At 50.9% G+C, this 57,671-nt stretch carries 51 protein-coding genes and 2 pseudogenes (1 of these 53 running past the window's edge); 15 read left to right on the plus strand and 38 right to left on the minus strand.

Going from position 1 to position 57,671, the window contains the following annotated elements; genetic code table 11:
• The 3 genes from NBA72_RS11895 to citB all read left to right on the plus strand — a co-directional run.
• Positions 1 to 201: sodium ion-translocating decarboxylase subunit beta (locus NBA72_RS11895; RefSeq protein ID WP_001738080.1), on the plus strand; the 201-nt coding region annotated here is incomplete at its 5' end.
• A 134-nt stretch (positions 202 to 335) separates the two neighbouring features.
• Positions 336 to 1,955: a citrate sensor histidine kinase CitA gene (gene citA, locus NBA72_RS11900; protein WP_042947928.1), complete on the plus strand. Its 1,620-nt coding sequence runs from the start codon at positions 336 to 338 to the stop codon at positions 1,953 to 1,955.
• 1 nt (position 1,956) lies between these two features.
• Positions 1,957 to 2,643 (plus strand): citrate response regulator transcription factor CitB, encoded by a 687-nt coding sequence (gene citB, locus NBA72_RS11905; RefSeq protein ID WP_042947674.1) that lies wholly within the window; start codon positions 1,957 to 1,959, stop codon positions 2,641 to 2,643.
• 21 nt (positions 2,644 to 2,664) lie between these two features.
• Here citB and rihC read toward each other — a convergent pair whose 3' ends face one another.
• The 8 genes from rihC to NBA72_RS11945 all read right to left on the minus strand — a co-directional run bounded on the left by rihC (position 2,665) and on the right by NBA72_RS11945 (position 11,115).
• Positions 2,665 to 3,585 carry a ribonucleoside hydrolase RihC gene (gene rihC / locus NBA72_RS11910; protein WP_042947677.1) on the minus strand — a complete coding sequence of 307 codons (921 nt, stop codon included), beginning with the start codon at positions 3,583 to 3,585 and terminating at the stop codon, positions 2,665 to 2,667.
• 15 nt (positions 3,586 to 3,600) lie between these two features.
• Entirely contained in the window at positions 3,601 to 4,803 is a 1,203-nt protein-coding gene (locus NBA72_RS11915; RefSeq protein WP_042947679.1) for an XAC2610-related protein, read from the minus strand.
• A 199-nt stretch (positions 4,804 to 5,002) separates the two neighbouring features.
• On the minus strand, positions 5,003 to 5,953 hold the full coding sequence (gene ispH, locus NBA72_RS11920; protein ID WP_001166428.1) for a 4-hydroxy-3-methylbut-2-enyl diphosphate reductase: 951 nt from the start codon (positions 5,951 to 5,953) through the stop codon (positions 5,003 to 5,005).
• Positions 5,954 to 5,955: 2 nt separating this feature from the next.
• On the minus strand, positions 5,956 to 6,405 hold the full coding sequence (gene fkpB / locus NBA72_RS11925; protein WP_000047269.1) for an FKBP-type peptidyl-prolyl cis-trans isomerase: 450 nt from the start codon (positions 6,403 to 6,405) through the stop codon (positions 5,956 to 5,958).
• Positions 6,406 to 6,559: 154 nt separating this feature from the next.
• The gene (gene lspA / locus NBA72_RS11930) at positions 6,560 to 7,060 is read right to left on the minus strand and encodes a signal peptidase II (protein ID WP_000042736.1); all 501 of its coding nucleotides are present in this window, start codon (positions 7,058 to 7,060) and stop codon (positions 6,560 to 6,562) included.
• Positions 7,060 to 9,909, minus strand: coding sequence for an isoleucine--tRNA ligase (gene ileS / locus NBA72_RS11935; protein WP_042947929.1), 2,850 nt, complete (start codon positions 9,907 to 9,909; stop codon positions 7,060 to 7,062). The genes lspA and ileS overlap by 1 nt, the downstream gene beginning before the upstream one ends.
• A gap of 44 nt (positions 9,910 to 9,953) precedes the next feature.
• A complete protein-coding gene (gene ribF, locus NBA72_RS11940) occupies positions 9,954 to 10,892 on the minus strand; it encodes a bifunctional riboflavin kinase/FAD synthetase (RefSeq protein WP_000767311.1) in 939 nt (312 codons plus the stop codon).
• 7 nt (positions 10,893 to 10,899) lie between these two features.
• Positions 10,900 to 11,115 carry a DUF2575 family protein gene (locus NBA72_RS11945; RefSeq protein WP_001726890.1) on the minus strand — a complete coding sequence of 72 codons (216 nt, stop codon included), beginning with the start codon at positions 11,113 to 11,115 and terminating at the stop codon, positions 10,900 to 10,902.
• 105 nt (positions 11,116 to 11,220) lie between these two features.
• Between NBA72_RS11945 and rpsT the strand changes: the two genes are divergently transcribed.
• The 3 genes from rpsT to NBA72_RS11960 all read left to right on the plus strand — a co-directional run bounded on the left by rpsT (position 11,221) and on the right by NBA72_RS11960 (position 15,392).
• On the plus strand, positions 11,221 to 11,484 hold the full coding sequence (gene rpsT, locus NBA72_RS11950; RefSeq protein WP_001518655.1) for a 30S ribosomal protein S20: 264 nt from the start codon (positions 11,221 to 11,223) through the stop codon (positions 11,482 to 11,484).
• Positions 11,485 to 11,939: 455 nt separating this feature from the next.
• On the plus strand, positions 11,940 to 13,313 hold the full coding sequence (locus tag NBA72_RS11955) for an MFS transporter (RefSeq protein WP_042947685.1): 1,374 nt from the start codon (positions 11,940 to 11,942) through the stop codon (positions 13,311 to 13,313).
• Between the two features lie 39 nt (positions 13,314 to 13,352).
• Positions 13,353 to 15,392: a glycoside hydrolase family 31 protein gene (locus NBA72_RS11960; RefSeq protein ID WP_042947688.1), complete on the plus strand. Its 2,040-nt coding sequence runs from the start codon at positions 13,353 to 13,355 to the stop codon at positions 15,390 to 15,392.
• A 54-nt stretch (positions 15,393 to 15,446) separates the two neighbouring features.
• Here NBA72_RS11960 and nhaR read toward each other — a convergent pair whose 3' ends face one another.
• The 8 genes and pseudogenes from nhaR to NBA72_RS12000 form a co-directional block, all read right to left on the minus strand.
• Positions 15,447 to 16,346: a transcriptional activator NhaR gene (gene nhaR, locus NBA72_RS11965; protein ID WP_000062872.1), complete on the minus strand. Its 900-nt coding sequence runs from the start codon at positions 16,344 to 16,346 to the stop codon at positions 15,447 to 15,449.
• 61 nt (positions 16,347 to 16,407) lie between these two features.
• A complete protein-coding gene (gene nhaA, locus NBA72_RS11970; RefSeq protein WP_042947691.1) occupies positions 16,408 to 17,574 on the minus strand; it encodes a Na+/H+ antiporter NhaA in 1,167 nt (388 codons plus the stop codon).
• A 162-nt stretch (positions 17,575 to 17,736) separates the two neighbouring features.
• A pseudogene (locus NBA72_RS11975) lies at positions 17,737 to 17,964 on the minus strand (aryl-sulfate sulfotransferase); the annotation flags it as partial.
• Positions 17,886 to 18,143: a hypothetical protein gene (locus NBA72_RS11980; RefSeq protein ID WP_042947697.1), complete on the minus strand. Its 258-nt coding sequence runs from the start codon at positions 18,141 to 18,143 to the stop codon at positions 17,886 to 17,888. The gene NBA72_RS11980 and the pseudogene NBA72_RS11975, both read right to left, overlap by 79 nt.
• A gap of 118 nt (positions 18,144 to 18,261) precedes the next feature.
• Positions 18,262 to 19,515 (minus strand): IS1/IS1595 family N-terminal zinc-binding domain-containing protein, encoded by a 1,254-nt coding sequence (locus NBA72_RS11985; protein WP_000457885.1) that lies wholly within the window; start codon positions 19,513 to 19,515, stop codon positions 18,262 to 18,264.
• Between the two features lie 17 nt (positions 19,516 to 19,532).
• The gene (locus NBA72_RS11990; protein ID WP_001189145.1) at positions 19,533 to 20,729 is read right to left on the minus strand and encodes an anaerobic sulfatase maturase; all 1,197 of its coding nucleotides are present in this window, start codon (positions 20,727 to 20,729) and stop codon (positions 19,533 to 19,535) included.
• 103 nt (positions 20,730 to 20,832) lie between these two features.
• Positions 20,833 to 22,326 carry a sulfatase family protein gene (locus NBA72_RS11995; protein ID WP_000754366.1) on the minus strand — a complete coding sequence of 498 codons (1,494 nt, stop codon included), beginning with the start codon at positions 22,324 to 22,326 and terminating at the stop codon, positions 20,833 to 20,835.
• Between the two features lie 20 nt (positions 22,327 to 22,346).
• Positions 22,347 to 23,111, minus strand: coding sequence for an outer membrane protein OmpK (locus tag NBA72_RS12000; RefSeq protein ID WP_000052612.1), 765 nt, complete (start codon positions 23,109 to 23,111; stop codon positions 22,347 to 22,349).
• A 440-nt stretch (positions 23,112 to 23,551) separates the two neighbouring features.
• Here NBA72_RS12000 and NBA72_RS12005 point away from each other — a divergent pair.
• Positions 23,552 to 23,949: pseudogene (locus NBA72_RS12005) on the plus strand (5'-nucleotidase C-terminal domain-containing protein); the annotation flags it as partial.
• A 137-nt stretch (positions 23,950 to 24,086) separates the two neighbouring features.
• On the opposite strand, the gene NBA72_RS12010 reads toward NBA72_RS12005, so the two are convergent.
• Positions 24,087 to 24,278, minus strand: a complete 192-nt coding sequence (locus NBA72_RS12010; protein ID WP_012218477.1) for a hypothetical protein — start codon at positions 24,276 to 24,278, stop codon at positions 24,087 to 24,089.
• A 739-nt stretch (positions 24,279 to 25,017) separates the two neighbouring features.
• Here NBA72_RS12010 and NBA72_RS12015 point away from each other — a divergent pair.
• Positions 25,018 to 25,467 (plus strand): winged helix-turn-helix domain-containing protein, encoded by a 450-nt coding sequence (locus NBA72_RS12015; RefSeq protein WP_001248822.1) that lies wholly within the window; start codon positions 25,018 to 25,020, stop codon positions 25,465 to 25,467.
• Positions 25,468 to 25,566: 99 nt separating this feature from the next.
• On the opposite strand, the gene NBA72_RS12020 is transcribed toward NBA72_RS12015, so the two are convergent.
• The 12 genes from NBA72_RS12020 to NBA72_RS12075 form a co-directional block, all read right to left on the minus strand.
• Entirely contained in the window at positions 25,567 to 25,854 is a 288-nt protein-coding gene (locus NBA72_RS12020) for a hypothetical protein (protein WP_000839832.1), read from the minus strand.
• 38 nt (positions 25,855 to 25,892) lie between these two features.
• Positions 25,893 to 26,738: a DsbA family protein gene (locus tag NBA72_RS12025; protein WP_000291393.1), complete on the minus strand. Its 846-nt coding sequence runs from the start codon at positions 26,736 to 26,738 to the stop codon at positions 25,893 to 25,895.
• Positions 26,739 to 26,802: 64 nt separating this feature from the next.
• A complete protein-coding gene (gene bcfG, locus NBA72_RS12030) occupies positions 26,803 to 27,534 on the minus strand; it encodes a fimbrial chaperone BcfG (protein ID WP_077917525.1) in 732 nt (243 codons plus the stop codon).
• Entirely contained in the window at positions 27,500 to 28,018 is a 519-nt protein-coding gene (locus tag NBA72_RS12035; protein ID WP_001243232.1) for a fimbrial protein BcfF, read from the minus strand. The genes bcfG and NBA72_RS12035 overlap by 35 nt, the downstream gene beginning before the upstream one ends.
• 15 nt (positions 28,019 to 28,033) lie before the next feature.
• Positions 28,034 to 28,579 (minus strand): fimbrial protein BcfE, encoded by a 546-nt coding sequence (locus tag NBA72_RS12040; protein WP_001082036.1) that lies wholly within the window; start codon positions 28,577 to 28,579, stop codon positions 28,034 to 28,036.
• The gene (locus NBA72_RS12045; protein ID WP_000701238.1) at positions 28,580 to 29,587 is read right to left on the minus strand and encodes a fimbrial protein BcfD; all 1,008 of its coding nucleotides are present in this window, start codon (positions 29,585 to 29,587) and stop codon (positions 28,580 to 28,582) included.
• Positions 29,588 to 32,209, minus strand: coding sequence for a fimbrial usher BcfC (gene bcfC / locus NBA72_RS12050; protein ID WP_042947712.1), 2,622 nt, complete (start codon positions 32,207 to 32,209; stop codon positions 29,588 to 29,590). It lies immediately after the preceding gene.
• Positions 32,210 to 32,213: 4 nt separating this feature from the next.
• The gene (bcfB, locus tag NBA72_RS12055) at positions 32,214 to 32,900 is read right to left on the minus strand and encodes a fimbrial biogenesis chaperone BcfB (RefSeq protein WP_000739906.1); all 687 of its coding nucleotides are present in this window, start codon (positions 32,898 to 32,900) and stop codon (positions 32,214 to 32,216) included.
• Between the two features lie 100 nt (positions 32,901 to 33,000).
• Positions 33,001 to 33,543 (minus strand): fimbrial protein BcfA, encoded by a 543-nt coding sequence (locus tag NBA72_RS12060; protein ID WP_000743357.1) that lies wholly within the window; start codon positions 33,541 to 33,543, stop codon positions 33,001 to 33,003.
• Positions 33,544 to 33,972: 429 nt separating this feature from the next.
• Complete coding sequence (locus tag NBA72_RS12065) at positions 33,973 to 34,668, minus strand: winged helix-turn-helix transcriptional regulator (RefSeq protein WP_000980522.1); 696 nt, start codon at positions 34,666 to 34,668, stop codon at positions 33,973 to 33,975.
• 290 nt (positions 34,669 to 34,958) lie between these two features.
• Positions 34,959 to 37,955, minus strand: coding sequence for a hypothetical protein (locus NBA72_RS12070; RefSeq protein WP_042947715.1), 2,997 nt, complete (start codon positions 37,953 to 37,955; stop codon positions 34,959 to 34,961).
• Positions 37,956 to 38,047: 92 nt separating this feature from the next.
• A complete protein-coding gene (locus NBA72_RS12075; protein WP_042947717.1) occupies positions 38,048 to 40,147 on the minus strand; it encodes a glycosyl hydrolase family 18 protein in 2,100 nt (699 codons plus the stop codon).
• Positions 40,148 to 40,527: 380 nt separating this feature from the next.
• Between NBA72_RS12075 and NBA72_RS12080 the strand changes: the two genes are divergently transcribed.
• Both NBA72_RS12080 and NBA72_RS12085 read left to right on the plus strand, forming a co-directional pair.
• Positions 40,528 to 40,971 carry a winged helix-turn-helix domain-containing protein gene (locus tag NBA72_RS12080; protein WP_000860681.1) on the plus strand — a complete coding sequence of 148 codons (444 nt, stop codon included), beginning with the start codon at positions 40,528 to 40,530 and terminating at the stop codon, positions 40,969 to 40,971.
• A gap of 16 nt (positions 40,972 to 40,987) precedes the next feature.
• The gene (locus NBA72_RS12085) at positions 40,988 to 41,521 is read left to right on the plus strand and encodes a glycoside hydrolase family 108 protein (RefSeq protein ID WP_001068132.1); all 534 of its coding nucleotides are present in this window, start codon (positions 40,988 to 40,990) and stop codon (positions 41,519 to 41,521) included.
• Between the two features lie 60 nt (positions 41,522 to 41,581).
• Here the strand turns inward: NBA72_RS12085 and NBA72_RS12090 are convergent, their stop codons facing one another.
• From NBA72_RS12090 to dnaK, 4 genes are all read right to left on the minus strand, one after another.
• Positions 41,582 to 41,926 carry a phage holin family protein gene (locus NBA72_RS12090; RefSeq protein WP_000026889.1) on the minus strand — a complete coding sequence of 115 codons (345 nt, stop codon included), beginning with the start codon at positions 41,924 to 41,926 and terminating at the stop codon, positions 41,582 to 41,584.
• A gap of 126 nt (positions 41,927 to 42,052) precedes the next feature.
• Entirely contained in the window at positions 42,053 to 43,000 is a 948-nt protein-coding gene (locus tag NBA72_RS12095) for a LysR family transcriptional regulator (RefSeq protein WP_042947722.1), read from the minus strand.
• A 280-nt stretch (positions 43,001 to 43,280) separates the two neighbouring features.
• Complete coding sequence (dnaJ, locus tag NBA72_RS12100; RefSeq protein WP_001119009.1) at positions 43,281 to 44,420, minus strand: molecular chaperone DnaJ; 1,140 nt, start codon at positions 44,418 to 44,420, stop codon at positions 43,281 to 43,283.
• Between the two features lie 85 nt (positions 44,421 to 44,505).
• The gene (gene dnaK / locus NBA72_RS12105) at positions 44,506 to 46,422 is read right to left on the minus strand and encodes a molecular chaperone DnaK (protein WP_000516126.1); all 1,917 of its coding nucleotides are present in this window, start codon (positions 46,420 to 46,422) and stop codon (positions 44,506 to 44,508) included.
• Positions 46,423 to 46,769: 347 nt separating this feature from the next.
• On the opposite strand from dnaK, the gene NBA72_RS12110 reads away from it, so the two are divergent.
• From NBA72_RS12110 to satP, 3 genes are all read left to right on the plus strand, one after another.
• Positions 46,770 to 47,174, plus strand: coding sequence for a DUF2541 family protein (locus NBA72_RS12110; protein WP_010835280.1), 405 nt, complete (start codon positions 46,770 to 46,772; stop codon positions 47,172 to 47,174).
• Between the two features lie 35 nt (positions 47,175 to 47,209).
• Complete coding sequence (gene msyB, locus NBA72_RS12115) at positions 47,210 to 47,923, plus strand: acidic protein MsyB (protein ID WP_001103477.1); 714 nt, start codon at positions 47,210 to 47,212, stop codon at positions 47,921 to 47,923.
• A 149-nt stretch (positions 47,924 to 48,072) separates the two neighbouring features.
• On the plus strand, positions 48,073 to 48,639 hold the full coding sequence (gene satP / locus NBA72_RS12120; RefSeq protein ID WP_000528527.1) for an acetate uptake transporter: 567 nt from the start codon (positions 48,073 to 48,075) through the stop codon (positions 48,637 to 48,639).
• 56 nt (positions 48,640 to 48,695) lie between these two features.
• On the opposite strand, the gene mog is transcribed toward satP, so the two are convergent.
• Positions 48,696 to 49,286, minus strand: coding sequence for a molybdopterin adenylyltransferase (gene mog / locus NBA72_RS12125; protein ID WP_000380373.1), 591 nt, complete (start codon positions 49,284 to 49,286; stop codon positions 48,696 to 48,698).
• 111 nt (positions 49,287 to 49,397) lie between these two features.
• Positions 49,398 to 50,351 carry a transaldolase gene (tal, locus tag NBA72_RS12130; RefSeq protein WP_000130175.1) on the minus strand — a complete coding sequence of 318 codons (954 nt, stop codon included), beginning with the start codon at positions 50,349 to 50,351 and terminating at the stop codon, positions 49,398 to 49,400.
• A gap of 268 nt (positions 50,352 to 50,619) precedes the next feature.
• Between tal and NBA72_RS12135 the strand changes: the two genes are divergently transcribed.
• Together NBA72_RS12135 and yaaA are read left to right on the plus strand one after the other, a co-directional pair.
• Positions 50,620 to 52,050, plus strand: coding sequence for an alanine/glycine:cation symporter family protein (locus NBA72_RS12135; RefSeq protein WP_001113818.1), 1,431 nt, complete (start codon positions 50,620 to 50,622; stop codon positions 52,048 to 52,050).
• A 78-nt stretch (positions 52,051 to 52,128) separates the two neighbouring features.
• The gene (gene yaaA / locus NBA72_RS12140; protein ID WP_000906175.1) at positions 52,129 to 52,902 is read left to right on the plus strand and encodes a peroxide stress protein YaaA; all 774 of its coding nucleotides are present in this window, start codon (positions 52,129 to 52,131) and stop codon (positions 52,900 to 52,902) included.
• 93 nt (positions 52,903 to 52,995) lie between these two features.
• Here the strand turns inward: yaaA and thrC are convergent, their stop codons facing one another.
• The 3 genes in view from thrC to thrA are tightly spaced (at most 3 nt apart) and all read right to left on the minus strand, a layout consistent with a single transcriptional unit that may run on beyond the window.
• Positions 52,996 to 54,282, minus strand: coding sequence for a threonine synthase (gene thrC / locus NBA72_RS12145; RefSeq protein ID WP_000781110.1), 1,287 nt, complete (start codon positions 54,280 to 54,282; stop codon positions 52,996 to 52,998).
• A 3-nt stretch (positions 54,283 to 54,285) separates the two neighbouring features.
• Positions 54,286 to 55,215, minus strand: coding sequence for a homoserine kinase (gene thrB, locus NBA72_RS12150; protein ID WP_000241685.1), 930 nt, complete (start codon positions 55,213 to 55,215; stop codon positions 54,286 to 54,288).
• Between the two features lies 1 nt (position 55,216).
• Positions 55,217 to 57,671, minus strand: the 3' portion of a protein-coding gene (thrA, locus tag NBA72_RS12155) for a bifunctional aspartate kinase/homoserine dehydrogenase I (RefSeq protein WP_001264677.1). The gene runs 8 nt beyond the window's last position; only the last 2,455 of its 2,463 coding nucleotides appear in the window; the start codon falls outside the window, past its right edge; it ends in the stop codon at positions 55,217 to 55,219.

Consider the following 57,671-nt stretch of genomic DNA (forward strand, 5'->3'; position numbering starts at 1 on the left):
AGTAAGAACAAAATCAACCCGCTTATCGGTTCGGCGGGGGTGTCGGCGGTGCCGATGGCAGCCCGCGTATCGAACAAAGTGGGGCTGGAATCAGACCCGCAGAACTTTCTGCTGATGCACGCGATGGGCCCGAACGTGGCGGGGGTTATCGGTTCGGCGATTGCCGCCGGGGTGATGCTGAAATACGTGCTGGCGATGTAATAGTGGATGGGATACGCATGTCGTATCCCATTTTCATCCAAATTTTTTCTGAAAGAAAAGTAAGTATGAACTGGTTCAGGTTCCGGTGATGCCGAATGCAAGAAAATACCGTAATTAAATATCTAAATACCAATATGTTTATACGGGAAATTACACACTGGTTTGCCAGACGCTCGTTTCAAAACCGGATATTTCTACTGATCCTGTTTACATCCACCATCGTGATGCTGGCAATCACCTGGTATCTGACCGATATCACGAAAGAGCGCCTGCATTATCAGGTGGGCCAACGTGCGCTTATTCAGGCAATGCAAATATCCGCTATGCCAGAATTAGTTGAAGCCGTAGAGGCGCATGATTTGTCACGCATCAAAGCGCTGATTGACCCAATGCGCTCGTTTTCGGATGCGACTTACATTACCGTTGGCAACGAAAAAGGTCAGCGACTGTATCACGTCAACCCGGATGAGATCGGCAAATATATGGAGGGCGGCGATAGCGACGACGCGCTGTATAACGCTAAAAGCTACGTATCGGTGCGCAAAGGTTCATTAGGCTCTTCCCTACGTGGTAAATCCCCGATTCAGGACAGTACCGGTAAAGTCATTGGTATTGTTTCCGTCGGCTATACTCTGGAACAGTTGGATAGCTGGCTTAACTTACAAATCAGCTCGTTGCTGTTCCCGATGGCGTTACTGCTGCTGGTGCTGTTGTACTGCGCCCGCCGCTTCTCGCTGCATATTAAAAAGCAGATGCTTAACATGGAGCCGCAGCAGCTTTCACAACTATTAATTCAGCAAAGCGTGTTGTTTGAGTCGGTATTTGAAGGGTTGATCGCCATTGACTCCCATCACCGTATTACCGCCATTAACCAAACGGCTCGCCGCTTACTGAATCTGAGCCAACCGGAGTCTGAACTCATTGGCTATGCAATTCACCATGTCGTGTTGCCGAAGGCCTTCTTTTACGATGCGCCGCAAAAAAACAAAAAAGATGAGATCGTCACCTTTAACCAAATGAAAGTCATCGCCAGTCGCATGGCGGTCATTATTGACAACCAGCCTCAGGGCTGGGTTATTAGCTTTCGCAACAAAGACGATATCAATACACTCAGCCTGCAGTTAAGTCAGGTGCGGCAATACGCCGATAACCTGCGCGCCGTGCAGCATGAGCATCGCAACCTTATTTCCACCATTGCCGGACTGCTGTTCCTGAAGCGCTACGATAATGCGCTGGCGCTGATTCAGCAGCAGTCGGAAAGCCACCAGAAAGTACTCGATTTTATTTCCCATAATTTCCGCGACCACCACCTTGCGGGGCTATTAATCGGTAAATATTATCGGGCAAAAGAGCTGGGGCTGGAGCTGATTTTCGATCCTTCAAGCTTTGTTGAACACCTGCCGTCATCGCTCTCGCATAATGAATGGATTTCGATTGTTGGCAATTTATTGGACAACGCCTATAACGCCACCCTGCTCAATCGCGAAGGCTCGCGACAGATTGAGTGCCTGATCAATAGCGAAGGTAATGAAGTCATTATTGAAGTTGCCGATCAGGGATGTGGTATTGACGAAAATATCCGCCAGCATATTTTCGAGCGTGGAGTGACCACCCACAACAACGGCGATCACGGAATTGGATTATGGTTGGTGCACAGCTACGTCAAGCAGGCCAATGGCGACATTATCGTCGATAACAATAATCCTTTTGGCACCATTTTTACCCTCTATATCCCTTTTACCAGAGAAGAATAACATGGATAGCATTACGACACTCATCGTTGAAGACGAACCGATGCTAGCGGAAATCCTGGTGGACACCATCAAGCTTTTTCCCCAGTTTTCAATCGTCGGCATCGCAGACAAACTGGAAAGTGCGAAGAAGCAAATACGCCTCTATCAACCACAGTTAATTCTATTGGATAATTTTTTACCCGATGGCAAAGGGATCGATTTAATTCGTCATACCATCAGCGCCAACTACACGGGGCGAATTATTTTCATTACCGCCGACAATCATATGGATACCATCAGCGATGCCTTACGCATGGGCGTATTCGATTATCTGATTAAGCCGGTACATTATCAGCGCCTGCAGCATACCCTGGAGCGGTTCACCCGTTACCGCAGTTCGTTACGTTCCAGTGAGCAGGCAAACCAGACGCACGTTGATGCCTTATTTAATATCCAGGCCAAAGAACAAACCGCAGAACCGAATAGCGGACTGCGGGGAATTGATGAAAACACCTTCAACCGGGTACGACAAATATTCGCCGACCCGCAGGCAGTACATACAGCAGACACTCTGGCGCAAATTCTGGGCAGCAGTAAAACCACTGCCCGACGCTATCTGGAACAAGGCGTGAAAAATAACTTTCTCGAAGCGGAGATCAGCTACGGGAAAGTGGGCAGGCCGGAGAGACTCTATCGCGGCAAAGTATGAGATTATGGCGCCAACATGTAATTACGGCGCACAGGCAAACACCTCAGCCACCCACTGACGAAAACCGTCCACATCCAGCGCCAGCGCCACCTGCGCGTTGGCGGGCTGCCCCAGACGCCCTTCAATATCAACGACCGTCGTGCCTGCGGTATATTCCCCCTGCGTTTCTACGGCCACAAAACAGGATTGCAGGGTAAAAAGCTCCGGACGCACCAGCCAGGCGATAGCGCAGAGATCGTGCATCCGGACGCCAGTGCGCATACTACCGCTGCGATAATGGTTGAACAGGCTGTGCAACATCTTACCGGTGCGATTCAGCGCGGGCAGTTTATTCAGAAAATCTGGCGAGAGCATTGCCTGATTCGTGACGTCCAGCCCACACATCACAATCTCCAGACCGCTGCGGAACACCAGCGCCGCGGCCTCCGGATCGACAGCAATGTTAAATTCAGCATTAGGCGTAAAATTGCCGCGCCCTGCGGAACCGCCCATCAACACCAGACGGCGAATGTTACACGCACACTCCGGATAGTGCATCAGTAGCAACGCAATATTGGTCAATGGCCCAATCGCCACTAATGTCATGGGCTCCGGGGCGTTCATCAACACATCCCGGATAGCGATAAACGCAGGCTTCGCCAACGGTTGGCGCTGATGGTCGACAAAATCATAGCCTTCCATACCGGATTCGCCGTGGACGTATGCCGCATCGCGTAACGGACGCAGCAACGGCGTCGCGGCCCCTTGTGCAAGTGGCACATCGGCGTCCCAGAAATGCAGAAGCTGCAACGCATTACGGGTGGTTTTTTCGACCGAAACGTTGCCGGCAACGGTGGTTATTAGTTGCAGATCCAGCTCGGGGGCGAACAGCGCAGCGGCAATCGCAGCCGCGTCATCAATGCCCGGATCGGTATCAAGAATAATGTGTAGGGATGCTGTCATTAACGCTCTCCTGACCTATTGTTTTATATCTTCATACTCAGCGCGACTGATACAGGTATCAGGCACATCGTCATCCGTCACCAGACGCGGACTTAGCTTATCACCTTCGATAAACGGAACTAATGGGCAAAAACGCCCTGGCGATGCTTTGTTTTCCTGCCACTGAATCTCAAGCGATTCGGGCTCAGCGCCGGGTTTTTCTGCCTGAATCACGGTACGAACATTACCGATTAGCCAAAAAGGTTGACACGTCCCATCAAGGCTAAGAGGCGGCGTCAAATGACCATTTTTACGTACTAGCGGATAAATAATACGCCCATCAGCGTAGGAAGGTGTCATGTAGCAGTTATACATTTTGCCTTTGCTTATCACAGGCTGAAAGTAGCTTTCACCGCGATCGATCAGTTCAATCGTTTTTCCTTTCCAGCGATACACATTGACGCCATGGCTGCAGCAACCGCCGCGCCAATAGCTGACAATCTGTTTATGTTCAGCATCGATCTCTGGTGAAGTGATTTCCTGATAAGACGCTGGCGCATCAACATAACGCTGTTTGGCGGGGTCATAGAGCCATGTTTGTACTGGAGCATCCGGCCCAGCAAGTAACTCTGTTACAATCGACAGATCCGGGTAGCCATCAAAATTGACATCCCCCCATTGAGGCATAAACGGGCTACAAGTGCCCACCGAGGCGGTATCTAAGGTCTGTATGAGTTTACCATCACGGTATAATTTTATCGCCGAAATGGCCGGCATATTGCCGCAATCAATCTCTTTGGAAGGGTCGTAACCCCCTGCATCATTCGTGTTCGTGACCAGCACAATATCAGGGGAGTTTTTAGGTTTGAGGTAGATAAGGGCAACAGGAAAATGTCGTTTTTTATCTGCGGACGTCCATTCGCCTTTAATCTCACTACTGGAGATTTCCGCATTCCAGTAACCCGAAAGCGCCTTCACGCGTTCTTCAAGATGCACCTCTTTATCCTGGAGTGAGCCGCGTAGAACAATCACTGCCTTGTGCTGATTGCAAGGTTCATAGCAGTAATATCCATTAAGCGTGTTACCAAATCGCGTGATATTAACGTTTACCGGTTTCCCCGCGATAGTCCCGGTATAGTTTCGCTCCCAGGCGGGTAGCTCCAGCACCGTGGCGCTTGCCGCGTCCATCCAAAAGCCGATGGCGAGTAACGTTGGCAATCCATATTTTATTTTGCCCATTTCCCTTATCCCTGTAGGTATTACAACCCAAAAACCAGCAACGATTGTGCTGGTTTTTCAGATGAATAGCAAAAAGGTGGGGCATTAGCACCGGATGACGACTACGCCTTATTTTTCCTGTCGCACATTGAATATCAAAAGAAATCCTTAAGATCTGGTCAGCGTAGCGTCATCGGGCAGATTTCTGAATTGTGAAATCTTATTCGACTTCACGAACATCCACACGCAGCTCTTTCGGCACTTCGAAAACAATATTTTCTTCGCGCCCCTCAAGCGTGACGGCTTCGCCGCCGCCAAACTCGCGCAGACGCGCAATAACATTCTGCACCAGAATATCCGGCGCGGAAGCGCCAGCGGTGACGCCGACGCAGGCGGCTTCTTTCACCCACGCCTCCTGGATATCCGCCGCATCGTCGATAAGAAACGCAGTTCTTCCCATCCGTTGGGCCAGTTCCGCCAATCGGTTAGAGTTAGAAGAGTTTTTCGAGCCGACCACCAGCACCACGTCAGCCTGCTCCGCCAGCGCCCGCACCGCTTCCTGACGATTAGTAGTGGCATAGCAAATATCGTCTTTGCGCGGGCCGACGATTTTCGGAAAGCGTTTACGCAGCGCATCAATCACATCGGACGTATCGTCCACGGAAAGCGTGGTTTGCGTCATGAAGGAGAGCTTGCCTTCATTTTTGACATTCAGCGTCCAGACGTCCTCTGGCGACTCCACCAGGTACATCCCCCCTTCCGGGTTGCTGTACTGGCCCATGGTGCCTTCCACTTCCGGGTGCCCGGCGTGGCCGATGAGAATAGATTCCTCACCGCGACGGCTGGCGCGCGCCACTTCCATATGGACTTTCGTCACCAGCGGGCAGGTGGCGTCAAAAACGGTAAGATCGCGGCTTTTCGCCTCGTTACGCACCGCCTGGGAAACCCCATGAGCGGAGAAAATCAGAATGGCGCCATCCGGCACTTCGCTAATTTGCTCTATAAAGATCGCCCCGCGCTGGCGCAGGCTGTCCACTACATAGCGGTTATGCACGACTTCGTGCCGAACGTAAATTGGCGCGCCGTAAATGGCGAGCGCATTTTCAACAATGCTGATAGCGCGGTCTACCCCGGCGCAAAAACCGCGTGGGTTGGCCAACAGGATCTGCATGTTTATGCCTCCAGCGCCGGATCGATTTCCAGCACTTCAATATCAAAGTGAACGGTATGCCCGGCCAGCGGATGGTTAAAATCAACGGTAATCGAGTCGCCGTTGATTTCGCGAATCACGCCAGGCATTTCGCTGCCATCCATTGCGGTAAAAAGCATAATCGCCCCGACTTCCGGTTCGCCCGCCGCCATAAACTCACGGCGCGAGAAATACTGGATCAAGTCCGGACTGGGGACGCCAAACGCGGCGTCAGGCTCCAGCGAAAACGCTTTCTTTTCCCCTTCTTTCAACCCCAGAAGCTGCTGCTCCAGACCTTCGGAAAGCGAGGTATCGCCAAGACGGAACAGGGCTGGCTTGCCGTTATTGCGGGTAGATTCCGCCGTTGAGCCATCATCCAGTTTCAGGGTGAAGTGAACGAGGATCGCGCTGTTGCTCTGTACGGATTTAGACATGCAAATTGCTCACGTGTTTTGCCCGGAGGCATAAAGAACGATAAAACCGTAGGCCGGATAAGGCGTTTTCACCGCCATCCGGCACCACGTTTGCCTGATGGCGCTGCGCTTATCAGGCCTACAAAACCGGATAAGCGCCACCCGGTATTTACGCTTATGCCTGTTCTTTCGCTGTCGGCTTCGGCAAAAAGCCTTCCAGTACAATCAGCGCCGCGCCGATACAGATCGCGCTATCGGCAAGGTTGAACGTCGCGAAATGCCAGTCGCCGACGTAAAAATCGATCATATCGACAACAAAGCCGTGCCACAGGCGGTCGAACAGGTTACCCAGCGCGCCGCCGATGATTAACGCATAAGCGATGTTATTCAGCTTCTGCGTCGCTTTCGAGCGATACATCATCACCAAAAGAATTACGCAGATCCCTATCGCAATCCCGGCAAAGAACCAGCGCTGCCAGCCGCCGCTATCCGCCAGGAAGCTAAAAGCCGCGCCGTAGTTACGCGCATAATGCAGATTAAGCGACGGAAACAGCCCTACCGTATCCCCCAGCGCGAAATTCTGGAGGATCAGGTATTTGCTGCCCAAATCGATAATCAGCACGACTACTACCAGCCATAGCCAGCGTAGTCCTGTTGAACAGAGTGGTTTACTCATCAGGCAAATTTACGTTGTTCGCCATTACCGGCGATGTTGCTGACACAGCGTCCGCAGATATCTGCATGTTCCGCCACCTTGCCGACATCAGTAGTGTAGTGCCAGCAGCGCGGACACTTATCACCCTCGGCTTTAGAAACTACCGGATTCACAGGAACAATATTCATACCCTTTTTGAACTCGGATAATAGTTCTTCTTCCTCAAGCTGTTTGCTGGTTCCTGGCTGAGGGGCAATCTCAAATTGAGACGTAATAAAGATAAAACGAAGCTCATTTTCGAGAGTTCTCAGCTTTTCAATAAAGTCAGCGGCATCTTCATCGTATTCAAGTAATACCTTAGCTTCAAGAGAAGAACGGATACCATTACCTTTTTCTGCTTCAAGCGCTCGATTTACTGCTCCTTTAACAAAAAGGACTTTATCCCAGAAGCTGTTATCAAGAACCTCTTCATCCTTAAGGCCAAACAACCCGTCGTACCATTCGCCGGTGAAGACATATTTTTCACGCTCGCCCGGCAGGTAGCCCCAGATTTCATCAGCCGTGAAGGACATGATCGGCGCCATCCAGCGAACCAGCGCCTCTGCGATATGATACAGCGCAGTCTGGCAGCTACGACGCGCGACGCTATCGGCCTTCGCGGTGTACTGGCGGTCTTTGATGATGTCGAGGTAGAACGAGCCCATTTCAACGGAACAGAAGCGCATCAGGCGCTGTACCACTTCATGGAAGTCGTAAGCTTCGTATGCCTTCAGAATCTCTTGCTGCGCCGTTTTCGCGCAGCCCACCGCCCACCTGTCCAGCACCACCATCTCTTCCGGTTTGACCATATCGGTGGCCGGATTGAAGCCATTGAGGTTCGCCAGCAGGAAGCGCGCGGTATTACGGATACGACGATAGCTGTCGGCAGCACGTTTGAGGATCTCGTCAGAGACCGCCATTTCGCCGGTATAGTCAGTAGACGCCACCCACAGACGCAGGATATCCGCGCCCAGTTTATTCATCACATCCTGCGGCGACACGGTGTTACCGATGGACTTGGACATCTTGCGCCCCTGACCATCGACGGTGAAGCCGTGAGTCAGTACCTGGCGATATGGCGCTTTGCCTTTCATCGCCACGCTAATCATCAGGGAGGACATAAACCAGCCGCGATGCTGGTCAGAGCCTTCCAGATACATATCGGCAGCGTGACCGGCGAATTCCGGACGTGCATCAATCACGGAGTAACTGGTGGAACCGGAATCAAACCAAACGTCCAACGTATCCGGAACTTTGACGTAGTTGTCTGCGTCGTCACCGAGGATTTCACGCGGGTCGAGATCCCACCACGCCTGAATGCCGTCTTTCTCAACGTATTTGGCCACCGCTTCCATCAGTTCGGTGGTGCGCGGGTGCAGCTTTTCGGTGTCTTTATGCACGAACAGCGACATCGGTACGCCCCAGGTACGCTGACGTGAGATACACCAGTCAGGACGGTTAGCGACCATTGATTCAATACGCGCCTGACCCCAGTCCGGGATCCACTGAACGCCTTTGATCTCTTTCAGGGACTGTTGACGAAGCCCTTCTTTATCCATGCTGACGAACCACTGCGGGGTCGCGCGGAAAATGATCGGCGTTTTGTGACGCCAACAGCACGGATAGCTGTGCTGCATTTTTTCGACATGCAGTAGCGCGCCTTTTTCTTTCAGCAGTTCAATAACGATATCGTTCGCTTTGAAGACGTTAACACCGTCAAGCGTTGGATATGTGCCTGGCAGGTAAGCGCCGTCCGGCCCAACCGGGTTAGCCGTTTCCAGGCCATACTTTTGGCCGATCACGTAGTCATCCGGGCCGTGACCAGGGGCGGTATGTACCGCGCCGGTACCGGCGTCCAGGGTGACGTGATCGCCGAGGATCGCCGGCACGTCAAAGCCCATAAACGGATGGGTAAAGCGCAGCAGTTCCAGCTCCGCGCCTTTAACGGTGCCGAGAATGGTGTATTCAGCCGCGCCAATACGCTGCATGACGCTTTCAACCAGATCTTTCGCCAGAATCACCGCCTGACCGTCAATCTGCACCAGCGCATAATCAAAGTCCGGCGCCAGGGAGATGGCGCGGTTAGCCGGCAGAGTCCACGGCGTGGTGGTCCAGATAACCAGCGACACAGGGCCGCTCACGCCCGGCAGACCAAACTTCGCTTTCACCGCATCCTGATCGACGGCGCGGAACGCCACGTCGATAGACGGTGACGTTTTGTCGTAATATTCAACTTCCGCTTCCGCCAGCGCGGAACGGCAGTCAACGCACCAGTGCACCGGCTTAGCGCCTTTGTGCAGATGACCGTTTTTGATAATTCTGCCCAGAGCACGGATGATGTTGGCTTCGGTTTTGAAGTCCATAGTCAGGTACGGATGCGACCAGTCGCCCAACACGCCCAGACGAATGAAGTCTTTACGCTGGCCGTCAACCTGCGTAGCGGCATATTCGCGGCACTTAGCGCGGAATTCAGCGGCAGTGAATTTCTCGCCCGGCTTACCGAACTCCTGCTCGACTTTCAACTCGATAGGCAGACCGTGACAGTCCCAGCCCGGCACGTAAGGCGAGTCAAATCCCGACAGTCCTTTGGACTTCACGATAATGTCTTTCAGAATCTTGTTAACTGAGTGACCAATATGAATGCTGCCATTCGCATATGGAGGGCCATCATGCAGAATGAAGGTTTTTTTGCCTTTTTTGGCCGCACGAATGATGCCGTACAGATCATCATCGGTCCAACGCGCCAGCATTCCCGGTTCACGCTTGGCGAGGTCGCCGCGCATCGGGAACCCTGTTTCCGGCAAATTCAGGGTCGATTTATAGTCACTCATCAGATTCTCGGTTCCGTATTTCGGTTTGATAAACACCGTCAGGGTTACACCTGCCCGGCTAGCCCAAAAAACTTGCGGGCCGTTAACTCATCGCGTGCGATTTGCGCTTTTAGCTCATCAAGCGACGCAAATCGCTGCTCATTACGTATCTTTTTACGCAGTATTACATCTATATGGCGACCGTAGAGGTCCATTACAACATCCAGCAGATGCACTTCCAGTTGTTGACGCACGCCAGCCACCGTTGGACGAGTGCCAATGTTCGCTACGCCGGGTAACGGCTTATCGCCAAGCCCGGTGACTTCCACCGCATAGACCCCTTTGACCGGGGAGACCTGACGGCGCAGCGGTAAGTTCGCCGTCGGGAAGCCAATGGTACGTCCCAGCTCGTCGCCATGAACGACACGCCCGGAAATAGTAAAGGGATGTCCCAGCAGGCTTTCGGCAAGCGCCAGGTTATCCTCCGCCAGCGCCTGTCTCACTGCGGTACTACTGATACGCACGCCGCCTTCACAAAAGGTTTGGGTGCTGGAAACCGCAAAACCATACTCCGCCCCCGCCTTCTGTAATAACAAGAAATCGCCCGCACGGCTAGCACCAAAGCGGAAATCATCGCCGACGGCAAGAAATTGCACGCCAAGTCGCTCCACCAGCAGTTCGCTGATAAACGTTTGCGCCGTCAAAGCGGCAAAGCGGCGATCGAATTTCACGCACAGCACATAGTCCACGCCGCACTGCGCAAGGTAATGCAGTTTTTCACGCAGGCGCGTCAGGCGGGCGGGCGCTTTATCCGTCGCGAACAGCTCCAGCGGCTGCGGTTCGAAAATCATGACCACCACCGGCAGACCGCGTCTGCGTCCTTCTTCCTGCAAACCCTGCAGTAGAGCGCGATGCCCCCGATGTACGCCGTCGAAATTACCAATGGTCAGCACACACCCATGCGGGGCCTGACTGAGATTATGTATGCCGCGTATCAGCTTCATGTCTGACTCAAAACAGTGAAAATCGCAAGAGTATACCTTGTACAGCGGTCAAGGTTAACCGACTATTGCCCTGATGAAACATAAAGAAGATGCTTTTCATCGCCATGCGGCAAACTCCGCCCCAAAACCCGCCGCTTAATGCAATTTTTCTCATGGAAAGGCTGTATTCACAGCACGCAAGCTGGTAGAATCCTGCGCCATCACTACGCAACGAGTGCTGCAATTTAAACGGCGCTTATTTGCACAAATCCATTGACAAAAGAAGGCTAAAAGGGCATATTCCTCGGCCTTTGAATTGTCCATATAGAACACATTTGGGAGTTGGACCTTGGCTAATATCAAATCAGCTAAGAAGCGCGCCGTTCAGTCTGAAAAGGCTCGTAAGCACAACGCAAGCCGTCGCTCTATGATGCGTACTTTCATCAAGAAAGTATACGCAGCTATCGAAGCTGGCGACAAAGCTGCTGCACTGAAAGCATTTAACGAAATGCAACCGATCGTGGACCGTCAGGCTGCTAAAGGTCTGATCCACAAAAACAAAGCTGCACGTCATAAAGCTAACCTGACTGCACAGATCAACAAACTGGCTTAATCGCCTGCTTGTTATCAGCTTTGTAGAAAAACCCGCGTAAAGCGGGTTTTTTTATGCCTGCTATCTGCCGTTTTGCTCGTCAACCGCTGGCGCTGACCTCACTCGTTCACGCTCTTCCTGACCAGCCTATTTTTTCAGCTCCCCCTCCCTTAGTCACGTAATACTTGAAAGTTATTTTCTTTCACTGTTTTCCTTTTCTTATTTCATTACTGAAAAAACTGTGACCACCTTAGCAAATAAAAACATCGCTCATTCAAAAACTAATAAACGCAATCCTGATGTAAGATTTAATAATTGATTGATGCCGTCGGGTTAACTACTTTTCATGTACACCTTACTTACTCATTTTAATCTGAGGTTAAATTCAAAAACGACATAAAAATAATATTCAAAACTTGCTTAGAAAGTAGAGGTTGTTTTTCTGGGCGTATCGTACCAATATCGGAGTTATCATTATGAGTTCTGTCATTGAGGATACCCAGCCTTCCGGGTCAGCATCATTGTCTTTACTACAGCGTATTAGCTACGGCTCTTTGGATGTGGCGGGTAATCTGCTGTACTGCTTCGGTTCAACGTACATTTTATATTTCTACACAGACGTTGCGGGCATTAGCCTTGCCGTAGCAGGCGTTATCCTGCTGCTGGCGCGTATTATCGATGGCATAGATGCCCCCATATGGGGGATCATCATCGATAAAACGCGTTCACGCTACGGTAAATGTCGTCCCTGGTTTTTATGGTTACCGCTGCCTTTTGCGGTATTCAGCGCGCTGTCATTTTGGTCTCCTGATATCAGTATGACAGGAAAAGCCATCTATGCAGCAATTTCTTATATGATTGCCAGCATTCTATTTACCGGACTTAATACACCACTCAGTGCAATATTACCCCTGATGACCTTATCTCCCAAGGAAAGACTGGTTTTAAATTCCTGGCGAATGACCGGTGGGCAAATTGGGGTTTTATTAATGAACGCGACCGCCTTGCCGTTAGTCGCTTTTTTAGGTAACGGTGATGATCACGCTGGTTTTATTTATACGGCAATTACGTTTGCCATTATATCCTGCGCGCTAACGCTCTTTGCGTTTAAAAACATTCGTGAAATGGATACGGATAAAATACAGCATGAACCTAAGTTGCCGATGAAAAAAAGTTTCGCGGCGATGAAAGGTAACTGGCCGTGGATCCTGATGGTGCTGGCTAATCTGATCTTCTGGATTGCCCTACAGCAGCGCAACACGACCATTGTCTATTATCTGACCTACAACCTCGACCGTAAAGATCTGGTACCGCTGATTAACAGCCTGGCGACGATTCAGATCCTGTTTATCATCGCTATCCCCTTCTTTAGCAAATATCTGGCTAAAACCTGGATATGGGTAGGCGGTCTGCTGGTCGCCACGTTTGGCGGCGTCATGATGTGGCTGGCAGCGGACAACATTACTTTCCTCATCGCCGCCTGGATACTCGGCAATATCGGCAGCGGTATCGCCTGCTCAATGCCGTTTGCCATGCTGGGCTTCGCCGTCGATTTCGGCGCCTGGAAGACCGGTATTAAGGCTACCGGCATTCTTATCGCCTTCGGCAGCACCTTCTGCATCAAGATGGGTAGTGGCCTCGGCACCGCTTTCGCCGCCTGGATCATGAACAGTTTTGGCTATGTCCCCAACCATGCCCAGAGTGCTGCGGGTCTGGAGGGCATTATCTGGGCCTTTATCTGGGCACCCGCCCTACTCTTCGCGATCGCAGCGATCCCACTACTTTTCTTTCGCAAATACGAAGCGATGGAAGAGAAGATTCGCCACGATCTGGAAACCGTCAACTCATAACGTTCTTTACCTTCACCCTCGAATATGGGAGGCACCACCATGCCATTTATGCAACAAGACCCGCGTCGTCTGGTCTGGCAGCAAAACGATCGCTATTTATGGATTGAACCCTGGGGCGAGAACAGCCTGCGCGTACGCAGCGGCCGTCATCTGCCGGTAATGAGAAATGAAGACTGGGCATTGACTGAGCCAGTCGCAGAAAGCCAGTGCCACATTGATTATGAGCACCACCAGGCAACGCTGACCAACGGCAAAATTATCGCTATCGTCAATCAAAAAGGACAGGTTACCTTTTACCGCCATCCACACAAACCCCTGTTGCAGGAGTTCTGGCGCCTGCGGGGCGAAATTGGCGAGGATGAATCATCTCATGGCCAGTACGTCAGCGCACTCAACCTTGAGGGACGCGAGTTCCGCCCGATTCAGGGTGGGAAATATTCACTGAAAGCCCGCTTCGAAGCCACCGAAGGGGAAAAAATTTATGGTATGGGGCAGTATCAACAGGCCAACCTGGATCTCAAAGGATGCGTGCTTGAGCTGGCGCAACGTAACTCCCAGGCCTCAGTACCGTTTATGCTCTCCAGTCTGGGCTACGGATTTTTATGGAACAACCCGGCAGTCGGACGCGTAACCTTTGCCCAAAACGTTACCGAATGGGAAGCGCAGGTCAGCGAACAGTTAGACTACTGGATCACGGCTGGCGATACCCCGGCAGAAATTAGCCGGGCTTACGCGCTGGCTACCGGCACACCGCCGATGATGCCGGACTACGCCATGGGCTTCTGGCAGTGCAAACTCCGTTATCGTACGCAGGAAGAGCTGCTGGAGGTCGCCCGCGAATATAAGCGCCGCAATCTGCCTATCTCAGTGATCGTAATCGACTTCTTTCACTGGCCGAATCAGGGTGACTGGATGTTCGATGCGCGCGACTGGCCCGATCCTGATGCCATGATTGCCGAGCTGAAATCGCTGGGAATTGAGCTGATGGTCTCCGTCTGGCCGACGGTGGATAACCGTACCGAAAGCTATCGAGAGATGCGCGAAAACGGCTGGCTGGTACAAACGGAACGTGGCTTGCCGATCAATATGGATTTCCTCGGCAATACCACTTACTTTGATGCGACTCATCCGGGCGCGCGCGACTACGTCTGGGGCAAAGCCAAACGCAACTATTACGATAAAGGCGTGAAGCTATTCTGGTTAGATGAAGCCGAACCTGAGTTCAGCGTTTACGACTACGACAACTATCGCTACCATGCCGGGCCGGTACTGGAAGTGGGCAATATCTACCCACGTATGTACGCTAAAACCTTTTTTGACGGCATGAAAGCCGATGGCGAAGACAAGGTTATCAACCTGCTACGCTGCGCCTGGGCCGGCAGTCAGAAGTTCGGCGCGCTGGTCTGGTCAGGGGATATTCACTCCTCGTTTAGATCGCTACGCAACCAGTTTGCCGCCGGACTCAATATGGGAATCGCGGGGATACCGTGGTGGACGACGGATATCGGCGGTTTTCATGGCGGTAATATTCACGACCCGAAATTCCATGAATTGCTGATTCGCTGGTTCCAGTGGGGCGTCTTTAGCCCGGTGATGCGTCTGCACGGCAACCGCGATCCGCAGATTTTACCCGCACAACCGTATCGGGATGGTATCGCCCAGTGCCCTACAGGTGCGCCGAACGAGGTCTGGAGCTACGGTGAGGAAGTATGCGAGGTACTGACAGGTTGCCTGGCGTTGCGAGAAAAACTCAAGCCCTATATCAAAGCGCTGATGGAGGAAACCCATAAGCACAATACGCCAGTGATGCGCCCCCTGTTCTTTGAATTCCCCGAACAGGAAACAAGTTGGGCAATCACCGACCAGTATTGTTTTGGTCCTGACCTGCTGATCGCCCCCGTCATGCATGAAGGTATGCGCGAACGTGATATCTGGCTACCGGAAGGGGAAACATGGACGGATCTTGCGACCGGTGAAAGCTATTCAGGAGGGCAGACGCTGCAGTACGCTACGCCACTGAACAGAATTCCGGTGTTTATCCGCGAAGGTGGGCAGTACCGTAGCCTACTGAACTTGTAGAATGATTCCGGCTGCGGGCTAGTTCCGCAGCCGGAAGTATTACGGTAGGTACGTCTACTGTAGTTTAAACAATGCCGAGTAGTCCGCATTGCAAATACGCTGCACCGCCGGATGCTGGATCATTCTCTCGGCAAAAATCGCATGATATTCTTCCATGACATTCTCCACGCGCCCAATCTCTATTACCGACTCATCGGCATAAAAATCCAGTGAATAAAGGCTCGGCGCCACAAAAATCGCATCGTGCGTCGCGCCAAACGCCTTCATTAAGGCCGCGTCATCAAATTCACCGAGGATCTCAACCTGCAACCCCTGCGAATTAAACCAGTTCAACAACTTACGCCCCAGCATTGAGCGCCGTCCCGGCACCAGCAACCGTCGCTCTTCCAGGCAGGCAGGGAACGCTTTTTCAGGAAGCGGATTCGTACACCAGAAACTGACGCTGCATTCGCCGATTTTGACTGAGAATAGCCCCTCCTGCTGCGTGGAATCTATCGGGCAGTCGGAGATAATCATATCCAGCTTGTGCTGGCTGAGCTGTTCGAGCAACATTTCGTGCGTGGACTCAAAGCAACGCAGATGTATGGGCTCGTCCACCACCACCGCCGCATCCAGAACGCTGCTGACCAGACGCTTGGATAAAGCATCGGCGACGCCGACATCAAACAACAGGTTTGATTCTTTGCGGTAATTGACGATATCCAGCATCTCCTGGCTTAGCGTAAACATTTTGTCCGCATAGCGAAAAACCAGCTCGCCCAGTTCGCTGGGTTCAAGACCGCGTCCCTTACGTTTAAATAGCTTCCCCTGTAAACGCTCTTCCAGGGCTTTAATTTGACCAGTAATGGTTTGCGGCGTCAGAAAAAGCGCCTCTGCGGCACCCACGACAGAACCTTCTTTATAGACATGCCAGAAGTAATAAAGATGGTTGTAGTTAATATGAGACATGCTCATTCCTCTCCCTGTTCAATGTCGCAAGGGAGCGATACATCGCTCCCCCTTTCCTTCGTACTGATTATGCCGGCACGTTCAAACGCGCGCGCAACCAGCTATACCCCACCACTGCGGAGAGCAATGAACCAATCAAAATGCCCAATTTCGCCCAGTTAATAAGTTCCGGATCGACATTGCCAAATGCCAGGCTGGCGATAAAGATGGACATCGTAAAGCCAATGCCACACAAAATGCCGACCGCCATGATTTGCTGATAAGTGGTCCCCTGCGGCAGATGCGCCAGCTTGAAACGCAGCGCCAGCCAGCAAAACAGGCTAATCCCCAGCGGCTTACCAATCAGCAGACCGGCAATAATTCCCAACGGCAGCATGGAGGTCAGACCGTCAATCGTGACGCCCTGAAGAGAAACGCCGGCATTCGCAAAAGCGAAGAGCGGCAGGATCAGGTACGCGACCCACGGGTGCAGAACATGCTCCAGACGCTTGGCCGGCGAGCGACCGTGTTTTTCTTTCAGCGGAATAAAGAAACCGACAATGACGCCTGCCAGCGTCGCGTGAACGCCGGACTTCAGTACCGCCGTCCACAGCACTGCCCCGACCAGAATATATACCCCTGTCCGTCTGACGCCGCACAGGTTCAGCAGCGCCAGCACGGCAATCGCGAACGCCGCCACGCCCAGCGAGACGATAGAAAGATCGCTGGTATAAAACAGTGCGATAATAACGATGGCGCCGAGATCATCGATGATCGCCAGCGCCATCAGGAATATTTTCAGCGCCAGCGGAACCCGGCTGCCCAACAGCGCCAACACGCCAAGCGCAAAGGCGATATCCGTCGCGGCAGGAATAGCCCAGCCCTCGCGAGTGACCGGATCGGAGTAGTTAAAAGCCAGATAGAGCAATGCCGGTACAATCATCCCGCCGATGGCGGCAATCACCGGAAAAGCAGCCTGGCGCAGACTGGCTAACGAGCCTTGCATCAGTTCGCGCTTAACTTCCAGGCCAATCAACAGGAAAAACACGGCCATCAGCGCATCGTTGATCCACAGCAGCATGTTTTTGTTGATTTCAAGCGCCCCAACCCGTAGCTGAACCGGCGTCTCCAGAAAATCATGATACCATCCACTGGTCGCGCCCATATTGGCCATCAGCATAGCCAGCGCAGCGGCGATGATGAGAATGATGCCCCCAGAGGCATCGCTGCTAAAAAATCGGTGCAGATGTTTCACTTTTTATTCTCTCAATCAGGTGAATTCTTCGGATCTACTATCTTACCTCGCCTGACTCATCGTTAAAATTAGATTATATATGATGAATAGCTCGTTTTTTACGAAATGAAGTCCGACTTACGCCGGACTTTTTTAGTGCAGTCAGTCATTGATGATAGACCGCTACGCGTACAGATCCATTTTATACACCCGGAAACTGGTAATATCGTAGCGATAGCCTTCCCCGTTCGTTTCCGCGTTTTTGTAGTAACCTGATGTCATGGTCGCTTCAAAAAGCACGGTTTTCTCCGTAGGCGCAATCTCCTGTAAAATTAGCAGCCCCATCGCCTCGCTGCCCGCCTGCGGATCGATAATATCGCTCTCGCCAGGCTGGCAAGAGATGGCGCGGCCATAAGCGGATTAAGAATAATCAGCGCATTTTGTACTGTATTACTTTCTGTAATCTGGCTGAGGCTGTGCTCATAAATCGCCGTATGGTTGAGCACCATCGCATTTTGCTTATCAATCCTCTGATTGACGGCAAGACACGGGCCAAGAAGCGTATTCTTTTGATGTTTGAACGGCCCCATGATCTCTCCAGTATATCGTTGTCGTTCCTTGCTGGAACAACGAAATAGATACGCTGGAGAGGGTTGGGCTGATAATCAAAAGCCATCGATTCAGCTCTATCACACGGCATGCGATGCGTTATCCGACCTTACGGGATTGATTATATTCATACTTCAGATAATCCAGCGTTGCCGTCACATTTGCCGGTGACAGACGATTAAGCTGCGCCAAAAAAGGATGCGCATACAGATAATTAATGAACGCCGTCGCGCCTTGTAACGTAGCATAACGTTGCTGGGTAATTTTTTTATTACCGGTGAGATTACACACCGCCATAGCATAATCGCGGGTAGAAAAAGTACGCCAGACATTGTTACGGATACCGCCGCTTAAAAACAGGCGTGGCGGAATATCTTTTTGCAGCGGCGTCGTACCGCGTTCTTTGACAAATGAAATATGGCAACGGCCCTGATGGACATGCGGCATATTCGCCATCATGCATCCCCCCAGAATAAAGCATTCATGATCGAGGTAATGCTGAACGTTTAAGGAGCGTTCGTCCGTCAGCATCCGTACCAGTTCAAAATGGCGGTAGGCAGGCAACACCGGCTTTACGATCATTCCGGAGTCATTCTTATATAACGAGGCCGGACCGTAATCGATATCAAATAAAGTTTCGCGGCGCGCTGTAATCGCTTCCTTACGTTGCACCATATGCGCCAGCGTTCCCGGAGGTAGCCGTTCTTCATAATACGACTGATACTGCCAGGCTTTATCCAGCGGCTGTGCTGAATAATTTGACGAAATCGCCACCACCCTTCCGCTTTGTTCTTCTGCCGTCACCAGAACATACAGGCTGCTGTCTCCACCGTTATAGTTCACCCGGAAAGCGCGGGTGCTGAGTGCGATATCGAAGGCCGGAAACTGCTGGCATCGCTCGGCAAGGTTTGCATTACGGGATAGTTTAAACAGCGCCCGGTTAAGGCCTGTGCTGTCTAATTTCAGCTGTGAGCGGATCCCGGCAAGCGACGTCCCTTCCTCAATTAGGGTTGCCAGCTCGTCCTGTCGGCAATCGCTTTTTGCCTTTTCGGGGACGATGAACGTTTTCCGACACTGACTACACGCCATGCGGTGTTCGCCCTGAGTCGAGAAGCCGTATTTCTTTAATGAGGTGCTGCCGCAGGCAGGACACTGTTTGACCAGGCCTTTCCATCCCCGGTTTACCGTGTGGCGAAAAAGATTTAACGCCCCAGCGGAAATAACAGGAAACAGGAAACCACATTCCCGACAAAGAACATCTTTTCCCTGGCGGACATAATCCGGACTGTTCAACACGCCCAGATTTTTACATCCCGGCGTTTTACAGCAGTCCACATTAATATTGGCAAACATGCGTTCCTCCTTGAGCATTACTTAAAAAAAACAGACCGGATCTCCGCCGGTGACAGGTTATTTACGTAAAGGGTTTTCATCGCTTTCATCATTGGCGCGGTATGAGAGAAAAAGCACTGATAGCCGGCACAAAGATAGTTTTGCTTCATCGGTCCGCAAGCCGAAGGCAAAAAGCGGTGTTTAGGGCAACCGCCATAACAGGCGAATTGCCACGGGCAGGTATGGCATTCCTGCGCCATCGTGCGGCTTTTATCGAGACCAAACTGCTGGTTTTGCGCGCTATTATTCATCTGACGCAGCGGCGTGTCGTTAATATTGCCGAGCTTATATTGCGGGTAAACGAAATGATCGCAGTTATACACATCGCCATTCATTTCCATTGCAAAAGCGCTACCGCAAACGGGCGCAAAAACGCAAACCTGAGGGGGGAGTCCACACCATGCCGCCAGCGTTTGTTCAAAGAGTTGAATGCCGATATCACCAATATCTTCGCGGATCCAGATATCAAAAATGGCATTCAGGAACTTTCCAAACTGTAATCCGTCCACTGACCAGGGGGTTACTGCGGTTTGCTCGTCCTGCGGATGCGCCAGCATTCCGTCTTTATTTGCCGCTCTTTCCACTAGCGGAATAAACTGCATATAGCGGCTGCCGATAGATTTCAGATACGCATAAACCCGCTGCGGGTGCAGCATATTGCTCTGACTCACCACCGTGAGAGTATTAAATTCAACGCCATGACTCGCCAGGCATTTTATCGCCTGTTCAACTTTATGATGGGTAGGTTGCCCTGCGCGAGTTACTCGCCATTCGTCGTGCAGCGCCGCATCGCCATCAATCGAAATACCAACCAGAAAGTCATGCGCCCTGAAGAATCTCGCCCATTCATCATCAATCAGAATGCCATTGGTCTGAAAAGTATTAACGATGGCTTTTCCATTAGCATAACGTTGCTGGAGCGCTACAGCCTGGCGGTAAAATGGCAGCCCCATCAGCGTCGGTTCCCCACCCTGCCACGCAAAAATCACTTCATCCACGTCCTGCGCCGCAATATGCTGTTGCACAAACAACGCCAGCGTTTCTTCCGTCATCTTGTAATGGTTTTTTCTATCGGGATAGAGCATTTCCTTTTCCAGATAGAAGCAATATTTACAATCAAGATTACACACCGACCCGGTCGGTTTGATCATTACCTGACAGCTTTTCCGTTGCATATTTTCCGTATCCCTAAAATAAAAGAACCTGACTCAGCACGAGGGCGCTGAATCAGGCGGGCAGAGCCCTAAGTGGCATACTTAATTTTTTATAATTATCCTTTTAGCCCCAGGTCACCGGCGTTGGTTTGTCGCCACGGGCTTTCATTAACGAGTCGTTATCGATGTCCTGTTTCATTTTCAGGAACTTGCCATACAGCTGTTTTTCAATTTCAGGCTGTTTGCCAATTTGGTTCAGCGTTTCGAACCGATCTTTTTTCAGGTTATAGAGGTATTTAGGTTTATTTTCACGATCGATGATCATTTTCCAGTCACCGTCGCGGATCGCCCATTCATCGGTCGGATCATCCTGGAACGGCATATCAATACCGAAGATCAGCGGCTTATTACGTTTTAACGTTTTCTGCTCCAACAGCGGAACCAGCGATTGCCCGTCGTATGTACGATCAGTAGGCAGTTTGAAATCCATCATGTTCGCCAGCGTCGGCATCCAGTCCAGACCATACACAGGCGTATCGGTAACGACGCCCTGTGGAATGTGTTTACCGTATTTGATAATTGCCGGAACGCGAATACCGCCTTCCCACAGGTTATCTTTACGTCCGCGCAGACCGTCAGTCTCGCCTGCGAGGTTCAGCTCGTAGACTTTACGCGCTTCACGCGTCACCGGGCCGTTATCACTGGTGAAGATGACAATGGTATTATCTTCTTCCCCCATCGCTTTAATTTTATCCAGTACTTTACCGACTTGCGCATCCATATAGCTGATATTGGCGTAATATTCACCGGTACCGCGCCACGGTTTATCCGCCCAGTCGCCGTAGAACAGATCGGGATGCTGCTTCTGGTATTCGCTCATGTATTGTGAATACATATCGAGGTATTTTTTCGGCGAGGCCAGTGGGCTGTGAACTTCCGTAAAGGCAACGTATAAGAAGAACGGTTTGTCGTCTTTCTTGTTATCTAGCCAGTTCACCACTTCAGAACTGACAAATTCGCCGCTGATGCTATCGGCACGATCAATATGTTTGCCGTTACGCATCCAGCCGGTTGGGTGGACGACGCCGTAACGCGGGCGCTCTTTGGCATTATCCAGCGTAGCATCGGTCACAAAGCCAGCCGGGTTCACCAGCGAGTAATCAAAACCTAACTCTTTCGGCTGCGGCTGATCGGTACGATCGCCCCCGGCGTTGAGATGCAGTTTACCCATCATCGCGGTATCGTAACCCTGCTGTTTCAGCAGATTGGCTATGGTCAATTCGTTACGTCCAATAGAAACATTAGTACCTTCAGGGATCCAGGAGCGTACACCGGTGCGGAAGGGCATACGGCCTGTTAACATCCCGGCGCGGGAAGGAGAACACAAAGGAGCCGGCGCATAGTATTCAGTGAATTTGACCCCTTCTTTCGCCAGGCGGTCAATATTCGGGGTTTTCACTATCTGGTGACCGTAAGTCGCCAAATCACCATAGCCAAGATCATCTGCCACAATAAAAACTAAGTTCGGGCGTTTTTCGGCAGCCGCGTGCACGACAGATAACGTACTTGTCGCACAAAGCGCCAGTCCAATCATGCTGGCAATGACTGTTTTTTTCATTTCAACTCCTTTGATTTTATTTAAAATGAATATCCGACCATATAAATCATCTGGTCTCCATATCCGTCATAACCTAGTTTGTTCGCGAAATAACGATATGTCACAGTAGCTTTCCAGCGGGGATAAAATTTCCATGCCAGTGTTAATCCACCATTTAATCCATTTCGACCGAATTGCTGCTCCGTATAAGCGTCATTTCTATCTAGTTCGATTTCATTCCAGTCAGATAAAACAAAATCTTCACCAAATAAATTAAAATTATAGGCTGCAGTCCAGCCAATAACATAGCCATTCCAGCCGCTTGTCTGCCCATATTTCTGCGAGACATAATCACCAGATTGATTATGCAGACCAATATAGGGTTTGAAGAACCCCCAACTCCCGCTCCAACCTAAATACCCCGCTCCATAAAACATATCGAGGTCATCGCCCCATGAGTTATCCCATTGACCATATATCTTACCGAAGAAAGTATAATCTGAATCAAAGAGTCGTACATGAGTCATGGCAGAAACAGTATGATTTCTTCCAGCAACAGCGTGATTTAACACGTTGCTTTCAATAAATGAATAGAATTCTGCCTCTTTGAAATTGACACCAAAGTCAGCAGTTACTTTCCACACCTCCCCACGATGTACATTGACGAATCCACTATTCCAGTCAGCATAACCGGCATTAATTGATCCAAATGAATTCTTATATTCCAGTGCATGTACAGAATGGCTAAAAACAGTAGATATTGTAAGTAAGAGACTAAATAATACTGTTCGCTTTATCAGAGACATTGAATATATTTCCCATAGTTATATTTTATTCATCAATGAATATGTTTTACTCCGGTGTCGAAGTTTAACCAAATCTAGTTATAGAATAGTGATATAAATCTCACATCACGCAGGATAAAAGTATTTAAAAATAATGTGTCGAGAAATGTTTTTTTATAAAAAATAACTCAATGTTTATTATTAAATCAGCACTTCATCTTTTTAGGTCATACCGCAGATTTAGTGTTGTACTAAGCTTTACCTTTTGGATAACTGATAGCAAAGATTGATGTGATTTGCCCCGCTGTTCCGTAACGCAGGGGGTGATCCGAAACGGTCATTTCCCCCTCAGGAGTGCAACTCTATCGCTGTAAGCAATACCTGAAAACCTGCCAGCACAGCCATCACAACAACGGTGCCCTCCATCACACCATTATTGATATGACGATGATTACCTGCTCGGCGATGTTCTGAGTATGTATCCTTTTACTAACGACGTAATGAACGTGGAAATTAGCGGTAAAGATCTGAAGGCGATGATGTCTCAGGCAGCCGATCCGAAGAACGGCATGCTGCATGTGTCGAAAACGGCCAAATTCAAACACTACAACACAAAACCGCTGGGACAGCGTATTGTCGAATTTGATATCAAAGGTAAACAGGTCGCAGACAAGATATTCAGTACCGTCGCGCTGACTCCTTTATCGGTAAAGGCCGTGGCGGATTTGACTTCACGAAAGGTAAAAATGTCAAAGACATTAAAGGGCTGTAAACCTCGCAGGCAATTGCTGATTATATGGAACATATCAATAACATCGTTCCGGATCACACCATGCGTGTTGACGACATCAGTAAATAAAACAACTCTCATGCGGTCGTTACCCGGTGGCGGCAGATTGATATTATCTTCGCGGAAACGGTAATTACCGTTGTCAAAAACCAGAAACTCCACGATACCCGGTTCGCTGCTTTCAACTCAGACACCAGGATAAAGGCTTAACGGCGCGGTGCCATAAGGATTAAGGTAATAACGGCATGTGTATATGTATTGTCATCACGAATTTGGTCGAGGAGCTGTTGGTATATGGCGTTATGGTTTTGCACCATCGCGTTATCGGTATCAATTTTCTGATTCATCGGCGCTCTTGGTGCAGGCATGGCGAGTGAGGACTGTTGGTTTACGTACATAATGCTCTCCAGACTATACGTTATGAGACTTCTGCAATGCAGAGGCAATTTCTCTGCCCGTCCAACGTAATATTCCGAAGATGTTCAGCATAGTTATCATGTATAACGCAATAACAAAAAAAATCATAAAAATATTTTATATCGCCATCAGCTCATAAAATTTCATCCTGAGAAAGCAAGCCATCATCGAATATTTATTTAGTTCTTTTTATCTATATCCTATAGCATCCATAAGACCGACCAACAGGCCGAAATAAACGTTATACCAGGTAACATAAATTACCATTCAAGCACATAAAAAATGCTTAACCTAAAATCATAGCAACACTTAATAAAATTAAAAACAAACAGCAGAAAAATATTATTTTTATGTCCTTTTTTGTAACTAACCGCATTTTCAAATTAATGAATCACAACAGACAATTCTCATCAACTGAATAAAAAATAATGATATACATATTATGTATCGCTCAAAAACATGGTTTGATAATCCTTAAACGACGCGTTATATGTATACCTCATTAAATATTGATAAAACAGAATCAACATGCTTATAGAAAGAACACAAAAACAATAACATTTATTTCACTTAAACAATTTAGCCAATTTAATGACAGTTGATTTTTCAGGCCTGTCGCCCCAACCTATCCTTGCTCATAGCATAGCGGACACGTTGCAACGATGCTGACTATACGGAACAAGTGGGATGTCATGGCCTGAAAGCACAAATGGAGTAATCATGAGACAGCATAAAATAAATAATGAGTTTATTTACAATGAATCATTAAGGGAAATCACGTCCTTGCGCAGCAATGCAGCGTTCAAAATGACATTTATGCGGGCCTGGTGCCTGAGCTATTTAATAGAAAACGCACATCAGGAATTGATTATCCGTGAAGGTGTCGCGTACGCAGTTTGGGGAGAGCGAAGTCAATTTGTTAGCGATGCTAATTTGACGCAACTTCTTTATCTGCTGCGACGAGATTTACAACAAATCGGGCTTTTCGAACTGTTCGTTACGCTCCCCAGGCAGGGGATAAAAATTGATGAAAGATTTATCATTGACGCTGCTGACATACCGCCACAAGCTATTCAATATCATACTCACCGATGTAATAAAATTATATCTATTGGTATTCCCACCCTTTTTTTATTGATGGTACTTTTCTTTTTAGCGCCGTTTATCTGAAGATAAAGTCTGTAGACCGTGTCCCGGGAAGGTGAGAACATTTTTCATAATATCCTCACACGACACTGACGGGACACTACCTGCGGTCTGCTACGCGGTTCAGTCATAGACAATGCGTAGCACTGTTAATTGCTTATCTTCATCCAAATAATCTCGTTTTACCATTGCATGAGGAGATGATATCGGCGTGATAATATTCTCGACAATAATATAACGTTCAACTCCCTCTTTATTATGGCATTGAATTTCTAAGGTTCCCACGTCATTCCAGCAGCCTGCCTCAACAACCGATCCCATAAAATGAATCTGAGCGGTCGGTTTCGCTGTCCCTTCATGAACGATAAAGGAAAGTAAAATCACCGGTATGACGCAACGCATAGACTTCATTTTACTTTCACTCCTGTGCGTTCTCCTCTGAGCGAATATCACCCCTTCGCTTTCTGAATCGCCATTTGCAACATATCCTGAGTCGTGCTTCCCGGGATCACGGTCACCCGTTTTACATCACCGTTTTGCGTCTGAGGCATGACGACAAAAGCAGGCGTGCCGCTAAAGTCCATATGCTGCGCCAGTGCCTGGTTAGTGAGGAGCGCATCATGTACTGCACCGCTGCTTTGCGCTTCTTTTACGGCGGCCAGCTGCGTCGGCGTTAGATAATGTTGCGCCAGGGTGTAGACATCGTGTTCCGTTAACGCGCCTTCCACCTTCCCTGTGGCATAAAGCGCATTATGCCAGTCGAGATATTTCGCCCCGCCCTGTGTAAGCCATACCTGTTCGCCGACTCTTGCCGCCAGTCCGGATACCGGCCAGCGGGAGGAAAAAATAGGAAACTCTTTGAAAATAAACCGAGTATCCGGGTTCGCCTTAATCAGGTTTTCGACCACAGGCGCCATTTTGCTGCACCACGAGCACTGGTAATCAAAGAACATCACCACCGCCGCTTTTGCCTCGTTGGGCCCAACGGAAGGACTGCTGCTACTGAGCAACTCAGCACGATACTGTAATGCCAGTTGAACATACGCCTGTTGTTGCGCAATCTGCTGACGCTGATGCAACGTCTCGCTGGCGGCGACCAAAAATTCCGGATGTTCGGCCAAATACGTTGCCACCACCTCTCCCACTTTATCCGGATGACTGACGATGTAGGCTTCCGCCGTCGGGCCAATTTGCGACGTCGGGGCAGAATCGGCGGCGATTGCCGAGGCGGATACGGCAACGCCTGCCAACGTCAACATCGCCAGTCGGGAAAGTTTTAACGCGTGATAATACATAATAAAAGTCTCGTTCGATAAGATCGGAAAGCCTCCCGCTATCGGGAGACGCCTGAAAAATAGGTTAATGAATACGCGTCAGATCCACGGTTTGCGCTGGCATTACCCGCCCATAGTCATTAATACTTTGCCAGCGCACAGTGCAGCGAACCGTGTGCCGGCACCAGTCCGTTTGACGCGTTGCAAAGGGAGCCACAACCCCGGCGTTGTCCTGGGCGCGCTCGTTAGCGCGTAATAAAAAGAGCGTAACGTAATAGGGTGTCGGATTGCGTGCCGTCGCGCCATCGGGGGTAAGCGACCAGATCAGATGCCGGTAGGCCTGCTGCGGATTGCCGGCGAGTCCCTCAGGGCGATAGAGCAATTTTAAAGCCGAACGAAACGCCATTTGTACACGGTTCGCTTCCGGTTTACCGGAGGGAATAGCGGCGATACTCAAGGTAAACAGACTTTCCCTGTCGGCGGGTAGCGGTCCGCCGGTATAAACCACCCGCATTGAGTTTTCCTGGCGCGCTGAAAGCATAAATAATGGCGGCGTGACCACGAAGGGCGTGATATTCCCTTCGTTTTTGGTTCCAGGCCAGCGGCCACCAGGTAAAATATGCGTATCAATTAACCAGGACGCTTCTGAATGGTTACTTACCGGTACGCTTAATGCCGGGGCGCCCGCATGATAGATAAAGCGAGTACCGCCAATTACCACGCCAGCCTGCGCCCATGATATGGGAAGCAAGCACCAATATATCGCGCAGCGTAAAAAGAACTTATTCATAGGCAAGAATGAAGGTTGCGGAGGCATTGGCGTCCCCGGGCGTTACCGCGCCGCCATCAGCAAGATAACGCGCGTAAAATTGCAGATGCGCCGACGCCTGGCCCGGACTGAGCGTCACCACATCACTCTCCTGCCCCAGTGGGATTAAGGTTTTATTTTGATCATAAAGCGCAATCCCAATGCCTGAAGCGTCGCTTTCCCCTGCGGTAAGCGCCAATAAATCCGTATTACGACTGTCCGCCGCACCGCTAAAACTGACCGTTACGCCGCTGGCAGTGCTGCCGCAGTTCTGTAAATCGATAGCAAAAGGTTGCCATGCGGAACCGTCGCCTGCGCGATAAAACTGCCGTTGAGAAACCGCGCCCATCGCCACGTTAATATTTTCCGAGCCTGGAGAGAGCGAACACGTATTGTCCGTGATGGTTCCGGAGACATAGACCCGGCCATCGTGCGCCTGGACGCCGGATGCCGCCAGCAGCATCCCGATGCCGTACAGGATATCGTTACGCATAATTACGATGGCTCCTCATTCATACTGCATATCGAAATACATGACCGCCGTCGCGTTCCCGGACGTGACCGTCGGCCGGGTCGATTTATAGCGAATATAAAAAGACAGCGTGTTGCGTCCGGCTTTCAACGGATAGACCACCGAGTCGGCATTATTGATACTGATGGTATCCTGATCATCATTCAGAATTTCCACCCCAACCCCGCTTGCTAACATGTTTCCGCTTCCCATCCCGGTATCGGTTATCGCCAGTAGCGCGGGATTGTCCGGATCGGGTTCGCCGGTAAACCAGATCTTCGCCCCGGCAATTCCTCGGGAACAATTTTTGAGGTTGATATTAAAGGGCTTAAATTTTGTCGTTGTTCCTGTCGAAGGAAAATCGCCAACTGCAAACTGCCCTAAATCAATACTTTGACTGAGGCTGGAGATATCTATGTCGCAGGTTTGCGCCACAATAGTGCCGGTAAATTCGAGGTTATAAGCGAGGTCGTCAGCGCTGGCATTGATTTGTGGACACAGGATTAGTCCCATGGCAAAAAGAGCGCAGTGTGATCTGTTCATTTAGTCAAAGTCCACTCGCAGGCTGGCCAGTGCGGTAAACGCCCCTTCCGCAGGCGTTTCGCCTGTTGTACTTACCGGGTAGGCTTGCAATGTGATGTTAGCGCGTCCGGCACTATCGGTGATAAAAGGCGCGACGCTCTGTGCATCATTGGGGATAAGCGCGTTTCCTTCATCGGTTTCGACCACTACGCCGACATCGGCATTATCCGAAGCGATAGCCTGGGGAACGTGGCTATCCGGCGTAGCGATAAGACGCATCGTTAAATTGACCTGCGAATCCAGACCGCTGCACTTTACCGGTACGCTGAATTTTTTCGCTCGTACCCCCTCCGGCTTTTGGCCTGCATGGTTGAAATTGCCGCTGTATAATGCGCCGAAATTCACCAGAATCGTTTGTCCGGCGTTGATTTCGCAGCTTTGCGGTACGGTCACCGTTCCACTATAAAGAATGCTGTACACGACATCTGTCAGCGGATCGCCTGCGGCGGTCATGACATAAACATTGAACATAGTCTTAGGACTAATATTCACCGTGCCGACGAACGGTTTAACAATTTTGAGCTGAAACTCCAGATTTGAGTCACGAACGTAAAACGGTTGACCCGCTTTCACATTTTCATCATATCCCATCAGAACGTTGTTCATTGGCGGATAGATATCGCCCGCCGAAGAATCCTCAATTCGCATTCCGCCTTCAAGGTAGTCCGGGTCCAGCTTTAAATATTTCCAGTTACCGCTCGTTTCTACGACCGGATATGGCGACACATAGGAGCGATAAGTCTGGCTATAGGTCGCCGCGCCGGCGGGACACACCGCCTGTACATTAACTTCCTGGCTTTTTTCCAGTTGAACCGTCTTTCCCACCTGGTTTTGTTCTGCCGTCAGAGTGGTCGTTAAATCGTAATTAATACTGGAAGGTACACCGTTAACGTTTTTACACACGTCTGCGAAGGCGTACTGCGATACGACACTTCCCGCCAGCAGAGCAAATAAAAGAGGTATTTTCATTTAATGACACTCCGCATGTTGTCGACTCAGAATCTGACGGGAGGAAGAGAGATGATAGGACGCGACGCACTGTTGATCCGGCAGGTTCCCCCAGCGAACGTGCAGAACGCCTTGCGCTGACAACCCGGAAAGATAGACTTCCCCGGCCTCGTCAACAATCGCCTCCGCATGACGATCATTCACCGTCACCGTTGCGCCAAAGGGTACAGGCTTACCGTTATGATTCAGCGTTACCAGGGCACGCGCGCCGACCCGCGCTTTAAAGCTGGCCAGAACCAGCGCGCCTTCGGTCGGCACAACGCGAGTCACCGCGTCATCAATATCGACATCATCCGCCATGGCGTTAACGTCCAGCGCCATACGGTTTTGGCGATATGTCGTCGCATACGGCACCACCGCATAGCCACGCGCGTCTGTATGAATACCCGGCTGGTCGACAACGCCGACGTTGGCTGCGCCCGGCGCGGCAATCAAAATATTGGTATTGCCCAACGGCTGGCTTAGCGTCACTCCATGCGCGTGCGCCACCAGGCCGCCGCTCAGGCCATAGTTCACCTGCTGGTAATCACCGTTATCGCTAACGTTATAGCCAATGTTGGCGTTGCCTTTCGCGCCATCGTATTCCAGGCTGGCGGCGCCGCTTTCGCCAATACCGTGATTCTGATAGCCTTGCTGTATGTTGTAACTAAGATTGTTTTCGTCCAGCAGTGTGCCGCTAAGGCCCGCATTCTGCGTAACGTTATGCTGTTTGTCCGTACTGGTGCTAAAGGTAGCGTAAACATTGTGATGGCGCGTGACCTCATCATCGTGTTGCAGCCATTGACTTAGCGGCACCGAGATATTCAGCGCGAAAATTTGATCGCGCTCCGCATCGCCTGCGGATTTGTTATTGTTGTAAGAAACGCTCCATGCAATCCCCGCCAGCGTATCGCTGTATCCCACCTGCAACAAAGAATCCTTTTCATCAGTGTGCCAGTAACTTTGCTGACTGCCGGTAATAAAAAGCGATCCCAACCCGCCTAGCTGTTGATTGATATCGAGTTGTACTTTCCCCCTCCTGGTGTAATAAAGATTGTAGTAATCCGCCCATTCCGGCCTGCTTTTATCGCTGTCAGTCCGACTGTCATCGTCATAGCCGCTCATCCGTTTCCACGTGGTATCATCCAGCGTGTAAAAGCCCGAGGTTGAATAGCGATAGCCCATAAGCTGTAAATTGGTTCCTGACTGTGCAAGCGATTTGGCATACAGGAAACGCAGCGATTGCCCCTGGTAGGTGTTATTATCCGCCAGCGTACTGGTAGCCTGGGTGACATCCAGCGACACCGCGCCCCAGTCGCCCAGATTTGCGCCGCTGCCGATCGCCAGCGCGTGATAATGACTGGAAAGTTGTGTTCCGCCATACAGCGTAAAACCATGCGGTAACCCCCATATCAAGGTCGCCTGACTGAATTTCACCTTCTCTTTTTGACTACTATCGCTGCGATACTCCGCCACCGTCGCCGCATACTTCAACCGCCCTTCTCGTTGTAGAATCGGCACGGCGGAATAGGGCACGTTATAGCGATTAATAGAACCGTCGGACTCTTTGACTTCCACAGTCAAATCGCCGCTGGCGGCGGTAGGATAGAGATCATTAATAGTAAATGCCCCGGGCGGCACATAGCGCTGATTGATGATGTAGCCGTTTTGCCGAATGGTCACTTGCGCGTTGCTTCTGGCAATGCCGTGAATGGTCGGCGCGAAGCCCTTCATGCTGTCTGGCAACATATTGTCGTCAGACGCCAGTTGTAGCCCGCGAAAAGGAAGGCTGTCGAATAATGCGGAGGGGGTATAACTATCGCCTGCCGTCAGTTCTCCCTGCCAAAAGACCACATCACGTTCCAGATAAGTACTGATGTGCTGCCAGTCGCTGTCGCTATTCTGATCGCCGCTATTCGCGTTCCATGTGGAGTAGTCGCGTAACCGCCAGGCCCCCAGATTAAGGCCGCTATTCAATCCAAGAAAATAGCTGTTCTCCGCACTGCCGCCTGGGCTCCGATCCTGACTATTCGCGCCGGTAAAGGTGTAATTCAATAGCAACGCGTTAATACCTTCATCCCAGTATTGCGGTGGGATATAGCCTCTGGCGCTGGCAACCATCGCCGCCTGCGGGATGCTAATGTCGAGACGTTGCTGCGCAAAATCAAAGCGGGTCCGGGCGGCCGGTATCGCACTGGCGAGATCCGGGCAACTTCCCGCCGCCGCCTTCGCCAACAGTGGAAACGCCCCGGTGTTTACCCCCATATTTTTAAGCATTTCAGGCGTCAGGCAGGCGCGTAATCCGCTGTCATCGGTGGGCGCGCTTTTTCCCGTCGTTTTCACCGCCTGGAAGGCAATGTCTCTGGTCGCGAGAAACGTATTGTTCAGGTAAACGTCAACGCGATACATCCCTGCCGCCTGGGCATTACGGGAAAAGGTCGATAGGTCGGCCACCGCAGACGGGTCGTCAGACAGAAATGCCGGGTTGAAATAGTTTTCCGCCCACCCCGGCGCAGGCGCCAGTGCGATAGCCAACGCCAGCGGGGTTAATACGGGTTTAGCTACGCTGGAGTAATATCGCGTCATGAAAAGCTGATTACGCATAACATCATGAAGCTGGACAAACGCGTGCTGGCGTCGTTGCGCCAAAATCGTTTACCGTGCGCAAAGATACCTGGCCGGGCGTCGCCGGGAGAGTGATCGCGCCTTTCGGCGGTACCATAGTATTCGGCAGTTTTTTCCCCGCGCTGTACAGTTCAACCATCGAAACGTAGTACGGCGAAGGGTTAGTAATCGTTAGCTGGCCGCGCTCGTTACGGCAGCGAAGCGTCGACGGGGCATGAGCTGGCGCCTCCGCCAGATTTTTCGGGCGAATAAATAGCTTAATCACGCTTTGCGTCGCAATTTGCAGGGAGTTGCCGGTCAATTTATTTTTATCGACAGAGGGTATCGCTTTACTGTTTAAATAAAATACGCTTTCGCGATCGGTCGGTAATGACGGCCCGACATACATAATACGTAATATATTTTCTTTTTTAGGCTGGATCACAAAGAGAGGCGGCGTAATGATAAAATCCGTCGAGCGTGAACCATCGGCATTGGCGACCCATGACTGAATTAAAAAAACATTGCTGGCAGAAGAATTAATAATCGGCAAGGAGGTTTGCTTACTTCCCTGCGGATAAATCACCCTGGTCGCGCCCAGCGCAATGCCTCCCGCCTGCGCGGCAAACGACAGGCCGGCCGCCGACAGCAGTAGCAATAATCGAAGGAAAATCGGTAAGTTTTTTTTCATCTGCGTAATATCCTGATGCCGTCGGTTTGTTACGCGCAGTGACGCGCGTAACGCCCCTTTCTCGCCTCCCAACAGACGAGAAAAAAATCCCGATAAGGAATCAGGAATAAACCATGCTAAATGTCGCCGTCGCGGTAACATTACCGGCAGTCGCCGTACCGGTAGCGATATAATCCACGCTAAGCGGAATAACGTTTTCGCCATCGTTCAAGGTAACAGTACTGGACGATTCACCGATATTCAGCGCCTGGCCATCTGGTCCATAAAGTTGTAATGCCACATTCGTCGCCGAACCTGCCCCAGCGGTATTCGCCAGCGACCCCGGCTGGTTTGCGTCCTGTTGGCCATTAAAAATCACCGCCGCATTCTGGCTGGTCTGAGTATCGCAGTCTTCCAGTTTAATGGTGAAATCTTCTTTTTGATTCGCCACCATACCGGCCTCGGTTAATTTACTGGCGCGAACCTGGCCTAATGTCACGGTCTGATCGACAGAGTCAGCGGAAACAGAACAGGCGGCGTCAACGACCTGTCCGACAAAATTTACCGTACCGCCAGTGACGGTTGTAGTATCCGCTTGCGCGGTGGACAACATTCCGCCAAAGGCAATTGCAGAGACCATTAATGCTAGTACAGGCTTTTTCATTCAAGCTCCTTTTAAATATAAAAATGAGGGTAATCAGATTTTTTAACGAAACGGCTGCTGATATTTCTTCACAGCAATATCACGACTTTTTCTTATGCGAAAAAAAGTGTCTTCTTGTTCTGATATAAATGTCAGAGGCAATAAAACAGCCACTCAACGTCGTGAGTTAATCTTTACGTTATAATGAGATAACGATGTTATTAATTATTAGCAAGCCAACGGCAAGTTGCAATCATCGACATTTGGTTTTATAGGACCAGACATAACTTCTTGTTTTATATTAACTTTACACCAGTCGTTCGGCCTATCTCCTTTAGCCGTATTGACTTTTTAAAAATAACCTTCATAACAACCTTCAGTAAAACATTCTATTAACGATATCAGGCAAATTCAGTCGAGATATGTAAATATATCGTTGCGGATAGCGCATTAATACGCCACTGGCAGTTTTCCGAGCGCCGTCAGCCGCCCATTATCAATATGGATATACCCGCCTTTTTTTAGTTCAGACAGAATCTTCATGGTCCGACTGCGCGATATCCCGGTACGCCGTTGAATAAAATTCAACACAATAATGCTTTCCCGGTAGGCCTGTGGATAAGCCCATATTTCAGTCAGCAGCGCCCGAACTTTCAGATAAGAATCGACGCCGACTAATTCACGATCGCGCGCGCTCATCACCATCAGACGGTAAGCCAGACAACGGGCCACGTCGTGCCACAAATCGCATTCATCGGCGATTTTTATAAAATCCGGCAGGCGAACAAATCTACCGGTACAAACCGTTTCTGCGAGCAAAAAGTGTTCCGGTCGCGCGGGGACATTATAGGTAGCGCCATAGCTGTCAACCATACCCACGACCGATGGCGCAAACGATGAAGATATATGGAGTCGTTTGTCATTATGACAGAAAGAAACAACGCCTGACTCCAGTAATACAATGTAGTGTTCATCATTTGCCTGTAAATAAAACTCATCGCCGATACCCAGCGTAAACGGTTGGCCAAATGGCAACAAGGCCGAAAATAAGGCATCAATCGCCGCGTGAGGTTTAGCCTGCTGAGAAAAAAGAAAAGAGTGTAATGAATTCTCATTATTATCTTTAGCAAAAGCGTCGTTCATCATTTTTTTTCATTAACGGTTGTCTACTCAATGTAGCGCCACAGTATAACCTCTCAAAAAGTACTTAAATTAATAATAAATAACATCACTATGCAGTATTTCTGTATTCACAACGCACTAATACGCAATATTTTTAAGATTAAGACAATTCTTAATACAAAATGATTACAGAAAATTAATAACGAATTACGCATAAAGAATGAGAGGTCAGGGGGCGCAAGAAAAGAGATTCGAAAGCACGCGCCTTCGAATCTCAAACTAATAGTCCAGATTAATGCAAATAAGCAGTGATATTATCTGAAATAGCGAGGGGCAGCATAATACTCTACCATTTTATCCGCCAGCCAGCCGCCGTCTTCACCGTTAGAATGGATTGTCGTAATACTGATAGTAGAACCACCGCCCCATAAGATCGAAAAGACGTTAAAGTCCGGTAGGTTCAGCGCCTGCATCTGGCCCCAGTCATACCCTTTATCTTTACGTAAAAAGTCGCCGACGGTCGGGACGCCGTAAGTCGCGCTATTTAAGGCCGTATTGAGTAGCTGCAAAGAGAGCGTGTCAGGATCGCTGCCAATACGGGCGTCACCCATAAAAAAGGTTCCGCCGGATGCAAAGTGCGCAGCGCTGATTTTACTGACGCCCTCTTCTACTGTAGGCATATGGCCGCCAGGGATTTGCCACAGCATGGCTGGCGTCAGCAGCGCTTTCGTCACCTGTTTGACCATCGCCAGGTAATTAAGCCAGCATGTCGCATTCCAGCCATAGTGGGCAAGCGCATCAGGACTGAAACAGTCACGCTCAAATTTATCAAACGCAATAAAGTCCGGCGCATATTCTCCGCTATAAACGCCCAGTTCATGAATAAATCCGGCGATCGCCTGCCCTTCAGCTACCGGATCAGCGGTATCGCGCAGCACCCAGTCCGCCGTTCCTGTCGCCCAGACATTCGTCTGCCAGCCAAAAGCCACATCCGGGGCAAACTGACGAACAAGATAGTTCACCGCCTGAATATAGCCGTAAAGATCGTCGCTAAACGTCGGCAACGAAGGCGCGATAAAGCCAGCCATCGCCGGTAATGCTTGTATCGCCGCCGCCAGTTGGGCATTCACCGGCACACTGTTTTTTTGCCGTACTACGGTATAGCCATACGGTCCTTGCTGTAGCGCCCCGAGAAAATCCGGGTTAAGCACAAAGGTGGCCGGGACAGGATGCGTCTCATCTTTGTATGACTGCGCCGCCAGACACTGGGTAATAAAGTTACCAAAATGGTTACGTAGCTTTTGCGCATCCTGTAAATCCGCCAGCGCGCTACCGCCGCTGGCATTCGCGGTATAAATGACCATTACCGGCATGACGCTACGCCCGGCTTCTTTTTCTATCTGGCGCACCAGCGCAACGGTTTTATGGATCGGTAACGTCGCGTAATCCAGAAAACCATCCCCGTTCACGTCAACCTCCGCGGCCGGAACCGGATCGCCGCCGCCGTCAAAACCATCGTATTTAAACAACGCGCTAAACGGTATATCGCGATAAAGAGAAACCGTTTCTGGCGCGTTAACCGTCACGCCGCCATGAGCAAGGTAATCAGGCCAACCTTTTACCTGTAGCGTCACGCCGGGCAGAAACTCCAGCGCCACATGGTTGACCTTTTGCAACAACCGTAGCGGCCCGGCCTGTTCACAACGCCACGGCACACTGTCGATGAAAATGTCGTCCGTCTGAACATCATACAGCCCGGGCGCAAAGCGTAATGCCAACGTCTGCCGATCGCTGCCGCTCTCCAGCATTAATGAGTACTGATATTTACCGCTGCTGAACAGATAACGCTGCGGCGCGACGCCATCGGGCAGGCCCAGTATAGTGGCATCCACCGTCACGAAACTCGCCGTGTCGAGCGCTGACTGTTGGTAAGCGACAGCAACCTCGGCAACCTGCGCCGCAGCAGGGATAAACCCCGTAAGCTGTATGGGGGCCGATATAAAGCGGTTATTAATCATCGCAGGCTGCAGATTGACCGTATAATGATGCCCCGCCAGTAGCCGGGTGATTAACTGCGGTTGGTTGGCGATCAGCGTGACGGTACGCTCATCCGCTTGCGTAGCATCGGCGATTTCAACGGTCAATTTCGCATTACCAAGCGCAGGGGCGTCAATCATCAAACGCGCGCTGGCATAACGGACAATCGGCAGACAGGATACCTGGACCTGCGCGGCGGCATCGCCGGATTGCAGCGTAACGGTAAAAGAGGACTCGACTGGCGCGATTTGCATCTCATCATTCGCCAGTACCGGTACGGTAAGCCGATACGTTCCTGCGCTAAGATCGCTTATTGTCAGAACCTCTCCCCACTCACCGACAAAGCGCCGGGTTTCGCCGGCAGGAAACAGCAGCTCAATTGCCGGTTTGAGCGCCACGGTCTGCGTCATGGCCGGAAAATGAACACAAATTTTTCCCTGACGGGCAGGGTCATGGGCCAACGTCGCGCTCAAATCGCTGATGGCAACTGGCATCTGCGTGGCAGCCAGATAGCACTGTAATTCGGCGGTATCCCCCGCCGCCAGCATCAGCGCGCCGTCATGATTAATGGTGATGGTATTCTTCTCGATGGGCCATCCCCCATCGCTGGCCAGCGTCACGGCCTGATTCCCCAGCATTGTTCCCTGAAACGGACTGTAGGGATCGGGGTGCGCGCTGGCCGTAAAATTCAGTTGAAGCTGATTGAGATCTACCGCCTGAGCGTAGAGGTTGGTCAGCGTAAAGGTGACGCGTTGATACCAACTCGCGGCATTCAACTCGCTAACGTTAAGCGTAAGGCCGCGTTCCTGAAGGTCATTGTCCTTTTCCGGCACATCGGGTTCGGCGGGTTGTTCGTCTGCGGCGGGTATCGCTGGCGTCTCCTGATCGGATGGGGTTTCAGACTCTGCGTCTTCGGATGACGATGACGCCAGCGTCAAGGTGATGGCGGACATTTTTACCGGCACCTGCGTCGCCGCGAGGCTGAAAGAGAGCGTCCCGCGTTCGCCCGGCTGAAGAAGTAATGCATCGCTGTTATTAATGATGATGTTGTTAGTTTCCAGCGTGCCATACGAACTCTCATTCAGCGTAAGCGGCAGGTTCCCTTTGAGCGTACCGCCGCTATTTCCCCATGGATCAATGTGCCCGGAAGCCGTGAATGATATTGCGGCATGGTTCATATCGACCGCATTACCGCTCTCATTGATGAAGGTTAAGGTGATTTTTTGATACCAGCTGTTGACGTCAAATGCGCTGGCATGGATGGAAATGGTCATGGTCTGCTCTTCCTCTGTCCCTGGTGGAGAAAAGCCCCGGTAAACCGGGGCTTGAATCATGAAGCCCAATACATCGTGCTTAATGCCGTGTATTAGTAAGCGCCAAGATCGGTCCATGCACCGCCGACACCGCAGTTCAGGTCAGGCTGGTCGCCCATAGACCACCATTTCACCTGATAGTTATGGCCTTTCCAGCTAACGATTTCGAAAGAACCCCAGTTTGCGCCATAAACGGTAGAAGCATCCCACTGCGCGTAAGGTGACGTTTTGTCATCTGCTGGCGTATCATCCTCAGCCGGCGTGGTATCTTCCTCCTCGTCCGGTACAGGAACGATAATCTCTTCTTCCTCTTCCGGTTCCGGTTGAACCTGAGATAGCGCAGGCACAGCCGTCAGAACAAAGCGCTGCTGAGAGGACGGTTCGTTGTAGCAGTCGCGTACAAACAGGGTGAACTGGAAGGCTGTTTTTTCGCTAACTTCCGGTACCACAACCTCAATGATTTCAGCCGTTTTGTCTGCCACAGTGATTTGAGAAGGCACGCCCCAGCTAAAGGACAGCTCATCGTTATCTTCATCAGAAGAACCTGCGCCAGACAGCTGTACCGTAGATCCGCCTACGACCAGCAGTTCAATCGCTGCTTTCGGCGCGTGGTTGACCTTCTGCGCGTCGTCGCTGTCGCTCTGCTCTTCATCTTTTTCTACATTGATACCTTCAAAGTAGAACGGTTCCATATCGATAACTTCAGATTCGATTTCATAACCCAGACCTTCACGCACGGCGTTAACCAGCACGCCGTTGTCCTGATCGATAGTCCAGGTAAACACGCCGCCCAGGCCCAGTTTCGCTGCATATTCGCCTTTTGCTTTGACAGTACGCGGCGTATCCAGGGATAAAAACAGTTTGGATTCCGGGCTATACAGGTAGTCAGCGTCAGCGATCTGGTCGGTGTAAACGTTGAAACCGTTACGGCCTTTCTGGTTTTCCAGATCCAGGTAGCTATAAATGACGTCATACCATTCGCTGGTGCCGGATTCGAAGGAACCGGTAGTAGGGCCTGAACCTGGGTTGTAAGAACCTTTCAGCGGCGACAGGGATTCAATTTCTACCTGACGAGCGTTACGGGTATAGCCGGCATAACCGATGTTGATACGGTCAGCGGAGAAACCTTCCGCCAGCAGGTGATCAACGATAGTTTCGACAGCCCAGCCGCCCTCTTCCAGCGCTTTGCGGTTGGTGTGGTGGCCCAGCGTTTCCGCCCACGGCGTACCGAAGAAGTCATAGGTCATCAGGTTGATGCCATACAGGCCAGCAGCCATCAGATCTTTTACTTTCGCATAGTCAAAAATAGTAGTGACAGCAGAAGCGGCAATAGAGATCTTCACATTGCTCAGACCCGCGGAATCCAGCTGTTTACGCAGTTCGGCAATCAGCAGCGCGTAGTTAGCGCCATCTTCCGGACCAAACGGGTTGCCCGCCCCTTCATCGTTCGGGTATTCCCAGTCAATATCCACTTCGCTGAACATCGGGAACTGTTTGAACAGTTTCACCACGCCTTTGGCGAAGATTTTACGAGAAGAGTCAGAAGCGGCGGTTTCGTGGAACCCGTTACTCATGCTCCAGCCGCCGATACTCATGGAGAGCGCCAGCGTGTGGCCTGCGGCTTTCGCTTTTGCCTGCATATCACGCAGCGCGCCCAGCATACCTTTGGCGTTAGCCTGGGTCACGGTTTTCGGATCAACATCCCAGCCGCTGGTTTCAAAACCCAGGTTGATATAAGACTGGAAATCACCCCACGGATCGAGGAAGGTCGGTTCATATTTCACTTTGCCGCACTGTGCTGCCGCTTCTGCTACGACGTCGCGGTCTTCTTTATCAATTTTTCTGAAACCGGTGATGCCAACAAAGCCGAAAATCAGTTTGTCATAAGCCGTCGGTGAAACGTTGGTTAAATCATAACCACGGCCTGGTTGGGACATATTGCCTTGCAGACGGCTGTCATACTGTGACCAGTCGGTGTAATAACCGAATACCTTCGGTTTAGTCGTGGAATTTTTATATTTATTGTATACCGGTTTCGCAACACGAGCGGAAGTATAGCTTATTTTATCATCGCTTGTTGCAGGGTCAAAACCATTCGCTGCATGAGTAGTTTCAGTAATTGTATCGCCTTGAATCAGTTTGCTTGTAGCCATTTTCAAATTTCCTTTTACGTTTCAAAATTGTCGCAGCTCGTTCTGCGGGGTCCATAATCGTTACAGGCATAAAAAATAGCTAATCACAAAACATCATCTTTTTAGATGATATAAAAATCATAAAAATGAGGTTAACAACACCGTCTATCGAAGAGAAAACAATACCTTTCAGCGCCCGCTTACTCCGTTCTGGTGAGAGCATAGTAAATCTCATTTATCATGTAATTAAATATCATTTAATTTCAATGAAATAATGTGATTACACTCGCTATAGACAATGACAATACAATAAAACCAGTGACATTTATTGGATTAAGACATTTCTCATACAATATAGTCACCACAGACAACCAGGATGTACATTTCTAAAGGAAGACGTTATGAAAACTTATATCATTAATAGCAACTGCATTTACAATGAAGGTAAATATGAACTGAGGACGGTCTCAAATTCACAGGTTATTAAAATGACTGCGATGAGGGCCAAATGTCTCAGTTTCATCATCGAGAATGCTCATCTGGAGATTATCGAGCGACAAAAAATAACCACTGCGTTATGGGGAAGTCGAAGCCACTATGTTAATGATGCAAATCTAACGCAGATTCTCTATTTAATCAGACGTGACCTTAAAGCGCTTGGTATTAACGATCTTTTTATTACCATTCCAAGACAAGGTCTCAAAGTGAATAGTGATATCGCCATTATCGCGACGGATAGCGAAACAAAGGGAAGAAAAAAACAGATTGTACGGCAAACCATCGCCGCCCTGACGACCGTATTTTCAGTAACGTTAGGTTCTCTCATGTATCTGCATATTCACTAAGCGAAGGAAAGGGAAGATGAATCCAATTATAGATGGAATTATTGCGCTTGAAGGCGGTTACGTATTTAACCCTAAAGATAAAGGCGGCGCCACCCATTGGGGCATTACCGAAGCCACGGCGCGAGCGCATGGCTATGCTGGCGATATGCGGGATCTGACCCACGCTGAAGCCTACGCGATTCTCGAAGAGGATTACTGGATAAAACCAGGCTTTGACGTCATCTCGACGCTATCGTGGCCAGTCTCCTTCGAGCTGTGCGATGCGGCAGTCAACATAGGCGCTTACCACCCCAGCGCGTGGCTGCAACGCTGGTTGAACGTCTTTAATCACGAAGGTAAACGCTACCCGGATATTCATGTGGATGGCAATATTGGCCCGCGGACGCTTGCCGCTCTCGAACATTATTTGGCCTGGCGAGGCCAGGAAGGGGAAGCCGTTTTGGTGAAAGCCCTCAATTGCAGTCAGGGCACGTACTACTTAAACGTTGCTGAAAAAAACCACAATAACGAACAATTTATTTATGGCTGGATCAAGAATAGAGTGACCTAGACCCGGCTGAAAAAAGACGCGTAAAAGGCTCACGGATGAGCCTGATACTGCGAATGATAATTAATCTGAATTATTTCCTTCGATAATTTTTTTAATCCGCCGCCCAAGAATTTTTAAGATCGGACTCGCGAAAACACCGCCTAAGCCTGCCGCCAACAGAACAATGTTGAAACTGCATTCTTTTTCGATTGCAATCGCGCTTAACAAGAAACTGGTGAAGCAGGAAATCACGATCTGCGTTAAGCAATATTTAATACTTTCATGAGAACTATTATATTCTGTCTTATCTTTGCGTAAAAGATAGCTGACAAAGCCTCCCCACGCGCCAATCGAAATAATAGTGAGTAAGATCTCTAGCTCCAATAGCACAACTTCCGTTGTCGACACATGGTTAGGAATAGACATTTTAACACCCCGAAATCATTATAAATGAATAATTAACACAAGGAGTGTAAGCGCCCTGTCAGAAGGGTAAAAATCAAAGCACATCATTTAAAACCATATTAAATCAAAGCGTAAAAATGAGGTGTATTAGCGACGGAAGGAGGAAAGCGTTTGTAACATACTTACCATCTCATTAATCGTCGATATATTTCTACTATTTTTATTCCAGGATGCATAGACCTGAACTGACTTCAAAGCCAGTTCGGGCGGAGGCTGAATAAACTTAATGTCATATTTACGATGATTTTTATAAAAAAGCGCTAATTTCAAAGGCATCAATGCAATCAATGAGGTTCGTTCGATCATGCTCATCAAACCGTTAAGCGAATCACTGCGATAGCCGACAATACGCCTGCCAGTATAGTAAAGCTCATCCTTAAATAAATCGCTATCATGATATATCACTGAAGCCCCCATCCCCGGCTGATATAACGCATGACGCGAAGAATAAAAATGATGTAGCGACAGTTGTGAGAGGGTACTCAGCATGTGTTTACTGCTACAGATACAAACAAATGATTTAAAACTATCAATAATTTGATTCTCTATGCCGGACTCCAGCAAAGGTTCGGCACTAATCAACAGATCGCCTTGCGCAGTAAACAGAAGTTCGCTGATATGCTCCCGACTCATATTTCTGACAGTGAAATGATTTATCAAAATACGGTCAAATATATCGCTGTTATAGAGCTGAGAAAGATAATAGCTTTCAACAATATCACTGCCTAATAACGTTATCTGGAACACTTCATCTTTTTTGCTATTACAGAGAAATGTGTCATCCACCAGTTTCATCACCTGACTGAAATTTTGGTGAATGTCGACAGCCTTAGCTGTGGGGATGAGCCCGCCTTTCCCTCTGCTAAACAGTTCTTCCGGGTAATAACTCTGCAGGCGCTTTAACGCCAGAGAAACGGCAGCCGGTGTAATGCCTAACTTTTTTGCCGCCATAGCCGCATTTCCTGACAAAATAACAGCGTCAAGAATTTTGATCAAATTATAATCAAAGCTCTTGTTGGCACCTTTCGATCCCATTCGCTGTCTGCCTCCGGAAACTAAAAAAAGCAATATAGATAATACTCAAGATAAATCAATTCACAGCATCTAAAAAAGCAATCATTAATGTCATCACATCACGTTTTTTTAAAGAATAAGCGTATACAAAACTGCTGATTAACATCAATTTGTTTATCAGTAAAAACAAAATATCAACAAATGAGAGGATACGATGCGTTTAACAGAAGCCTGGGCGCGTACAGGCAGAAAAAAGCCCGGATATACACCCGGGCTGAAGAAAAATACAACGGGAAAAAGATTAGCGAGTCAAATCGTCAAAGAATTTTTTCACGCCGTCAAAGAAGCTTTTTGAACGCGGGCTGTTTTTCTCTCCCGTCGGGCCGCCAAAACTTTCCTGAAGATCTTTTAGCAATTGCTTCTGTTTTTCGCTCAGACCGACCGGCGTTTCAACCACCACACGGCACAGCAAATCGCCCTGCGCGCCACCGCGTACGGACTTCACGCCTTTGCCGCGCATACGGAACAGCTTGCCCGTTTGTGTTTCGCTCGGTACTTTCAGCATCACGCGACCATCTAACGTCGGCACTTCAATTTCACCGCCCAGCGCCGCCATCGCAAAGTTGATCGGCACTTCGCAATAAAGATTATTGCCTTCACGCTCGAAAATAGGGTGTTGTTTCACCTGGACCTGAACGTACAAGTCGCCTGCCGGTGCGCCATGCTCGCCCGCTTCGCCCTCGCCTGCCAGACGAATACGATCGCCGGTATCCACGCCCGCCGGGATTTTAACGGACAGAGTTTTACTCTTTTCAACACGCCCATGACCGTGACATTTATGGCACGGATCTTTGATCAGCGTACCGCGTCCCTGACAGTGTGGGCAGGTCTGCTGTACAGCAAAGAATCCCTGGCGCATCTGTACCTGACCAGAACCATGACAGGTCGGACAGGTTTGCGGTTGCGTGCCAGCTTTCGCGCCGCTGCCGTGGCAAACGTCGCACTCCTCCAGCGTCGGAATACGGATCTCTTTGGTCACGCCACGCACCGCTTCTTCCAGGGTGAGATCCATGTTATAACGCAAATCAGCCCCACGCGCCGCACGTTGGCGACCACGCCCGCCGCCAAAGATATCGCCAAAAACGTCACCAAAGATATCACTGAAATCAGCGCCGCCATTAAAGCCGCCGCCAAATCCGCCGCCCATACCGCCTTGTTCAAACGCGGCGTGACCATACTGATCGTAGGCTGCGCGTTTTTGCGCATCGGTCAGCACTTCATAGGCTTCTTTAATCTCTTTAAATTTAGCTTCGGCCTCTTTATCACCCTGATTGCGGTCCGGATGATATTTCATGGCCAGGCGCTTATACGCCTTTTTGATTTCACGCTCTTCCGCTGTTTTGGAAACGCCTAAAATCTCGTAATAATCTCTTTTCGCCATCTCTTTTTATCTGCCCTTAACATGCATGCACGGGCGGAGAGGAAACCTCTTCGCCCGTGCCAGTAATTACCCGTTCAAAGGGCGATTATTTTTTATCTTTTACTTCTTCAAACTCAGCGTCGACAACGTCGTCATCTTTCGCGTTGTTTGCAGAAGCGTCAGCGGAGCCAGCCTGCTGCTGCGCATGTTGCTGCTGAGCGATTTCCATCAGTTTCTGGGAAACCTGCGCCAGTTCCTGCATTTTCGCTTCGATAGCGGCTTTATCTTCGCCTTTCAGGGCAGTTTCCAGCGCGCTCAGGGCAGACTCGATAGCGGTTTTGTCATCAGCCGGCAGTTTATCGCCTGCTTCTTCAACCTGCTTACGGGTGCTGTGCAGCAGATGGTCGCCCTGGTTACGGGTCTGAACCAGCTCTTCGAACTTACGGTCGGATTCAGCGTTCGCTTCTGCATCGCGAACCATTTTCTGAATTTCTTCCTCGTTCAGACCAGAAGACGCCTTGATAGTGATCTTCTGCTCTTTGCCGCTGTTTTTATCTTTCGCGGAGACGTGCAGGATACCGTCAGCATCGATATCGAAGGTGACTTCGATCTGCGGCATACCGCGCGGCGCCGGGTTGATGCCATCCAGGTTGAATTGACCCAGAGATTTGTTATCAGACGCACGTTTACGCTCACCCTGCAGCACATGGATGGTTACCGCAGACTGGTTGTCTTCCGCAGTAGAGAACACCTGGCTGTGCTTGGTCGGGATGGTGGTGTTTTTGGTGATAAGCGGAGTCATCACGCCACCCATCGTTTCGATACCCAGAGACAGCGGGGTAACGTCCAGCAGCAGTACGTCTTTCACATCGCCGGTCAATACGCCGCCCTGTACCGCTGCGCCGATAGCCACAGCTTCGTCCGGGTTAACGTCTTTACGCGGCTCTTTACCAAAGAACTCAGCCACTTTTTTCTGCACCATTGGCATACGGGTCTGACCGCCGACGAGGATCACGTCGTTGATATCAGACACGGACAGGCCAGCGTCCTGCAGTGCGACTTTCAGCGGCTCGATAGAACGGTTCACCAGATCTTCAACCAGGCTTTCCAGTTTTGCACGAGTCACTTTGATGTTCATGTGTTTCGGACCGGTGGCATCTGCGGTAATGTACGGCAGGTTCACGTCGGTCTGCTGCGCAGAAGACAGCTCGATTTTGGCTTTTTCTGCGGCTTCTTTCAGGCGCTGCATTGCCAGCGGATCGTTACGCAGGTCAATGCCCTGATCTTTCTTAAACTCGTCAACGAGGTAGTTGATCAGGCGGGTATCGAAGTCTTCACCACCCAGGTGGGTATCACCGTTGGTTGCCAGAACTTCAAAGGTTTTTTCGCCATCAACTTCGTCGATTTCGATAATAGAGATATCGAAAGTACCACCACCGAGGTCGTAAACCGCGATAGTACGGTTGCCGACTTCTTTATCCAGACCGTAAGCCAGCGCTGCGGCAGTCGGTTCGTTGATGATACGTTTAACTTCCAGCCCCGCGATACGACCAGCGTCTTTGGTAGCCTGACGCTGCGCATCGTTAAAGTAAGCCGGTACGGTGATAACCGCTTCAGTTACCGGTTCGCCCAGATAATCTTCAGCCGTTTTCTTCATTTTCTTCAGCACTTCGGCAGAAATCTGCGGCGGCGCCATTTTCTGACCTTTCACATCAAGCCATGCGTCGCCGTTGTCGGCGCCGATGATTTTGTACGGCATGATAGAAACGTCACGTTGAACTTCTTCGTCCTGGAAGCGGCGGCCAATCAGGCGTTTAATCGCAAACAGGGTGTTTTGCGGGTTTGTCACTGCCTGACGTTTAGCCGGCTGACCAACCAGAGTTTCACCATCCTGGGTATAAGCAATGATAGAAGGCGTAGTGCGATCGCCCTCGGCGTTCTCCAGCACGCGTGCCTGCGTTCCATCCATAATCGCTACACAAGAGTTGGTAGTACCCAGGTCGATACCAATAATTTTACCCATCTAAACGTCTCCACTAAAAATTCGGTCATCATGTGGTTGTGAATCTGTAATAAGGGCGAAACGTGCGGTTTCAACTACCCTGAATCGTTTTTTTTCAGACTCACCACTGCGGTTGACTACAAGATGGGGTCGTAACCCACGTCATCAAGGGGGAGATGAAAAAATTTTTTAGTGACGAGAGGGCGCGATGGAAAACCAGACAGACAAACATTCATGAAATAAATTAAATAACGAATACCATTCACAGAAAAATTGTAATAAAAAGAAAAGATTACAAAACTGAATCGTTGCCATGAGCAGAGTATGATAGACGGTATTGCTTATTGAACCCGTCAAAGAGAAATTCCATGCGAGCTGTGTTAACGATTTCCGCCGGCCTGCTTTTCGGCCTGGCGTTAAGTAGCGTCGCGCACGCGAACGACCATAAAATACTGGGTGTTATTGCCATGCCCAGAAATGAAACGAACGATCTCGCGCTGAAAATTCCCGTCTGCCGCATCGTGAAGCGCATTCAACTCACGGCGGATCACGGCGACATCGAACTTAGCGGCGCATCCGTCTATTTTAAAACTGCGCGTAGCGCCAGCCAAAGCCTGAACGTCCCTTCCTCAATCAAAGAGGGCCAGACAACAGGCTGGATCAATATTAATAGCGATAACGACAACAAACGCTGCGTATCAAAGATTACCTTCTCAGGCCATACGGTAAATTCTTCCGATATGGCGAGACTTAAAGTCATTGGCGACGATTAATCGCTGTTATTTCTATTCCAAAAGCCAGACTGAAAATGAACGTCACCTATTTACACGACGAGGATTTAGACTTTCTTCAGCATTGCAGCGAAGAACAACTCGCCGATTTCGCCCGTTTGCTGACGCATAACGAAAAGGGCAAGGCTCGCTTGTCGAGCGTCCTTAGTCATAACGAGCTGTTCAAAGCGATGGAAGGTCACCCGGAGCAACACCGCCGTAACTGGCAGCTCATTGCCGGCGAGTTTCAGCATTACGGCGGCGACAGTATCGCCAACAAATTGCGCGGACACGGAAAACAGTACCGCGCGATTCTGCTGGATGTCGCAAAACGGCTAAAACTTAAAGCAGATAAAAGCATGTCGACGTTTGAAATAGAACAGCAACTGCTGGAGCATTTTTTACGTCATACCTGGCAGAAGATGGACGCAGCGCATAAGCAGGAATTTCTGCAAGCCGTAGACGCCAAAGTTTCTGAACTGGAAGAACTGCTGCCGCTGCTCATGAAAGATCGCAGTCTGGCAAAAGGGGTCTCCCACCTGCTCTCCACCCAGCTTACCCGCATTTTGCGTACCCATGCCGCAATGAGCATCCTGGGTCACGGATTACTGCGCGGCGCAGGTCTTGGCGGCCCGGTCGGCGCGGCGTTAAACGGCGTCAAAGCGATGAGCGGCAGCGCGTATCGCGTGACTATTCCGGCGGTGTTGCAAATAGCCTGCCTGCGACGAATGATGGCAGCCGTTCAGGCGTGAATGCCCTCACTGGGGGAAATATTTTCTTTTCCCCCTTATTAGATCATAGACAGTCCTCTTCCCCCTGATTATTATGCCGCGCCCCGAATACGGAACTCGTTATTCTGGGAAACTATTTCACCATTCAATTATGATGATTTTGAGGAATTATGGGCAACACTAAGTTGGCTAATCCGGCACCGCTGGGCCTGATGGGCTTCGGCATGACCACCATTCTGCTTAACCTGCACAATGCCGGTTTTTTCGCCCTGGACGGCATTATTCTGGCGATGGGGATTTTCTACGGCGGTATCGCGCAAATTTTTGCCGGTCTGCTGGAGTATAAAAAAGGCAATACCTTTGGTTTAACGGCCTTTACCTCTTACGGTTCGTTCTGGCTGACGCTGGTCGCTATCCTGCTGATGCCGAAAATGGGCCTGACGGATGCGCCTGACGCTCAGCTACTCGGCGCTTATTTAGGTCTGTGGGGCGTGTTCACGCTGTTTATGTTCTTCGGTACGCTGAAAGCCGCCCGCGCGCTGCAATTTGTTTTCCTGAGCCTGACCGTACTGTTCGCTCTGCTGGCGGTCGGCAATATCACCGGTAACGAAGCAACTATCCATATCGCAGGCTGGGTTGGTCTGGTTTGCGGCGCCAGCGCTATTTATCTGGCGATGGGTGAAGTGCTAAACGAGCAATTTGGCCGCACTATTCTGCCAATCGGCGAGGCGCACTAAATCTCTTTTATTCCTCCCGCACCGGGAGGAATAACCCTACTATCAGTATTTTCCGGTCAGGACGACATATTCTCACGTCTGGCGCTCTTCGGACGGAAAGCGGCAACCACTTCCGGCGCGGTTTCGACATACGGCCCGTCAAGCAGCTGTATGCAATACGGCACGCTCGCAAAAATGCCCGGCACGCTAACGCTGCCATCGTCCGCTTTTACGCCTTCCAGCGTTTCTTTGATCGATTTTGGCTGTCCAGGCAGATTAAGAATTAACGCCTGTTTACGGATAACGCCCACCTGGCGGGAAAGAATGGCGGTCGGCACAAAGCGCAGGCTGATCTGGCGCATCTGCTCGCCAAAACCAGGCATTTCACGGTCGGCGATGGCAAGGGTCGCGTCCGGCGTGACGTCGCGACGCGCCGGACCGGTACCGCCAGTGGTCAGCACCAGATGACAGCTCATCTCATCAACCAGTTCACACAACGTTTGCTCGATAATTTCCTGTTCATCAGGAATTAAGCGCCGCTGAACCTCGAAAGGCGTGGTCAGCGCAGAAGCGAGCCACTCCTCAAGCGCAGGAATGCCTTTATCCTGGTAAACGCCGCTTGAAGCGCGGTCGGAGATAGAAACTAAGCCAATACGTAAGGTATCCATGATTATTCCGTTTAAAACAGTCTCGTTAAACAGAATGATACACTGCGAAGGGAAGGACAGACAGGTTTCAGAAGAGGTAGCGTGACCCATATCAGGGCCACGCGTTAATGATTACAGCAGATCGCCGATCATTTTTTCCAGTTTTTCCTGGTCTACCGCAAACTTACGGATACCATCCGCCAGTTTGTCCACCGCCATGGGGTCCTGGTGATGCTGCCACAGGAACTCGGCTTCGGTAATGCGTTCCGGACGCGCTTTGACTTCGCCGGAGAAAGAGAGCTTACGCTCAATCGCCCCTTCGCTTTCCGCCAGTTCTTTCAGCAATGCCGGCGCGATAGTCAGACGGTCGCAGCCCGCCAGTTCCAGAATTTCGCCTACGTTACGGAAGCTTGCGCCCATAACGACGGTTTCGTAACCATGCTGTTTGTAGTACTCGTAGATTTCCGTTACGGAAACCACGCCCGGATCTTCAGCTGGCGCATAGTCTTTCTTGTCGGTATTGGCTTTATACCAGTCAAGAATACGACCTACGAACGGCGAGATCAGGTAGACGCCCGCTTCGGCGCACGCACGCGCCTGCGCGAAGGAGAACAGCAGCGTCAGGTTACAGTTGATGCCTTCTTTTTCCAGCTGTTCGGCTGCACGAATGCCCTGCCAGGTGGACGCCAGCTTGATCAGGATACGATCGTTGCTGATACCCGCATCATTGTAGAGTTTAATGATACGTTTTGCTTTGGCGATAGACGCTTCAGTGTCATAAGACAGACGCGCGTCAACTTCGGTAGAAATACGCCCCGGCACCAGCTTCAGGATTTCCAGGCCAATATTCACCGCCAGCTTATCGGTCGCGTCAACAACCTGCTGCGCGCGGTCGCTGCTCTGCTGTTTCGCCCAGGCGACAGCATCGTCAATCAGCTTACGATATTCCGGGATTTGCGCTGCGTTAAGAATGAGAGAAGGGTTAGTTGTAGCATCCTGCGGCTGGTACAGCTTCATTGCCGCGATATCTCCGGTATCAGCCACTACGGTGGTGAACTGACGAAGGGAGGTCAATTTGTCCGTCATGATAGAGTTTCTCTTTAAACAGCTTGTTAGGGGATGTAACCGGTCTACCCTGATGATAACACGACGCACTCACAGCGCAACCGCCTACATGCACCTGGCTGCCCTTGTGCACTGTTTGCGTATCTGACGACGGTTGATGCGCAATTAAAGGATACCGCCGTATTTATGGTAAACTGCCGTTAATATTAGTCTGACAAGGTCATCTACATCATGGGTCACGCTTATACAGGATTATCAAAGCGTGACGGCATCAACAAGAGGGACGTTAATGCCTGAGTTTTTCAGTTTTATTAACGAAATACTCTGGGGCTCGGTAATGATTTACCTGCTGCTCGGCGCAGGATGTTGGTTTACCTGGCGTACCGGATTCATTCAATTTCGTTATATTCGCCAATTTAGCCGCAGTCTGAAAGGCAGCCTTAGCCCGCAGCCAGGCGGCCTGACGTCATTTCAGGCGCTGTGTACCAGCCTCGCGGCGCGGATTGGCAGCGGTAATCTGGCCGGCGTGGCGCTGGCTATCGCCGCAGGCGGTCCCGGCGCGGTATTCTGGATGTGGGTCTCGGCCATCATTGGTATGGCGACCTCCTTCGCCGAGTGTTCGCTTGCCCAGCTTTATAAAGAACGTGACCCGACAGGCCAGTTCCGCGGCGGCCCGGCGTGGTATATGGCGCGCGGGCTGGGAATGCGCTGGATGGGCGTGGTTTTCGCCCTCTTTCTGCTCGTCGCCTACGGGTTGATTTTTAATAGCGTGCAGGCGAATGCCGTCTCACGCGCGCTCCATTTCGCCTTCAACATTCCGCCGCTTATCTCCGGCATTGCTCTGGCGTTCTGTGCCCTGTTAATTATCATCCGCGGCATAAAAGGCGTCGCCCGCCTGATGCAATGGCTGATTCCCCTCATCGCGTTATTGTGGGTCGCTGGCAGCGTATTCATTTGCCTCTGGCATATTGAGCAAATGCCTGGCGTTATCGCCTCGATAGTCAAAAGCGCATTTGGCTGGCAGGAAGCCGCGGCAGGCGCAGCCGGATATACGCTCACTCAGGCTATTACCAGCGGTTTTCAGCGTGGGATGTTCTCTAATGAAGCGGGAATGGGGTCAACGCCTAATGCGGCCGCAGCGGCAACGTCGTATCCCCCTCACCCTGTCGCGCAGGGGATTGTGCAAATGATTGGCGTATTCAGCGACACCATTATCATCTGTACCGCCAGCGCGATGATTATCCTGCTGGCGGGGAATCACGCGTCCCACTCGTCAACAGAAGGCATTCAGCTTCTCCAACATGCAATGGTTTCGTTGACCGGTGAATGGGGCGCCAGTTTTGTCGCGCTTATCGTCATTCTGTTCGCGTTCAGTTCTATCGTCGCCAACTATATTTACGCCGAAAACAATCTGTTTTTTCTGCGGTTACATAACGCAAAGGCTATCTGGCTATTACGCCTTGCGACGCTTGGCATGGTTATCGCCGGTACGCTTATCAGTTTTCCGCTGATATGGCAGCTCGCTGACATGATCATGGCCTGTATGGCCATTACCAATCTGACGGCGATTTTGTTGCTCTCACCGGTGGTGTATACCCTCGCCGGCGATTATCTACGACAACGGAAACTGGGCGTAAGACCGCAGTTCGATCCGCGGCGCTTCCCGGATATCGAACCACAACTGGCGCCAGATACCTGGGAGGCGGCATCGCGCGATTAAGCCGACAATCGCAACCATCGGTCAACTCTGCGGCGTTTTTTTGCTAAAGTCGCAGAAAATTCCCTGCAAGGACTGGATATGCTGATTCTGATTTCACCTGCAAAAACGCTTGATTATCAAAGCCCGCTGGCCACGACCCGCTATACCCAGCCGGAGCTGTTGGATCACAGCCAGCAGCTTATTCAACAGGCCCGCCAGCTTTCGGCGCCGCAAATTTCCAGGCTGATGGGAATTAGCGACAAACTGGCGGATCTCAACGCCACGCGTTTTCATGACTGGCAGCCTCATTTTACGCCGGATAATGCACGCCAGGCGATTCTGGCGTTCAAAGGCGATGTTTATACCGGCCTACAGGCGGAAACGTTCAACGACGCGGATTTTGATTTTGCTCAACAGCATCTGCGTATGCTCTCTGGCTTGTATGGCGTATTGCGCCCGCTGGATTTAATGCAGCCTTATCGTCTGGAGATGGGGATTCGCCTGGAGAATCCGCGCGGCAAAGATCTTTATCAATTCTGGGGCGATATCATTACCGATAAGCTCAACGAAGCGCTTGAGGCGCAGGGCGATCGGGTGGTGGTGAATCTGGCCTCCGAGGAATATTTTAAATCGGTGAAGCCGAAGAAACTGAATGCCGAACTGATTAAGCCCGTGTTCCTTGATGAGAAAAACGGCAAGTTTAAGGTGGTAAGCTTCTACGCCAAAAAAGCGCGCGGACTGATGAGCCGTTTTATTATTGAAAACCGCTTAACGAAGCCGGAACAGCTTACCGCGTTTGACCGTGAAGGGTATTTCTTTGATGAAGAAACCTCCACACAAGACGAGCTGGTCTTTAAACGCTACGAGCAGTAACGGCATCGCCGGATGGCGGTTACGCCTTATCCGGCCTACAAATCGACACCACCCCATAGGCCCGGTAAGCGACAGCGCCACCGGGCGCAATGGTTACTGGCGGGTCATCATCAGCTTACGCAGGGCGGCAAAATCCGCAGGCAGATGATGTGAAAGCAGCGGCAGGTCGGCGCGTTCGGCGAGCGCTTCAGGCAAGGCCAGCGTTTCTCCCAGAATGGACTCCACGCTCTCTTTAAACTTCGCCGGATGCGCCGTTCCGAGAAACAAGCCATACTCGCCAGGGTTTAACTGGTCGCGTAATGCCCGATACGCTACCGCCGCATGAGGTTCCGAGATATAACCTTTCGCTTTCAGCTCGCGCATCGTCTGCTGTGTCGTAGTATCATCCACCGCCGCATAGCCCAGCTCAGTCAGGCGCCAGATTTTACGGCGGAATAGCTCCTCCACGCGCGGCCAGTTATTCGGCTGGCTGACATCCATCGCATTCGACAGGGTCGCCTGCGTCGCTTTCGGCGCCCACTTTCCGTCATGCAGAAAACGCGGCACAGTGTCGTTGACGTTGGTGGCGGCGATAAAACGTTTCACCGGTAGGCCTAACGACTTCGCCAGCAGCCCTGCCGTCAAATCGCCAAAGTTGCCGCTGGGGACGGAGATCACCAGTTGGTTACGCGCCCCCTGCGGCAGTTGCGCCACGGCTTCAAAGTAGTAGCAAATTTGCGCCAACAGGCGGCTGATATTAATCGAATTAGCCGAATTCAGCCCCAGCGCCGTTTTCAGTTCTTCGTCATCAAATGCCTGTTTCACCAGCGCCTGGCAAGCGTCGAAATCGCCGTCGATCGCCACGGTTTCAATGTTGCCGCCCAGAGTACAGAACAGTTTTTCCTGCAACGGACTAATCTTACCGCGCGGGTAGAGAATGACGACCCGCACATTTTCCAGGCCATAGAACGCGTGAGCCACCGCCGCGCCGGTATCACCTGACGTTGCGGTCAGAATCGTCACCGGTTTGTCGCCGCTGATATGCGTCAGCATTTGCGCCATAAAACGCCCGCCGAAGTCTTTAAAGGCCAGCGTCGGACCATGGAACAGCTCCAGGCAGCCGACATCGCTTTCTACCTGCGCTACCGGCGCCGGGAACGCAAACGCCGCGCGGACGCGCTCTTCCAGAATTTGCTGCGGTATTTCATCGCCAATAAATGCCGAGAGGATCTTTGCGCTACGGCTGACAAAGTCCTGGTTGAGCATCTCATCAATTTCCGTCAGGCTAAACTCCGGCAGTTCGTGCGGAAAAAAAAGTCCCTGCTGTTTGCCCAGTCCTTGCGTGACGGCCTGCGCAAAGCTGACCTGCTCATTATGGTCTTTCAGATTATAGAGTTTCATTGATTATCCCACTACTCGTGCGCCCGCCGTATCCAGCCGGCAAATATGAACGAAGCCTTCCTGATTTTGCAGATAATGTTTGCTCAGCCAGTCCGCGACGCGCTGCGCCGTCTCCGGTTTATCGCATAGCGCAAACAGCGTCGGCCCCGATCCTGAAATCCCGCTCGCCAGCGCGCCGATCTCCGACACCGCCTGCCGCGCCTGGCTAAAGCCCGGCAGTAAACGCGCGCGGTATGGTTCGGCAATAACATCTTTCATCAGCGCGGCGGCAAGCTGCGGCTGCCGCGAGTAACAGGCGTGAATAAAACCGGCCAGATGCCGTCCATGCGCAATGCAATCCTGACGGCGATACTGCGCAGGCAAAATGGCCCGTGCTTCTGCGGTAGAAACTTTAATGCCCGGATAAGCCAGTACCCATAGCCACTCATCAAAGCCCGGCACCTGCTGACTAATAATGCCGTTTTCTTCAATCATCAACTGCATACCGCCAAGAAAGCACGGCGCGACGTTATCGTAATGGATGCTGCCGGAGATACGGCCTTCCAGCTCGCCCATCAGCGCCAACAGACGCGTGTCGTTTAACGGTTTGCCGCAGTGCTCATTCATCGCGACCAGCGCAGCGACGACGGAACAGGCGCTGGACCCTAACCCGGAACCAATCGGCATATTTTTTTCCAGCGTCATCGCCACCGGGATGGTTTTCCCCAATGCCTGGCAAAAACGTTCCCAGCACTGATAAACAATATTTTCACGCGGCTCCGGCGGCAGTTTATCGGCAAATCGCCCCAGGTTATGCAGACGGAAATGGTCCGCTGCTTCAACGGATACCACATCGCCCAGCAACGTGCCGTCAACGGGTGTGACGGCTGCACCCAACACGTCGAAACCGACGCTCATGTTCGCGCTGGAAGCCGGGGCATACACTTTCACCATGTTAAACTCCTAACTTCCATGAGAGGGTCCGTAACAGATCGGCAAACACGCCCGCCGCCGTCACATCATTGCCTGCGCCGTAGCCGCGCAGCACCAACGGCAAGGGCTGATAATAGTGGCTGTAGAACGCCAGCGCGTTTTCACCGTTTTTCACTTTGAAGAGCGGATCGTTACCATCAACTTCGGCAATCTTCACGCGGCACACGCCATCCTCTTCGATATTGCCCACATAGCGCAATACCTTACCTTCATCACGAGCTTTTGCCACACGGGCGGCAAACGCGTCGTCAAGCTGCGGCAGATGCGCCATAAAAGCGGTCACATCGCCGGAGGCGTCAAACTCGTCCGGCAACACCGGTTCAATCACGATATCGGAAAGCTCCAGCTCGCGGCCCGTCTCGCGGGCGAGGATCAACAGTTTACGCGCCACATCCATACCGGAAAGATCGTCGCGCGGATCGGGTTCGGTATAGCCCATCTCGCGCGCCAGCGCGGTCGCCTGTGAGAGACTCATCCCCTCTTCCAGTTTACCGAAAATAAAAGAGAGCGACCCGGAAAGAATGCCGGAAAATTTTTGCAGTTCATCACCCGCATTCAGCAGGTTTTGCAGGTTTTCGATTACCGGCAAACCGGCGCCGACGTTGGTGTCATACAAGAATTTGCGCCGTGATTGCGCGGCGGCGAAACGTAGCTGATGGTAGTAGTCCATCGACGAGGTGTTCGCTTTCTTGTTTGGCGTCACCACATGGAATCCTTCACGCAGGAAGTCGGCATACTGGTCGGCCACCGCCTGACTGGAGGTACAATCAACAATCACCGGATTGAGTAGATGATATTCTTTCACCAGGCGAATTAAGCGTCCCAGATTGAACGGCGCGTTCGCTTGCGCCAGTTCCGCCTGCCAGTTGTCCAGATTCAGGCCATGCACATTGGTTAGCAACGCCTTTGAGTTCGCCACGCCGCACACGCGCAGATCGATGTGCTTGTTCTTCAGCCAGGTTTGCTGACGTTTAAGCTGTTCCAGTAGCGCGCCGCCGACGCCGCCGACGCCAATGACAAACACTTCAATCACCTGATCGGTATTGAACAGCATCTGGTGCGTTACCCGCACGCCGGTGGTGGCATCGTCGTTATTCACCACCACAGAAATGGAACGCTCAGAAGATCCCTGAGCGATCGCCACGATATTGATATTAGCCCGCGCCAGCGCGGCGAAGAATTTCGCTGAAATGCCGCGTAGCGTGCGCATACCGTCGCCGACAACAGAGATAATCGCCAACCGCTCCGTAACCGCCAGCGGCTCCAGCAGCCCCTCTTTCAGCTCCAGATAGAACTCATCCTGCATCGCACGGCGGGCACGCGCGCAGTCACTCTGCGGCACACAGAAGCTGATGCTGTACTCAGAGGAGGACTGGGTAATGAGCACCACCGAGATCCCGGCGCGAGACATGGCGGCGAAAACACGCGCCGCCATCCCAATCATCCCTTTCATTCCCGGGCCGGAGACGCTAAACATCGCCATGTTGTTAAGGTTAGAGATCCCTTTGACCGGCAGATTATCATCGTCGCTGGACGCGCCGATCAGCGTTCCTGGCGCCTGCGGATTACCGGTATTTTTAATCAGACAGGGGATCTGGAACTGGGCGATAGGCGTTATGGTGCGAGGGTGAAGGACTTTGGCGCCGAAGTAAGAGAGTTCCATCGCTTCCTGGTAGGACATCGATTTCAGCAGCCTGGCGTCCGGCACCTGACGCGGGTCACAGGTATACACGCCATCGACGTCAGTCCAGATTTCACAGCAGTCAGCGCGTAAACAGGCGGCCAGCACGGCGGCGGAATAGTCGGAACCATTACGGCCCAGCACCACCAGTTCACCCTTTTCATTACCGGCGGTAAAGCCCGCCATCAGGATCATGTGATCGGCCGGGATCTGGCTGGCGGCGATACGGCGAGTCGATTCCGCGATATCGACGGTAGATTCAAGGTAATGGCCCACCGCCAGCAATTTTTCTACCGGATCGATCACCGTGACGCGATGCCCACGCGCCTCCAGAAGTCCCGCCATAATCGCGATCGACATTTTTTCGCCACGGCAAATCAGCGCGGCGTTGATGCTGTCCGGGCACTGACCCAGCAGGCTGATACCATGCAAAACATGTTTGATCTGAGCGAATTCTTGTTCGACAACCATTTTCAACCGTGCAAGCGGGAATCCCGGCTGCGCGCTGGCAAGTCCTGCGAGCAGGTCAGAAAAAATACGTTCGGCATCGCTGATATTCGGCAAAGCATCCTGACCGCCGATAGTTTTTTCAATCATCGCCACCAGATGGTTGGTAATTTTCGCGGGGGCGGAAAGTACGGTCGCTACCTGCCCTTGCCTGGCATTGCTTTCCAGAATATCGGCAACACGCAGAAAACGTTCTGCATTTGCCACTGATGTACCGCCGAACTTCAAC

The sequence above is a fragment of the Salmonella sp. NW1250 genome, from assembly GCF_051812965.1.
Classification (GTDB): domain Bacteria; phylum Pseudomonadota; class Gammaproteobacteria; order Enterobacterales; family Enterobacteriaceae; genus Salmonella; species Salmonella enterica.

What these genes read in the sequence shown, in the direction of transcription:
- citA (WP_042947928.1), top strand. Translation starts at nt 336, where the DNA reads ATGTTTATACGGGAAATTACACACTGGTTTGCCAGACGCTCGTTTCAA.
- citB (WP_042947674.1), top strand. Translation starts at nt 1,957, where the DNA reads ATGGATAGCATTACGACACTCATCGTTGAAGACGAACCGATGCTAGCG.
- rihC (WP_042947677.1), bottom strand. Translation starts at nt 3,585, where the DNA reads ATGACAGCATCCCTACACATTATTCTTGATACCGATCCGGGCATTGAT.
- NBA72_RS11915 (WP_042947679.1), bottom strand. Translation starts at nt 4,803, where the DNA reads ATGGGCAAAATAAAATATGGATTGCCAACGTTACTCGCCATCGGCTTT.
- ispH (WP_001166428.1), bottom strand. Translation starts at nt 5,953, where the DNA reads ATGCAGATCCTGTTGGCCAACCCACGCGGTTTTTGCGCCGGGGTAGAC.
- fkpB (WP_000047269.1), bottom strand. Translation starts at nt 6,405, where the DNA reads ATGTCTAAATCCGTACAGAGCAACAGCGCGATCCTCGTTCACTTCACC.
- lspA (WP_000042736.1), bottom strand. Translation starts at nt 7,060, where the DNA reads ATGAGTAAACCACTCTGTTCAACAGGACTACGCTGGCTATGGCTGGTA.
- ileS (WP_042947929.1), bottom strand. Translation starts at nt 9,909, where the DNA reads ATGAGTGACTATAAATCGACCCTGAATTTGCCGGAAACAGGGTTCCCG.
- ribF (WP_000767311.1), bottom strand. Translation starts at nt 10,892, where the DNA reads ATGAAGCTGATACGCGGCATACATAATCTCAGTCAGGCCCCGCATGGG.
- NBA72_RS11955 (WP_042947685.1), top strand. Translation starts at nt 11,940, where the DNA reads ATGAGTTCTGTCATTGAGGATACCCAGCCTTCCGGGTCAGCATCATTG.
- NBA72_RS11960 (WP_042947688.1), top strand. Translation starts at nt 13,353, where the DNA reads ATGCCATTTATGCAACAAGACCCGCGTCGTCTGGTCTGGCAGCAAAAC.
- nhaR (WP_000062872.1), bottom strand. Translation starts at nt 16,346, where the DNA reads ATGAGCATGTCTCATATTAACTACAACCATCTTTATTACTTCTGGCAT.
- NBA72_RS11980 (WP_042947697.1), bottom strand. Translation starts at nt 18,143, where the DNA reads ATGGGGCCGTTCAAACATCAAAAGAATACGCTTCTTGGCCCGTGTCTT.
- NBA72_RS11985 (WP_000457885.1), bottom strand. Translation starts at nt 19,515, where the DNA reads ATGTTTGCCAATATTAATGTGGACTGCTGTAAAACGCCGGGATGTAAA.
- NBA72_RS11990 (WP_001189145.1), bottom strand. Translation starts at nt 20,729, where the DNA reads ATGCAACGGAAAAGCTGTCAGGTAATGATCAAACCGACCGGGTCGGTG.
- NBA72_RS11995 (WP_000754366.1), bottom strand. Translation starts at nt 22,326, where the DNA reads ATGAAAAAAACAGTCATTGCCAGCATGATTGGACTGGCGCTTTGTGCG.
- NBA72_RS12000 (WP_000052612.1), bottom strand. Translation starts at nt 23,111, where the DNA reads ATGTCTCTGATAAAGCGAACAGTATTATTTAGTCTCTTACTTACAATA.
- NBA72_RS12010 (WP_012218477.1), bottom strand. Translation starts at nt 24,278, where the DNA reads ATGTACGTAAACCAACAGTCCTCACTCGCCATGCCTGCACCAAGAGCG.
- NBA72_RS12015 (WP_001248822.1), top strand. Translation starts at nt 25,018, where the DNA reads ATGAGACAGCATAAAATAAATAATGAGTTTATTTACAATGAATCATTA.
- NBA72_RS12020 (WP_000839832.1), bottom strand. Translation starts at nt 25,854, where the DNA reads ATGAAGTCTATGCGTTGCGTCATACCGGTGATTTTACTTTCCTTTATC.
- NBA72_RS12025 (WP_000291393.1), bottom strand. Translation starts at nt 26,738, where the DNA reads ATGTATTATCACGCGTTAAAACTTTCCCGACTGGCGATGTTGACGTTG.
- bcfG (WP_077917525.1), bottom strand. Translation starts at nt 27,534, where the DNA reads ATGCCTCCGCAACCTTCATTCTTGCCTATGAATAAGTTCTTTTTACGC.
- NBA72_RS12035 (WP_001243232.1), bottom strand. Translation starts at nt 28,018, where the DNA reads ATGCGTAACGATATCCTGTACGGCATCGGGATGCTGCTGGCGGCATCC.
- NBA72_RS12040 (WP_001082036.1), bottom strand. Translation starts at nt 28,579, where the DNA reads ATGAACAGATCACACTGCGCTCTTTTTGCCATGGGACTAATCCTGTGT.
- NBA72_RS12045 (WP_000701238.1), bottom strand. Translation starts at nt 29,587, where the DNA reads ATGAAAATACCTCTTTTATTTGCTCTGCTGGCGGGAAGTGTCGTATCG.
- bcfC (WP_042947712.1), bottom strand. Translation starts at nt 32,209, where the DNA reads ATGCGTAATCAGCTTTTCATGACGCGATATTACTCCAGCGTAGCTAAA.
- bcfB (WP_000739906.1), bottom strand. Translation starts at nt 32,900, where the DNA reads ATGAAAAAAAACTTACCGATTTTCCTTCGATTATTGCTACTGCTGTCG.
- NBA72_RS12060 (WP_000743357.1), bottom strand. Translation starts at nt 33,543, where the DNA reads ATGAAAAAGCCTGTACTAGCATTAATGGTCTCTGCAATTGCCTTTGGC.
- NBA72_RS12065 (WP_000980522.1), bottom strand. Translation starts at nt 34,668, where the DNA reads ATGATGAACGACGCTTTTGCTAAAGATAATAATGAGAATTCATTACAC.
- NBA72_RS12070 (WP_042947715.1), bottom strand. Translation starts at nt 37,955, where the DNA reads ATGACCATTTCCATCCATGCCAGCGCATTTGACGTCAACAGCTGGTAT.
- NBA72_RS12075 (WP_042947717.1), bottom strand. Translation starts at nt 40,147, where the DNA reads ATGGCTACAAGCAAACTGATTCAAGGCGATACAATTACTGAAACTACT.
- NBA72_RS12080 (WP_000860681.1), top strand. Translation starts at nt 40,528, where the DNA reads ATGAAAACTTATATCATTAATAGCAACTGCATTTACAATGAAGGTAAA.
- NBA72_RS12085 (WP_001068132.1), top strand. Translation starts at nt 40,988, where the DNA reads ATGAATCCAATTATAGATGGAATTATTGCGCTTGAAGGCGGTTACGTA.
- NBA72_RS12090 (WP_000026889.1), bottom strand. Translation starts at nt 41,926, where the DNA reads ATGTCTATTCCTAACCATGTGTCGACAACGGAAGTTGTGCTATTGGAG.
- NBA72_RS12095 (WP_042947722.1), bottom strand. Translation starts at nt 43,000, where the DNA reads ATGGGATCGAAAGGTGCCAACAAGAGCTTTGATTATAATTTGATCAAA.
- dnaJ (WP_001119009.1), bottom strand. Translation starts at nt 44,420, where the DNA reads ATGGCGAAAAGAGATTATTACGAGATTTTAGGCGTTTCCAAAACAGCG.
- dnaK (WP_000516126.1), bottom strand. Translation starts at nt 46,422, where the DNA reads ATGGGTAAAATTATTGGTATCGACCTGGGTACTACCAACTCTTGTGTA.
- NBA72_RS12110 (WP_010835280.1), top strand. Translation starts at nt 46,770, where the DNA reads ATGCGAGCTGTGTTAACGATTTCCGCCGGCCTGCTTTTCGGCCTGGCG.
- msyB (WP_001103477.1), top strand. Translation starts at nt 47,210, where the DNA reads ATGAACGTCACCTATTTACACGACGAGGATTTAGACTTTCTTCAGCAT.
- satP (WP_000528527.1), top strand. Translation starts at nt 48,073, where the DNA reads ATGGGCAACACTAAGTTGGCTAATCCGGCACCGCTGGGCCTGATGGGC.
- mog (WP_000380373.1), bottom strand. Translation starts at nt 49,286, where the DNA reads ATGGATACCTTACGTATTGGCTTAGTTTCTATCTCCGACCGCGCTTCA.
- tal (WP_000130175.1), bottom strand. Translation starts at nt 50,351, where the DNA reads ATGACGGACAAATTGACCTCCCTTCGTCAGTTCACCACCGTAGTGGCT.
- NBA72_RS12135 (WP_001113818.1), top strand. Translation starts at nt 50,620, where the DNA reads ATGCCTGAGTTTTTCAGTTTTATTAACGAAATACTCTGGGGCTCGGTA.
- yaaA (WP_000906175.1), top strand. Translation starts at nt 52,129, where the DNA reads ATGCTGATTCTGATTTCACCTGCAAAAACGCTTGATTATCAAAGCCCG.
- thrC (WP_000781110.1), bottom strand. Translation starts at nt 54,282, where the DNA reads ATGAAACTCTATAATCTGAAAGACCATAATGAGCAGGTCAGCTTTGCG.
- thrB (WP_000241685.1), bottom strand. Translation starts at nt 55,215, where the DNA reads ATGGTGAAAGTGTATGCCCCGGCTTCCAGCGCGAACATGAGCGTCGGT.